Genomic DNA, 44,217 nt, shown 5'->3' with positions numbered 1-44,217 from the left:
TTATCAGGTTTTAAATCTGGCGGGTGTGGTGTAAGCCGCATCCGCTCATCGTTCTTTGGAAACAAAATGAAGAGTCAAAAAATTAGAATCCGCTTGAAGGCTTTCGACTATCGCTTAATCGATCAGTCAGCTGCAGAGATTGTTGATACAGCAAAACGTACTGGTGCTGTTGTTCGTGGTCCCGTCCCACTTCCAACGCGGATTCGCCGTTATGACATTTTGCGCTCTCCGCACGTGAACAAAAAATCACGTGATCAGTTGGAAATGCGTACCCATCAACGTTTGATGGATATTGTGGATCCCACTGACAAAACGGTCGATGCATTGATGCGTTTAGATCTACCTGCAGGTGTTGATGTTGAAATTGCATTGCAATAACAACATTTTGTTTTAGAAGTTCTTGTTAAGTTGTAAGAAAATTGCTACACTGTCAGGCTACCTGTCGTAGGGTTAATCCTATGACAGGTTTAAAAGAAGTGCACTCAGTCCGCTGAGATGCAGAATTTACCTATCCCCAACCAATCGAAGTTGGGTAACGGGTTTAACCCGGGAGTATAGAAGAATGTCGAACCCGACACAGACGCCGGCCGCTCATCGGCCAGGGCTTGTGGGTCGCAAGGTTGGCATGACTCGTATTTTTACAGAGGATGGCGTCTCTATCCCTGTAACAGTACTGGACGTGTCCAATAATCGCGTAACCCAAGTCAAGTCTCAAGAATCAGACGGTTACGCCGCGATTCAGCTCGCTTTCGGCGAGCGTAAAGCTTCTCGTATTAACAAACCCCAATCAGGTCACTTTGCCAAGGCCGGCGTAGAATCCGCTGCTGTCTTGAAAGAGTTCCGTCTCGATGCAGCATTGGTTGCAGAGTACGAGCCCGGTGCAGTGCTGACCGTTGAGTCTGTTTTTACAGAAGGTCAACAAGTTGATGTCACTGGTACCACCATTGGTAAAGGGTACGCAGGGGCAATCAAACGCCACAATTTCAGTTCACAACGTGCCTCTCACGGTAACTCGATTTCACACCGTGCACCTGGATCAATTGGTCACTCTCAAGATCCCGGTCGTGTGTTTCCAGGTAAGAGAATGTCTGGTCACATGGGTGATGTCACATGCACAGTGCAAAATCTGAGCGTTGTTCGCGTTGATGCAGAACGTGGCCTCCTTTTGGTGAAAGGCGCCGTGCCTGGTCACAACGATGGCTATATCGTTGTTCGTCACGCCGTTAAAACCCCTCTTAAGAAAGGAGCGTAAAGAATGGATATTAAGCTCCTGAATGAGCAAGGTGGCGCAGCTTCAACAGTCAGCGTTCCAGAAACTGTTTTTGGTCGTGACTTCAATGAAGCACTGATTCACCAGGTCGTAGTTGCCTATCAGGCAAACGCTCGCTCTGGTAACCGCGCACAAAAAGATCGCTCGGAAGTTAGTTATTCAACGAAAAAGCCTTGGCGTCAGAAAGGTACAGGACGCGCCCGCGCTGGTGCAGCGTCTTCACCATTGTGGCGTGGGGGTGGTCGTACATTCCCCAACAAGCCCGATGAAAACTTTAGCCATAAAGTGAACAAGAAAATGTATCGCGCAGGTGTGCGTTCAATCTTGTCGCAATTGGTTAGAGAAGATCGCGTCGCGATTGTTGATAGCTTCACGTTGGAATCTCCAAAAACCAAGTTAGCTGCAGAAAAACTGCGCGGCATGGGTTTGTTGGACTCTGTCCTGATCATTACAGACTCGATGGATGAAAACGTCTACCTCGCAACACGTAACTTGAAAAACGTTGCAGTTGTCGAGCCTAGATATGCTGACCCACTTTCGTTGATTCATTACAACCAGGTTCTGATCACGAAAGCTGCGGTTCAACAACTTGAGGAGATGTTGGGATGAACAACGAACGCTTATTGCAAGTTCTCCTCGCTCCAATTGTGACGGAGAAAGCGACAAACGTCGCTGAAAAGAACAACCAGATCGTTTTCCGCGTTGCAGCAGATGCAACAAAGCCGGAAATTAAAGCGGCGGTTGAGATGATGTTTAAGGTCGAAGTGGACTCTGTACAGGTTCTCATTCGTAAAGGCAAAGAAAAGCGTTTTGGGCGCTTTGTTGGTCGTCGCCGTAACGAAAAGAAAGCCTACGTGGTGTTGAAACCCGGTCAAGAGCTGAACTTCGCGGAGGTGAATTAAATGGCCCTCATTAAAACGAAGCCGACCTCACCAGGTCGCCGTGGAATGCTCAAAGTTGTCACACCAGGTTTGCATAAAGGCAAACCCGTTGACGGTCTGACTTCCAGCAAAAAACGCGGTTCAGGCCGTAACAATAATGGTCACATCACGATACGTCATCGTGGTGGTGGTCATAAACAGCAATATCGTATTGTTGACTTCCGTCGTAACAAAGACGGCATTCCAGCACGTGTTGAGCGTTTGGAATACGATCCTAACCGTACAGCACACTTGGCTTTGCTTTGCTACGCTGATGGTGAAAGACGATACATTATTGCTCCACGTGGTTTGGAAGTGGGTACAGTTCTGTTGTCGGGCGTTGATGCTCCGATTCGTGCTGGTAACACATTGCCAATCCGTAATATCCCTGTCGGTTCCACGATCCATTGCATTGAAATGATTCCTGGTAAAGGCGCTCAGATGGTTCGTTCCGCAGGTGCTTCAGCAATTTTGCTGGCACGTGAAGGTACTTACGCTCAAGTGCGTTTGCGCTCCGGTGAAGTTCGCCGCGTTCATATCGAATGTCGTGCAACGATCGGTGAAGTGGGCAATGAAAGCCATAGCCTGCGTCAGATCGGTAAAGCTGGTGCAAATCGCTGGCGTGGTATTCGCCCAACGGTCCGTGGTGTCGCCATGAACCCAATCGATCACCCACACGGTGGTGGTGAAGGTAAGACCGGTGAAGGCCGCGAACCAGTGAGCCCATGGGGTACCCCGACTAAGGGTTTCATCACCCGTCGCAACAAACGGACGAACAATATGATCGTCCAGCGTCGTAAGCGCAAATAAGAGGACGAAAAATGTCACGTTCGATTAAAAAAGGTCCGTTTGTCGATGCTCACCTTATTAAAAAGGTTGAGGAATCGATCGCGGAAAAAGGTAAAAAACCCATTAAAACTTGGTCACGTCGTTCAACGATTTTGCCTGAGTTTATTGGCTTAACGATTGCAGTTCACAACGGTCGTCAACACGTTCCTGTTTACATTAACGAGAACATGGTTGGTCACAAGCTTGGTGAATTTGCTTTGACACGCACCTTTAAAGGTCACGTCGCAGACAAGAAAGGCAGGAGATAAGCATGGAAACGACAGCAGTTATTCGTGGCGTGCGCATCTCTGCACAAAAAGCTAGACTTGTTGCCGACATGATCCGGGGCAAACCCGTTGCTCAAGCGATTGACACACTGACTTTCTTGAACAAGAAAGCTGCGGTCATCATCAAAAAGGCTGTTGAGTCAGCAATTGCCAATGCCGAGCACAATGACGGTGCCGACATTGATGAACTCAAGATTACGACGATCTACGTTGATAAAGGGCAGTCATTGAAGCGTTTCTCCGCACGAGCAAAAGGTCGTGGGAATCGCATTGAAAAACAAACCTGCCATATCACCGTCAAGGTCGGCGCTTAAGGAGTCACCATGGGTCAGAAAATTAACCCGATTGGGTTCCGCCTCGCTGTAACCAAGAACTGGGGATCACGTTGGTATGCTTCCGATAAGGATTTTAGCGACCTTCTGATTTCAGACGTTCGGGTTCGCGAGTATTTGAAACGGAAACTTAAAGCAGCTTCAGTTGGACGTGTTGTGATTGAGCGTCCTGCTAAGAATGCTCGTATTACGATTTATTCCGCACGTCCAGGTGTTGTGATTGGTAAGCGTGGTGAAGACATCGAAACACTCAAAGCTGACCTTCAGCGTTTGATGGGTGTTCCTGTTCATGTCAACATCGAAGAAATCCGCAAGCCAGAAACAGATGCACAGTTGATCGCGGATTCTATTGCGCAACAGCTTGAAAAGCGCATTCAGTTTCGCCGTGCAATGAAACGTGCGATGCAAAATGCGATGCGTTTAGGCGCACAGGGCATCAAAATCATGAGCTCTGGTCGTTTGAATGGTATCGAAATTGCCCGTACCGAATGGTATCGCGAAGGCCGAGTGCCTCTGCATACACTTCGTGCTCATATTGACTACGGTACTTCTGAAGCGCATACAACATATGGTCTGATCGGAATTAAGGTCTGGGTTTACAAGGGTGAAATGCTGCCTAACGGCGAACTCCCTGTTGAAGTCGCACCTTCACGTGAAGATGAACCACGCAGAAACCGTCGTCCCCGCGGTGATCGTCCAGGTCGTCCATCGGGCCCAGGTAGAAACACACGTGGAAACCGTCGCGGTGGAACTGGCGCGCGACCAGAAGCGGCTGTATCTGAAGGAGAATAAACATGCTGCAACCGTCACGCAGAAAATATCGTAAAGAGCAAAAAGGCCGAAACACCGGTCTGGCAACTCGCGGCACGCAAGTCTCATTTGGTGAGTTTGGACTTAAAGCCACAGGACGTGGTCGTTTGACAGCACGTCAGATTGAAGCAGCACGTCGAGCCATCAACCGTCACATTAAACGTGGTGGTCGTGTTTGGATTCGTGTATTTCCGGATAAGCCAATTTCCAAAAAACCTCTCGAGGTTCGTATGGGAAGCGGTAAGGGTAACCCAGAGTACTGGGTTGCTGAAATCCAGCCAGGCAAAGTGCTGTACGAAATGGAAGGTGTTAGCGAGGAATTGGCAAGAGAGGCGTTTCGTCTGGCTGCCGCCAAGCTTCCTTTCTCCACTACATTTGTGACCCGTCAACTTGGCGGTTAAGTACACACAAAGGAATACATGATGAAAGCTAGCGAATTACGCGAAAAAGACGTCAGCGAGCTGAAGACCGAATTAGAAAGCTTGTTAAAGGCTCAGTTTGGTCTGCGTATGCAGAAAGCAACTCAGCAGTTGACGAACAGTAGCGAACTGAAAAAGGTGCGTCGCGACATTGCACGCGTTCGTACAGTGCTGACAGAAAAAGCGGGAGCCTGATATGAGTGAAACCCAAGCCACCCCAGCCAAGCGTCAGCGTACGCTGACAGGCAAGGTAGTCAGTAACAAAATGGACAAAACAGTCGTCGTTCTTGTGGAACGCCGTGTTAAACATCCTTTGTTAGGTAAGTTCGTCAAGCGCTCTGCTAAGTACCAGGCGCACGATGAAAATAACCAGTACAACGAAGGCGACACGGTTGAAATCGCGGAATCCCGTCCGATTTCACGTAACAAGTCATGGCGTGTGACTGCTCTCGTTGAGGCAGCAAGAGTCATTTAAGTTACTGGTAGTAAGATACAAAAAACGCGACTTAATGTCGCGTTTTTTGTTGGTCGTTTAATGTGTGACTGCATTTGGAAAACACAGCCACGTTTTATCAGACGTGTGTAACAAATTTTGTGACCAAATAGCCATCAAATGTTTCGCTACCACCTTCACTGCCAATACCACTATCTTTGACACCACCAAATGGTGTTTCTGGTAAGGCGCTACCAAAGTGATTGATATTGACCATACCAACTTCTAAATCGTTAGAAAGTTTGGTCGAAGTTTGCAGTGAATTGGTAAATACGTAAGAAGACAGACCAAAAGGCAAGCTATTAGCACGCTTGGTCACTTCTTCGATCGTATCAAAAGGAACCAATGGAGCCACTGGTCCAAAGGGTTCTTCCTGCATGAGTTTAGAGTTGTCCGGAATATCAACAACGACTGTTGGTGGGAAAAAGAAGCCGTTACCAGGTAGTGGCTCACCGCCTAAGACGACTTTTCCACCATGTTGAAGTGCATCGTCAATAAATCCACTGATTGCTGGGACTCGGCGTTCGTGTGCGAGTGGACCCATTTCCACACCTTCAGCTAAACCATCACCAGTTTTGACGTTTTTAAGAACATCAGTAAATGCTTCAAGGAATGGATCAAAGACTTTGCGCTGCACATAGAATCTAGTAGGTGAGACACAAACCTGACCAGCGTTACGGATCTTAAATTTGGCAAGCATTTTTGCGGCCAACTCAATGTTCGCATCTTCGCATACGATCACTGGTGAATGTCCACCCAGTTCCATCGTGATGCGTTTCATATGAGCACCAGCCAAGGCTGCCAATTGTTTACCGACAGGTACAGAACCAGTAAACGAGACCTTGCGGGAAATCGGTGATCGAATCAGGTAGTCAGAGATGGTTGGTGGATCACCCCAAACAAGGTTCAATACACCGGGTGGCAAACCTGCATCATGAAACATTTGTGCAATTGCCATAACAGCACTGGGAGAGTCTTCTGGTCCTTTAAGGACGATAGTACAACCGGCACCGATCGCGGCTGCGACTTTACGGATAGCTTGGTTGTAAGGAAAGTTCCATGGCGTAAATGCCACGCATACTCCGATTGGTTCGCGCAAGACCATTTGGCGTACATCGGGTGATCTCGGAGTGATGATACGCCCATAAATTCGGCGACATTCTTCTGCATGCCAGTCTGCGTGATCAGCGCAGCTGATGAGTTCGCCCATGGATTCAGCAAGAGGCTTACCTTGGTCTAGTGTCATGTTTCGTGCAATCTCTGGTGCACGATCACGTGTCAACTGGGCTACCTTGCGCAAGATTGCTGAACGCTCCATGGGAGAAGAGTGTTTCCATGACTGAAATGCTCTATCTGCAGCTTCTAGGGCTGTCTGAAGATCTTCAGTTGTTGCATGGGGCAAATGTCCGAGAACTTCGCGGTTAGCGGGGTTGATAATTGGCTGGGTTTCGCGACCATCGGCCGCTATAAATTGACCATCAATGTATAGGGTTTGATTTGGATACATAGTTTGCCATTCAAAAAAGTTCGTGTTGTGTGTCATTGTGATGGTACAAGGAATTACAGCAGTAGGGTGAATAACTCACAATAATTGATAGACGAAATACAGATTAGTTTTCTCTGTTGAGTTAGCGTGGGTGTTCAGTTGTGACTTACAAGCGACTTGTATGATGGAAATACATTAGAGTTGTCAATTAACTACTTGCATTCAAACAAAAAACAAGTTATATTGGAAGACTTCCATGGGAAATCATATGGTTTATGTGAGCAAATCGTATGGTATGGAAGAGAAATGCACCCGTTTTCTGATTGCTATTTCACAATGAGTAGTCAAAGCGGATGTCTAACGAATTCGACCCAGGGCCATAGGCCTGACGGGACCAAAACTGATACGTAGGCAAAGCTTACGAATTAAGTTGGAACAGGATAAATCATGATTCAAATGCAGACCACGCTAAACGTGGCCGACAACACAGGTGCACGCTCCGTGATGTGCATCAAGGTGCTTGGTGGTTCACGTAGACGCTATGCCGCCATTGGCGACATTATTAAAGTAAGCGTCAAAGAAGCGGCTCCACGTGGCCGCGTAAAAAAAGGTGAGATTTATAACGCCGTTGTTGTGCGTACCGCAAAAGGCGTGCGTCGCCGCGACGGTTCGCTGATCAGCTTTGGTGGCAATGCAGCCGTATTGTTGAACGCCAAGCTCGAGCCAATTGGTACACGGATTTTTGGACCAGTAACACGTGAGCTGCGTACAGAGCGCTTTATGAAGATCGTGTCACTCGCTCCAGAAGTGTTGTAAGGGGCAAGAAATGGAAAAGATTCGTAAAGGTGACGAAGTCATCGTTCTGACAGGCAAAGACAAGCGTCGTCGTGGCACGGTGCTAAGTCGCGTTGGTACGGAACGTGTGTTGGTCGAAGGTATCAACGTCGTTAAGAAACATACACGTCCGAACCCAATGGCAGGTTTGCCAGGCGGCATCGTTGAAAAAAACATGCCAATTCACATTTCCAATGTGGCCATCTACAACCCACAGTCCGGCAAAGCTGACCGTGTTGGTATTAAAGAAGTTGATGGTCGTAAGGTGCGTGTCTTTCGCTCAAGTGGCGAAGTGATCGGCGCCAAAGCGTAAGGAATAGAAAATGGCACGTTTACAAACACAGTATCTTGAAACGGTTCGTCAGCAGTTGAAAGACCAATTTCAATACAAAAGCATTATGGAAGTGCCCCGCATCACGAAAATAACCCTGAACATGGGTGTTTCAGAAGCAGTTGCCGATCGCAAGGTTATTGAGCACGCGCTGTCTGATATGTCGAAAATTGCGGGTCAGAAGCCAGTTATTACCAAGAGCCGTAAGTCAATCGCCGGCTTTAAAATTCGTGATGGTTATCCAATCGGATGCATGGTGACCTTGAGAGGTCGTCAAATGTACGAATTCTTGGATCGTTTAATCAACGTGGCACTTCCACGCGTTCGCGACTTTCGTGGTGTGTCCGCAAAATCGTTCGACGGTCGTGGTAACTACAGCCTCGGTGTGAAAGAGCAAATCATTTTCCCCGAGATTGAGTACGACAAGATTGACGTTCTGCGCGGCTTGGATATCAATATCACGACAACCGCCAAATCTGACGAGGAAGCAAGAGCACTGCTTGGTGCATTTAACTTCCCGTTCCGTAATTAAGAGGCAATCAAGTGGCAAAACTTTCACTGATTAACCGTAATGTTAAACGGCAAAAGCTGGTCGAAAAGTATGCGTCTAAGCGTAGTGCGCTGCAGGCCATTATCAACGACCAATCTAAGTCGGATGAAGAGCGTTATGAAGCGCGTCTGAAATTGCAGCAGTTTCCCCGTAATGCGAGTCCAACACGCGTTCGCAATCGCTGCGCTATTACTGGCCGGCCCCGTGGCGTGTTCCGTAAGTTCGGATTGGGTCGTAACAAATTGCGCGAATTGGCCATGAAGGGTGAAATCCCCGGCGTGACCAAGGGTAGCTGGTAGGAGAATACATCATGAGTATGAGCGATCCAATCGCAGATATGCTGACGCGTATCAGAAATGCGCAAATGGTCGATAAGCCGACCGTTTCGATGCCTAGTTCGAAAGTCAAGGTGTCGATTGCTAAAGTGTTGCAGGACGAAGGTTATGTTGATGGCTATGAAGTCGTTGGCGATCCTAAGAAGCCTGAGCTGAAGATCACACTGAAATACTACGCCGGTCGCCCAGTTATTGAGCGAATCGAACGTGTTTCACGTCCGGGACTGCGGATTTATCGTAACCGCACATCAATTCCTGAAGTGATGAATGGTTTGGGTGTGGCAATTATTTCAACGTCTCACGGCGTGATGACTGATAGAAAAGCGCGTGCAACCGGTATCGGTGGCGAAGTGCTTTGCTACGTCGCGTAAGGGGGATTAAGAATGTCACGTATTGCTAATTACCCAGTTGAGATTCCTAAAGGCGTTGAGACAACAATTACAGCTGATCTGATTACAGTTAAAGGTCCTTTGGGCACCTTGACTCAGGATTTGGGTGGTGAGGTTGTTATCAACCAGGAAGATGGTAAGTTGACCTTTGCTGTTGCTGATGATTCACGTCATGCAAAGGCGATGTCAGGTACTTTGCGCGCGTTGGTTGCCAACATGGTGACAGGCGTTAGCAAAGGGTTTGAGCGCAAACTGAATTTGGTTGGCGTTGGATACCGCGTGCAAGCTCAAGGCAATGCTTTGAAGTTGCAACTTGGTTTTTCCCATGACATCATTTTTGATCTACCAGAAGGTGTGAAGGCTGAGTGCCCAACTCAGACTGAAATTGTTCTGAAAGGATCAAATAAGCAGGTGATTGGACAGGCTGCGGCTAAGATTCGTGGTTTTCGTCCACCCGAGCCCTATAAAGGCAAAGGTGTTCGGTATGCAGATGAGCATATCGTGCTCAAAGAAACCAAGAAGAAATAATCGCGCCGACAAGGATAAGTTATGGATAAGAAAACATCTCGTTTGCGTCGCGCGGTACCAACACGCCGGAAAATCGCTCAGTTGCGTATGCACCGGCTGGCAGTGTTCCGCTCGAACCAACATATTTATGCAAACATTACGACACCTGATGGAGACCGCGTGTTGGTTTCTGCATCGACAAACGAAGCAGAAATTCGTCAGCAGTTAGCATCTGAAACGGGTCGTGGTGGTAATACTTCAGCCGCTGCCATCATTGGTAAGCGTGTTGCTGAAAAGGCCAAAGCAGCCGGTATCGAACAAGTTGCGTTCGACCGTGCAGGCTATCGTTTTCATGGGCGTGTGAAGGCTCTTGCCGAAGCAGCTCGTGAAGCCGGTCTCAAGTTTTAATAGGCGAGGGAAAGTCAAATGGCTAGAGCACAAGGCAGACATGCCCAGGAAGAGCGTGATGACGGTCTTCGCGAAAAAATGATTGCGGTCAATCGCGTCAGCAAAGTGGTTAAAGGTGGTCGTACGATGAGTTTCGCCGCCCTGACCGTTGTAGGTGACGGCGATGGACGCGTTGGTATGGGTAAAGGTAAAGCACGTGAAGTGCCTGTGGCTGTACAAAAAGCGATGGAGCAAGCTCGTCGTGATTTGTTTAAAGTGCCCTTGAATAACGGCACTGTTTACCACGCTGTTGTTGGTCGTCACGGAGCCTCCAAGGTTCTGATTTCGCCCGCATCAGAAGGTACCGGTGTGATTGCAGGTGGTCCGATGCGCGCTATTTTTGAAGTGTTGGGCGTTCGTGACGTGGTTGCTAAGAGCTTGGGCTCCAGTAACCCCTACAACCTAGTTCGTGCAACACTGAATGGTCTTCGCCAAGCAATGACACCTTCCGAGGTGGCAGCTAAGCGTGGCAAGTCCGTTGAAGAGATTCTGGGGTAAGACATGGCACAAAAGCAGATCAAGGTCAAGCTGGTGCGTTCAGTTATTGGCACCAAAGCAGACCACCGCGACACAGTACGCGGTTTGGGACTGCGACGCCTTAACAGCTCGCGGGTACTTAACGATACGCCGGAAGTTCGGGGCATGATCCGTAAAGTGGATTATCTCCTCGAAGTTTCCGAAGTCTAAGAGGATTTAGACCATGTCGGATATGCAACTTAATACACTGGCACCTGCAGAAGGTGCCAAGCACGAGCGTCGTCGTGTCGGTCGGGGCGTCGGTTCCGGATTCGGTAAGACAGCAGGTCGTGGTCATAAAGGTCAGAAATCACGTTCAGGCGGATTTCATAAAGTCGGATTTGAAGGCGGTCAAATGCCTTTGTACCGTCGCTTGCCAAAGCGTGGCTTTACTAGCCGCGTGAAAGCATTCACAGCACAAGTACGTCTTTCTGATCTCGAGAAAATGAACGTTGATAACGTTGACTTAGCAGCTTTGAAACAAGCTGGTGTGGTTGGCGAGACAGTTCGTTTTGCGAAAGTGTTTAAATCAGGCGAGTTGACACGTAAAGTGTCGATCCAAGGCTTGGGTGTGACCGCAGGTGCACGCGCAGCCATTGAAGCCGCTGGCGGTTCGATCGCTTAATTGCGGAGTTTAAGATTGGCTACTCAGGCAACCGGTAAAACAGGCGCACGTTATGGGGATCTAGGCAAACGTCTTGGATTCCTCATCATGGCTCTTGTTGTCTATCGCCTCGGAACACATATTCCAGTTCCTGGAATTCATCCCGAAGCTCTGGCAGATTTATTCCGTCAGAACGAAGGTGGAATTCTGGGTCTGTTCAACATGTTTTCTGGTGGCGCGCTTTCACGATTCTCGATTTTTGCGCTCGGAATCATGCCTTACATTTCGGCTTCCATTATCATGCAGTTGATGACGGCCGTTGTACCTTCTCTTGAGGCTATTAAGAAAGAAGGTGAGGCAGGACGACGCAAGATTACGCAGTACACGCGCTATGGAACCGTTTTGTTGGCGTTTGTACAAGCGGTGGGAATCTCTGTTGCGTTAGAAGCGCAGCCGGGACTGGTTATTGAGCCAGGCATCATGTTCCGTGTAACCACAATTGTGACGCTTGTCACAGGCACGATGTTTGTGATGTGGTTGGGTGAACAGATCACCGAGCGTGGTATTGGTAACGGTATTTCCATCATCATTTTCTCCGGAATTGTTGCTGGACTTCCCTCAGCGTTGGCTGGACTGTTTGAATTGGTGAGAACCAACGCAATGTCCGTGTTGTCTGCGTTGTTTATTCTTGTGCTTGTTGTTGCTGTGACTGCATTTGTTGTGCTTGTCGAGCGAGGCCAGCGTAAGATCACCGTGAACTATGCCAAGAGACAAGTGGGCAATCGGATGTATGCTGGTCAGACATCACACTTGCCACTTAAGCTGAACATGGCTGGTGTGATTCCACCAATCTTTGCTTCATCAATTATTTTGTTTCCAGCCACGATTAGTAGCTGGTTTGCAAGCGGTGAACACTTCGCGTGGTTGACTGATTTGGCGGCTGCTTTAGCACCACGTCAGCCTCTGTACATCACGCTCTATGCCTCTGCAATTATCTTCTTTTGCTTTTTCTATACTGCGTTGGTTTTTAACAGTAAAGAAACTGCGGATAATTTGAAGCGTAGTGGTGCTTTAATTCCCGGAATTCGTCCGGGGGAGCAAACGGCTAGATTTATTGATAAAATCTTGACCCGTTTGACATTGGCCGGGGCGCTCTACATCACACTGGTGTGTTTGCTGCCCGAATTCTTGGTCATGCGTTGGAACGTTCCATTCTATTTCGGTGGAACATCCCTGCTGATCATTGTGGTGGTCACAATGGACTTCATGGCCCAGGTGCAAGCCTACCTGATGTCCCATCAGTATGAGTCGCTCTTGAAGAAGGCCAACTTCAAAGGCACTAACTTACCAATGAGATAAGCGAAAAGAATGTCAAAGGACGACGTTATTCAAATGCAAGGTGAGGTTGTTGAAAACCTCCCGAACGCGACATTTCGCGTCAAGCTAGAAAATGGTCATATGGTACTTGGCCATATTTCAGGCAAGATGCGTATGCATTACATCCGGATTTTACCGGGCGACAAGGTCACTGTGGAGCTCACGCCATATGATCTGACTCGCGCTAGGATTGTGTTCCGGTCTAAGTGACTGAACAGACAAGGACGATAGGAGTCATTCATGAAAGTTATGGCATCGGTCAAACGTATTTGCAGACACTGCAAAATTATTAAACGTCACGGTGTGGTGAGAGTCATCTGCACCGATCCCCGTCACAAGCAGCGCCAGGGTTGATCTGGTTGCAATGATAATTATCTAAGGAAAAGCCATGGCCCGTATTGCTGGCATCAACATTCCGCCCCATCAGCACACCGAAATCGGTTTGACCGCAATTTTCGGTATCGGACGTACTCGTGCTCGTATGATTTGTGAGTCCGCTTCAGTTCCTACAACTAAAAAAGTTAAGGATCTAACGGATGAAGAACTCGAACGCATCCGCGAGCATGTCGGTGTGTTTATGATTGAAGGTGATCTTCGTCGTGAAGTTCAGCTGTCAATCAAACGACTGATGGACATGGGTTCGTATAGAGGCATGCGCCACAGACGTGGTCTGCCTGTACACGGTCAACGTACCCGCACCAACGCACGTACCCGTAAAGGTCCACGTCGCGCTGCGGCTAGCTTGAAAAAATAAGGAGATCTCAAGATGGCAAAGGCCGGTTCCGGCGCATCTCGAGTGCGCAAGAAAGTCAGAAAGAACATTGCGGATGGCATCGCGCACATCCATGCTTCTTTCAACAACACGATCATTACCATTACTGACCGTCAGGGCAACACACTGTCCTGGGCAACATCTGGTGGTGCAGGTTTTAAGGGTTCACGTAAATCGACACCTTTTGCTGCACAGGTTGCTGCTGAAGCGGCAGGTAAGGCTGCGATCGAATGTGGTATCAAAAACCTCGAAGTTCAGATCAAAGGGCCTGGACCAGGTCGTGAGTCTTCAGTGCGTGCACTGAATGCTTTGGGAATCCGTATTTCCAGCATTTCCGACATCACACCTCTCCCGCACAATGGATGCCGCCCGCCTAAGCGTCGTCGTATTTAAGGACTGTTCAAATGGCACGTTACATTGGACCTAAATGTAAACTCTCGCGTCGCGAGGGTACTGATCTTTTCCTGAAAAGCGCCCGTCGCCCATTGGAATCAAAATGCAAAATCGATTCCAAACCGGGTCAACACGGTCGTACATCAGGATCACGTACTTCTGACTACGGTTTGCAGCTTCGCGAAAAGCAAAAACTCAAGCGTATGTACGGTGTTTTGGAAAAACAATTCCGTAAATACTTTAAAGAAGCCGATCGTCGCCGTGGTAATACCGGTGAGACCTTGATTCAATTGCTTGAATCACGTCTGGATAACATCGTGTATCGCATGGGATTTGGCTCAACACGTGCAGAAGCACGTCAGTTGGTCACGCACCGTTCGATCGAAGTGAACGGCCGTACCGCTGATATCGCTTCCATGTTGTTGAAAGCTGGTGATGTTGTTTCAATTCGTGAAAAAGCGAAAAAACAAGTTCGCATTCAAGAAGCGCTTGAATTGGCAACTGGCATCGGACTCCCACAGTGGGTCGAAGTAGATGCAAGCAAACTGTCTGGCGTCTTTAAACAAGTTCCAGACCGCGCTGATGTCGCTCGCGATATCAACGAATCCATGGTCGTGGAATTGTACTCACGCTAATGACCACGGCGGGACTGATTCAAGTCCCGTCTTTTTCTCATTGACCGGAATACCGGTTTCCATCAGCCTTATCGGTGTAACGAGCCGAGGGTATTGAATAAGGAATCGTCTCAATGTCCACTCAAGGATTTTTGAAGCCACGCTCGATTGAAGTCGAGGTGATTGAAGATAATCACGCCAAAGTGATTATGGAGCCTTTTGAACGTGGCTATGGTCATACACTGGGCAATGCGCTGCGTCGCATTTTGTTGTCCTCGATGACAGGCTATGCGCCTACTGAAGTTCAGATCACTGGTGTTGTACATGAGTACTCCACAATTAGCGGTGTAACTGAAGATGTCGTGGATATCATGCTGAATCTTAAAGGCGTGGTGTTCAAGTTGCTGGGTCGCGATGAAGTCACACTGACTTTGCGTAAAAAAGGTGAAGGCCCTGTAAAGGCTTCAGATATTGAATTGCCACATGACGTGGAAATTATTAATCCCGATCACGTGATTGCCAACCTGATTGATTCGGGTAATCTCGAAATGCAAATTCGTGTTGAAAAAGGTCGTGGTTACGTACCTGGTAACGTTCGTGCATTGTCTGAAGACCGCAGTGCAACAATTGGTCGTATTGTGCTTGATGCATCCTACAGCCCAATCCGTCGCGTTAGCTACAACGTTGAAAACGCCCGAGTTGAACAGCGTACTGACCTGGACAAACTGGTATTGGACATTGAGACCAACGGTGTGATTTCACCTGAGGAAGCGGTTCGCCAAGCTGCACGTGTTCTGATGGATCAGGTCGCTGTGTTTGCTGCACTCGAAGGTGCTGGTGAATCCTATGAAGCACCTGCCCGTGGCACACCGCAGATTGATCCTGTGTTGCTGCGTCCGGTTGATGATCTGGAACTTACAGTTCGTTCTGCGAACTGCTTGAAAGCCGAGAGCATTTTCTACATTGGTGATCTGATTCAGCGCACCGAAAATGAACTCCTCAAAACACCAAACCTGGGTCGTAAGTCTTTGAATGAAATCAAGGAGGTTCTGGCTGCTCGTGGTTTGACTTTGGGTATGAAGCTCGAAAACTGGCCACCTGCTGGACTTGAGCACCCATAATCGTGTAAATTGCAGTACCGCGGCTGATGACAGTTGTCAAAGCCGCGTTTGTAGTTCTTAACTTTTAACAAAACTAAAATTGTCCCGCGGCATGTCCGAAAGAAGAGACAATTTCAAGATTCAATAGGAAAAACTATGCGTCATCGTCACGGTCTGCGGAAGTTAAACCGCACATCAAGCCACCGTATTGCCATGTTCCGCAACATGGCTGTGTCCTTGATCACACACGAAGCTATTAAAACTACATTGCCAAAAGCGAAAGAAATGCGCCGTATTATCGAGCCGTTGATCACGCTTGGTAAAGAGCCTACACTCGCGAACCGTCGCCTTGCGTTTGCACGCTTGCGCGATCGTGATGCAGTGACCAAATTGTTTGAAGTGTTGGGTCCTCGTTACGCAACACGTAACGGTGGTTACTCACGTGTCTTGAAGATGGGTTACCGTCAAGGTGACAATGCCCCGATGGCCTTTATGGAACTCGTGGATCGTCCAGAAACTGATGATGCTGCAGAGGACTAAGAACAAGCCGATTAAGGTTTGTTTGTAGTTGTCTAAAAAAGCGACCTGCGGGTCGCTTTTTGCATGTCTGGCTTACACGTAAATCTGGTCAAACGGAACATATTAGCGTTTGATTTTTGATGTGTGCATTGTCGAGTTAAAATATCCGAACATAGTTGCTGTACGACTTGTTTGTTCTCAGTGCGTTGATACAGCTCGAAATTGGGGACGACCTCAATTTTTTAATATATCTCAGGACGACCTGACTTGTTTTTGGGGAGTTAGGTCATGGCTTGGGTATATCTTCTAATCGCAGGTGTTCTCGAAATCGTTTGGGCATTTTCAATGAAGCAGTCTGAAGGATTTACCAGACTCATGCCTTCGGTCATCACTATTGTTGCGATGGTGTTTAGTTTCGGCCTGCTTTCGCTTTCCATGAAAACATTGCCTTTAGGTACGGCTTATACGATTTGGACTGGTATAGGTGCCGTAGGTGCGTTTATTGTGGGCATTGTGGTCTTGGGTGAGTATCTGTCTTTAATTCGTGTTATCGCGGCTGCTCTGATTGTTGGTGGCCTTGTTCTAATGCAGGCTTCTACGCCTACGCACTGATGATGAGTCGAAGAGGCTACTGCTTTGCGTTTGCGCAAATAAAGTCTGATTAACTGAACTCTTTGCGATCTTGATTGCCTTAGAGAGGTCCGGTTAACGAAGTTACCGCTTAAGATAGCGATAGACATGTCTTTGTGAAGAGGGTTTAAATGACTGAAGTCGTGATGATTTTAACGACCGTCTCCACGTCGGAGCAATTTACTGAAATCGCAAAAGCGCTCGTGAGTGAAAAACTTGCTGCTTGCGTTCAAATGTCCTCCCCGATTGTTTCTATGTATAGCTGGGAAGGTGCGCTCGAAACAGAAGAAGAAATCGCGATCACCATCAAAACAACGTCAGAAATATCTGAACGTGTGGTCGCTCGCTTGGTTGAGTTGCATCCTTTTGTGGTGCCTCAAATTACGATAGTGCCGGTTATCGGCGGCTATAGCCCGTACCTCGAATGGGTTAAAGAAAACACCAAGGCTTAATTAAGTTGGCTATGCGCAAAATATTTGTTTCATTTACACGCTTGTTGTTCGGGCTGTTTTTTGTCGTCTTCATGTCGGGTGCAAGTGCTCAAGATTTTCTGGCGCCCGAGAAAGCTTTTGTATTTCAGGCTCAGGTCAACAATTCAGATGAACTGGTCATCCAGTTCAAAATCGCTGATGGGTACTACATGTATCAGGAGCGGCTGTCTATCGAAGCTCAAAAGACACCGTGGCCAGTTGCATTTGGTGAGATGCCTGCTGCAATCGTGGATTACGATCCAACCTTTGACAAAGACATGCATCTGTATTTTGATGCATTTGCAGTGGACGTTGCACTACCCGCTTGGCCAGAAGGCATTGAGAAAATCCCATTTGCGATCGATGTGACCAGTCAGGGGTGTGCCAAAGCAGGTATTTGCTACCCTCCCATGCTTTCTCGTGTGACGTTGCAGCCGACAGATGATGGTTATGCTGTCATCAGCCAACGGCCATATGTCGATCCTTTTGAGGATACGCAACCGAGTTTTTTGGCGGCAGATTCGCAAACAACTGCAGATAAGAACACAGAAAATCAGTCGTCAGATGCATCTTGGTGGAGCTTGTGGCAAAGTGCAGACGATACGGATATTGCGGATGCATTAGTCAGTGCAGGTGTTGGGCAGTTGTTGCTGCTTTTCTTTGCGCTTGGTCTCTTGTTAGCTTTTACACCCTGCGTGTTGCCCATGGTACCCGTACTTTCGGCGTTGATTGTCGGTCAATCTGAAACGATTTCGCGTCGAGACGGATTTTTATTGTCCGTCGCTTACGTTGCAGGGATGTCAGTTATCTACACGCTTTTAGGTGTCCTGGCTGGGATGTCTGGTGCAAGTCTGGCCGCCTGGTTACAGACGCCTTGGGTGTTAAGTGTGTTTGCCATTCTGTTGGCGATCTTTGGTCTGGCGATGTTTGACATTGTTCGGATTGAAATGCCAGCAGGGATTCAATCCAAACTAACTGAAAAAGTTTCCAAACTATCGGGCGGGCGGATCACTGTAGCTGCTGCTACAGGTGCTGTTTCGGCCTTGATTTTGGGACCTTGCGTTGCAGCACCCCTTGCGGGCGCATTGTTATACATCTCGTATACCGGCGATGTCTTGCTGGGTGGCGGCGCATTATTTGCAATGTCCTGGGGAATGGGTGTGCCGTTGATTCTTGTTGGGATCTCAGCGGGTTCCATCTTGCCCAAAGCAGGGCAGTGGATGGAAGGTGTCAAAACATTTTTTGGTGTGTTGCTCATTGCCACCGCATGGTGGATGATGGATTCTGTTCTGCCTGTACATGTAATCATTGTCGGTTGGGTGCTTTTGGCATTTTTCTCGGCCATATTGCTTGGTGTGTTCGAGCCTTTACCATCTAGGGATACGATTTCAGGTTTGCGTTACCTTCTGGTCACGTTGAAGAAAACACTCGGATTGTTTGTCGCTGCCATTGGATTGATTTGGCTTTTAGGTGTCAGTAGTGGTGGGCAGTCATTAATTCGTCCATTGTGGCATCTGACATCAGGTGCTGGTACGGTTGCCGGTCAAAGTGACCTGTACCCAGTATTTGAAAAAATTGATTCTGTGTCTGAATTAGATCGTGTGCTTCAAGAATCGAAGCAGCCCATCTTGCTAGATTTCTATGCAGACTGGTGCATCTCATGTAAAGAAATGGAAGCGTTGACGTTTACATCACCTGAAGTGCAGGTAGAAATGCAGAAGTTTCGTCTGATTCAGGCTGATGTGACAGATAACACACGACAACATCGGGAATTGTTGCGACGATTCAACCTTTTTGGTCCGCCAGGGATTATATTTTTTGATGCTGATGGGCGTGAATTGAAACGACCCAGAGTGATCGGCTTTCAAAATGCACAGCGTTTTCAGCAAACGCTGGAGGAAGTGTTAAATCCATAAGGGCGCGTAATGAGTCCAACCACACGAGTCGTGGCAATTTTAGCCATGGCTGCTTTTGCGAGTACGAGCGCGTTTCGTATTCTTGATCCGGCAATTCCTCAATTGTCACAAGAATTTAATGTGACCACTGGGCATGCGGGCGATGTCGTAATGTGGTTTGCGCTCGCTTATGGCATTGCGCAGTTCTTCTACGGTCCGATAGGCGACCGTTATGGCAAGTTTCGCGTCCTTACGCTGGCAACGTTGGCATCATGCTTGGGTAGTTTGGTTGTTGCCTTGGCGCCGACTTTTGAGATTGTGTTGTTAGGACGGTTTTTGTCGGGTGCGACCAGTGCGGCGATTGTGCCTTTAGCGCTTGCTTGGATTGGTGATCACGTACCTTACGAGAAGCGTCAGGCAACGCTGGCGCGTTTTATCTTAGGCAATATCATCGGGATTACTGCAGGATTGTGGATTGGTGGGTTTTTTACTGATCTCACAGGCTGGCGAGGTGGCTTGTTCTTCTTAGCTGGCCTATATGTGGTGGTGGGTCTGACGTTGATTACTCAACGGCATCGTGTTGTTGAAGCACCCCCCTCATTTGAACGCATTCAGTTCGTGGCACCCATCAAGGAAGTCTTCCGGTCGAAGTGGGCCAGAGTTGTGTTGTTGGCCGTCTTCATAGAAGGTGGCTTAGTCTTTGGTTCTGTTGCTTATGTGCCAGCTTATCTTCAATATACCTACGACATTACCCCCACCTTGGCAGGGATTGTGACGGGCTTGTTTGCGGGCGGTGCCTTGCTGTATGTCTTTAATGCGTCTTGGTTGATTCGCTTACTTGGTGAACGTTTGCTGTCGAGTTCGGGTGGTTGGATTCTGGCTCTGAGTTATCTACTCTATCTCTATGGTCCTTCTTGGCATTGGGCCTTGGCAGCGGGTGTGTTCTGTGGTCTTGGCTATTATTTTTTACATGCCGTGCTTCAAACACGAGCCACGCAGATGGTAGAGCATGTGAGAGCAACCGGGGTGTCCATGTTCGCGTGTTTTATGTTTCTGGGACAGGCAGTTGGAATTGTATTGGGGTCAGAAATTGTTGATTATTTCGGATTAAGAACGTTACTCGGTATCTCAGTGATTGCGTTACCGATCCTAGGATTGTGGTTTAGTCATCGACTGGGGCGCCATGAACGTCAGCAACAAAATGAGGCAACCATATCATGAATGTTGATGCCTCTGAACAACGTTCTGAACAGACTCAAATCTCCCGAACCATTTTCTTATTGTCTCTAGCGGCCTTTGCGAGTACGAGTGCGCAGAGGGTTCTCGATCCCGCTTTACCAGTACTCTCGCAAGAGTTTTCTGTCACGACGGGTCAGGCTGCGGACGTGGTGAAAGTCTTTGCACTAGCCTATGGATTGTTGCAGTTTTTGTATGGCCCGGTTGGCGATCGATTTGGTAAATACAAAACCTTGGCATGGGCAACACTCGCTTGTGCAGGTGGCAATATTCTGATTTTGTTCGCTGAACAGTTTGAAATGATAGTTTTCGGACGATTTCTATCTGGCGCAACCGCAGCAGCGATTATTCCGTTGTCGATGGCCTGGATCGGAGATCATGTCCCTTATGAGCAGCGTCAAGCGACGTTAGCCAAATTCATGATTGGGACCATTATGGGTATCAATATGGGTTTGGTGGTGGGTGGAACATTAACCGATTGGTTCGGATGGCGAGCGAGTTTTTGGGTGTTGTCCACGGTTTACATTTTGATTGGTGGATTGTTACTGGTCAACCGTAAAAAAGTTCCAGAATCACCACCAGGCTCAAGTGGCTTTCAGTTGATTGGACCGATCAGACAAGTTGTCCGTGTGCCTTGGGCGCGCATTATGTTGTTAGTGGTATTGCTGGAAGGCGCACTAGTTTTTGGTGTGATGTCTTATGTGCCCACCTATCTGCAGTTTCGCCATGAGATTACCTCGATGGCAGCTGGCCTTGTGACGGCTCTGTTTGGCATAGGCTCATTGCTTTATGTCGCACGGGCCAGATGGTTGATTGGTACGTTGGGTGAAGTGCGTATGGTTCGAGCAGGTGGTTGGCTGATAGGATTAGGTTATGCCGTGTATGTGCTCGGTCCCATCTGGTGGAGTGCCATTTTTGCGAGCTTGTGCTGTGGATTTGCTTACTATTTAGTTCACGCTGTATTGCAAACGAATGCGACGCAGATGGTGCCTAAAGTGCGTGGAACGGCAGTGTCTCTCTTCGCATCGTGTCTCTTTGCTGGACATGCGATCGGTGTGTCCTTGGGCGGCACTGTAGTGGATCACTTTGGTGTGGTGTGGGTTATTTTGGCGGGTGCGGTCCTGATGCCAGTTTTGGCACTGTACTTTGCAAAACGACTGGCACAACATCATCGTCTGCAAAGTACAGAGTAAAGTGCAATGACTTATGCAGGCTGTTTTTGCAGAAGTCGTGCAGCTTCAACCGCAAAGTAGGTCAGAATACCGTCTGCACCGGCGCGCTTAAAGCCCAGCAGGGATTCCATCACGACTCGATCGTGATCTAACCAACCATTGGCAGCTGCCGCTTTGAGCATTGCATACTCACCGCTGACTTGATAGGCGAAGGTTGGCACACGGAAGGTATCTTTGACGCGCCGTACGACATCCAGATACGGCATACCGGGTTTGACCATCACCATGTCAGCACCTTCCTGCAGATCGGAAGCCACTTCGCGCAGGGCTTCATCAATATTGGCAGGATCCATTTGGTAGCTCATTTTGTCGGAGCGCCCCAGATTACTGGCTGAGCCGACGGCATCGCGAAAGGGTCCGTAGAATGCGCTGGCATATTTAGCCGAGTAGGCCATGATGCGTGTGTGATGGAATTGATTGGTTTCCAGCATCTGGCGTATCGAGCCAACGCGCCCATCCATCATGTCACTAGGAGCGACGATGTCGACGCCTGCTTCAGCTTGAGCATGCGCTTGACGTGTCAGAATGTCGAGAGTGATGTCGTTGATCACATAACCTTCAGAGTCGATAACGCCGTCCTGACCATGGCTGGTGTATGGATCGAGGGCCACATCGGTCAGAACACCCAAATCGGGATAAGCATCCTTGATGGCACGAATCGCACGTGGAATGAGTCCTTGAGGGTTGGTTGACTCTAGGCCTTCAGGATCTTTAAGCGATGCATCAATGACTGGGAACAAGGCAATCACAGGAATACCGAGTGTGACACATTCACCGGCGACTTTCAGTAATTCATCAATGGAGTAACGGTTGACACCTGGCATGGACGGCACGGGTGTGACGATGCCCGATCCTTCAATCACAAACACTGGATAAATGAAGTCATTCACAGTTAGGGTGTGTTCACGCACAAGACGGCGCGTGAAGTCGTCTCGACGTAGTCTGCGAGCTCGGTAAGTGGGGAACTCGGCATTCTGAAAAGTAAAGTTTGTCATAAAACCCTCTGGGGAGAAATCCAGTTTTCAATATGAAGTGTGGCTTCTTCAATGCCAAGGCGTGCAGTGGCAGAAAAAGGCACAGCGATGAGGTCGCCAATCTCAGCAAGTTGCTTACGAACTGCAAAAACAGCGTTCTTACGTTGACCGAATGGTAATTTATCGGCCTTGGTCAGTAGCACCAAGACGCCTTTGCCAGTCGGTGCGATCCAATTGGCCAATCGCAGGTCAAGCTCTGTGACACCACGTCGGATGTCAATCAGTAATACAATACCCGCGAGCGAGGTGCGTTGACTTAGGTAATCACCTAAGACGTCTGCCCACTCTTCCCGTGTTTTACGGTCAACAGCAGCGTAACCATAGCCTGGCAGGTCAACAAGGTATCCTAGGCTACCCTCTTGATCTAAGGGGTCTGGTAATGAGAACATGTTGATTAAACGGGTGCGGCCTGGAGTTTTGCTGGAGAAAGCCAGACGGCGTTGGTTGGTCAGAACATTGATGGCACTAGATTTGCCAACATTGGACCGACCCACAAAACAGACCTCTGGCGCGCCGGGTGGTGGCAGTTGGTCCAGACGTGCTGCTGAAATGGCAAATGTAGCTCGATGTAGTATGGACACAGTCATTCTTCCGGTATCTTGATTTCCCTATTGTATAATTCACGGGTTTGATAAAGGTACCGAATCCCTTCGAGGTCCTAAATTATGAAGCTAGTGTTGTCTTGGGCGGCAAAAATCGCCAGCGTTACGTTAACCAGTGGGCTGTTGATGAGTGTGTCTGCCGTTCATGCGGCCGATGTACCAAAAGGTCCCGCAATGCCTGATGCGAAAGCGGGTGAGCGTCTTTTTAATGAAGGCGATCTGACGCGTGGCATCGTGGCCTGTTCGAGCTGTCATGGCGCCGCTGGAAACAGTGTGTTGCCAGAAAACCCGAATCTGGCTGCACAGCCGCATGAGTACATTTATAAGCAGTTGACTGAATTCCAGCCCAAAGCCGGGTCGGATGTCGCTCTGCGTTTAGGTGTAGGCGGTAATCCTGCCGTGATGTCTGCCATGGTCATGCCTTTGACTGATGAAGATATGCAAAATGTTTCGTTGTATCTGGCGGAACAACCTCTGACATCCCCTTCATCTGCAAGCGATGAAGATCTGGTTAGTCAGGGACAGCAAATCTGGCGTGGTGGGATTGCATCTAAGAATGTGCCCGCCTGTGCAGCCTGTCACTTGGCAAATGGTGCTGGCATTCCTGGCGAGTACCCACGTTTAGGTGGTCAGTTTGCATCTTACTTGGAGCAGCAACTTGAGTTGTTCCGTGCAGGCTATCGCAACAACAATGAAATGATGACCGACATCGCTGCACGCCTGTCTGATGCTGAGATCAAAGCAGTTTCAGATTACGCGGCAGGATTGCGCTAATCTAAGCGCATATAACAGGATTCAGTTGACCTTATAGTAGGTCTACTGAACCTTTTTCGATCGGTCTGGTCTAAATTCGGGGCATCCGTGTGCCCCGAATTTTTGCAACTCCAGATAAGAGATTATTTGCGTGACAGATGTAGCTTCCGCTAAGCCGCGACGTGCAGTGCGCCCGCGACGCCGACTAACGTGGTCGTCCCTTTTTGAATTGCTGGGATCGATGCGGTTTGCCATTTACTTGCTGATGATCATTTGTATCGCCAGCGTGGTGGGAACGGTATTGCCTCAAAACATGGGGCAGACTGTTTACATTGATCAGTTTGGACTGTTCTGGTACGAGGTTCTGTCTAAATTCGATGTTTGGTCGATTTATAACAGTACCTGGTTCTTGGTCATTATGGCATTTCTGGTGGTATCAACCACCATCTGTCTGATTCGAAACACACCCAAGATGCTGCGCGATATGCGCACATTTCGTGAGCATGTGCGTGGCTCATCACTCCGTGCCTTCCGACATCGTTTTGAGTTGGAAACGTCGCAAGACATCGCTTCCTGTGAGACGAATATCGAAAAATGGCTTAAAAGTCAGGGCTATCGATTTAAAGAGCGGCGGGAAGAAAATGGTGTGCTGATTGCGGCCAAAAAAGGTTCAGGCAATCGACTAGGTTATATTTTTGCGCACGCTGCGATTGTGATCATTTGTATTGGTGGGCTACTAGATAGTGAGCTGCCTGTGCGATTGCAGGTCTGGCTCTATGGAAAAACCCCTATTCTAGAAAACATGTCGGTGTCAGATGTACCAGCGTCTGGCCGTCTCTCCGTAGATAACCCCAGTTTTCGTAGTAATTTGCTGATTCCTGAAGGGGCCAGTCGTTCCAACGCCATTGTGAACGTAGATGAAGGGGCGCTGGTACAGCCCTTGCCGTTTGAAATTGAGCTGAAAAAGTTTATTGTTGATTATTACTCCACTGGGATGCCTAGTCGGTTTGCGAGTGAAGTGATCGTTCGTGATCTGGAAACGAACGAAACATTTGAACAGCTGATTGAAGTCAATGAGCCCTTACGCTATCGTGGTGTGACGGTTTATCAGTCCAGTTTTGATGATGGTGGCAGTACAGTCGATTTAGCCATTTATCCATTAAGTGGCGTGGGTAACAAACCATTGGACACGCGTCGTCGTATCGGCGAACAATTGGAATTGACCACAACCGACAATCAAAAGTTACGTTTAGAGGTGACCGCGTTACGTCCCATCAACGTGGAAGATATGACTTCGGGTGTGCCGCAACCTAAAGCCTTGATGGAGCATGTGGCTGAAGTCACTGGCAGTGCAGGATTGAGTCGCAACAAGAATTTACGCAATATTGGTCCAAGCGTGGAATACACGATCACGGATAATAGTGGCCAGTCGATTCTGTTTCACAATTACATGGTGCCTGTGACACTCGAAGACCTTACGGTGTTTCTATTGGGTGTTGATACGGACGGTAGCGGACAATTCAGCTTCTTAAGATTGCCGGTCGATGATGATTTTTCCATGAAGGAATTCCTAGAGCTGAGATCCGCATTGGCCAATCCGGCTTTGCGACTCTTTGCGGCGCAACGCTTTGCACAGGCACATGCCAATGCAGGACCCGACCAAAAAGCCCTTGAAACGTCCGCAAAACGTACACTCGATACGTTTGCCAATGGTGGTTTGCAACAGTTGTCGCAGTTTTTAGAGCAAAGCGTCTCGCCTGAGGAGTTGCCAGTAGCCGTTGATGCGGTGATCCGTTTATTGGGATCTTCCATGTCGTCATTGCGTGAGATAGTTCGTGAGCAAATGCGGCTTGAACCCATCGATATGACGACACCAGAAAGCGTGCAGTGGACGCAACTGGCAGTGGGAGCCTTGTCTGATTTGACGATGTATCCGTCACCGGTGCTCGTGAATATGAAGTCGTTTGAACATGTTCAAGCCAGTGTTTTTCAAGTTTCACGAGCGCCCGGCATGATCACGGTATACATTGGATGTTTACTATTAATTTTGGGCGTGTTTGCCATGTTTTATGTCAGAGACCGCCGTATCTGGGTCTGGCTGAGTCAAGACGAAGGCCAATCAGACACAAAGATTTTGGCGGCCATGACATCCCAAAAAAGAACGTTAGATTTCAATCGTGAGTTTGAGCGATTCAAGCAAGCGATGAGTCGTTTGAATCAAAAGGAGATTTGAACATGTCACAAAATTCAGCCGTGATGGAAGACACCGCCTGGAAAGATCTGGTGGAATCGGGTGATGGTCGTATGTTGCGTGGCCGTGCTGACTGGACAGATCTTCTATTTTTTATCTTGTTGTCAGTTGGTGCTTGGTATGCGTTGACTGAATATGCACAATCTATGGATGTCTATGAAAAAGGCATTCTGATTGCTACGGTGCCTATGCTGGTCTGGATGGGATGGCTTTGGCGTCCGCTGCGCTGGTTAATGGTGATTAGTGGTGCACTCGCACTGGTGGCTATATCGTTGTATCAAGGCGATAACGCACGGTCGGAACAGGTGTTTTGGTTGCAATACCTGCTGTCTTCACAATCAGCGATTCTGTGGATGTGTGTGCTGTTTTTGCTGGCCACAATTTGTTACTGGATTGGTTTGTTTAGTCCGACAGCCGCTTGGCTTGGTACGACGCTAACTTGGGTCGGTGTCTACGCAGGTGTGGTCGGATTGCTTGTGCGCTGGTATGAAGGCCACTTGATGGGATCGGATTTGGGGCACATCCCTGTGAGCAATCTGTACGAAGTCTTCGTCTTGTTTGCACTCATCACAGCCTTGTTTTATCTCTATTACGAAAAGCGTTACAACACCCGTTCACTCGGTGGATTTGTGATGCTTGTGGTGAGCTCTACGGTTGTGTTTTTGATGTGGTATTCCATTTCTCGGGGTGCCCATGAAATCCAGCCGCTGGTGCCAGCACTCAAGAGTTGGTGGATGAAGCTGCATGTCCCTGCAAACTTTATCGGCTATGGCACTTTTTCGTTGGCAGCCATGGTCGGGTTTGCGTATCTTGTGAAGCAAAACGCACAAACGCGTTCTTGGCTTAAATTGTTGCCTTTGTTCATTTTAGGGGTGCTGTTGGCCGTTGAGCCCATGGTGTTTCGTACAAGTGAGCTTTCTGCGACTTGGATGATTTACTTTGGCGTAGGCATGGTCTTGGTGGGGTTGATTCTCGCGTTTCGTGCACCGATCGCTCGTCAGTTGCCTTCTTTAGAAGTTCTTGACGATATTATGTATCGTGCCATCGCGATTGGATTTGCATTCTTTACGGTTGCAACCGTGCTGGGTGCGCTTTGGGCGGCAGATGCTTGGGGTGCTTACTGGCAATGGGATCCGAAAGAAACCTGGGCGCTAATCGTCTGGTTAAACTACGCGGCATGGTTGCATTTGCGACTGATGAAAGGATTACGAGGCACGATGGCTGCTTACTGGGCATTGGTGGGCTTGTTGATTACCGGATTTGCATTTCTTGGGGTCAACATGTTCCTGTCAGGTTTGCATTCCTACGGCGAGCTTTAATCTGAGTCGACAGACTGAGTTGGAGAGCCTCGCTGTCATTCTTTAACTAAGCGATGGACTCCGACTCCTGTGAGCAAGAAACCATACCCGGGTTTAATACTTTTTGCGACGCTGACCATTCAGGCTCTCGTGGCCATGGCTTTGATCACACTCCCTGTTGTAGCACCTGTTGTGGCGCAATCGACAGGCACTTCAGCGGCCTATGTGGGTGCCTATGTGGCGCTTGTTTACGTGGCGGCAATGACCTCCAGCATTATGGGTGGACCTTATGTGACTCGCCTAGGTGCTTTGCGGGTGAGCCAGATTTGTCTGGGATTTACCACGGTGGGGCTGCTGCTGTGCGCGATTCCTAATATGTGGGCAATTGCACTGGGTGCCTTGTTTATCGGACTTGGTTATGGTCCTGTCACACCCGCCAGTTCTCACCTTTTAATTAAAACGACTCCCCCCCAGCGTCTGGCTTTGGTGTTTTCTATCAAACAAACCGGTGTGCCAGTGGGCGGCATGATGGCGGGCATGATTGTGCCCAGTCTCGAAGTCGTGATTGGTTGGCAAATGGCTTTTGTGGTGGTTGCGGTCATGTGCGTGGCCACGCTGCTGTTGGTGAGTCCATTGCGCCGTCAGTTGGATGATGACCGTTCGCCTGAATCCAGAATGTCTTTGCGTCGTAGCCTGATTGATCCGGTGCGTCTTGTGGTTTCTGTCAAAAATCTTCGTATTTTGGCGTTTGTCTCATTTTTATTCTCTGTCTGCCAGTTGTCTGTGACGACTTATCTCGTAACGTTTTTATATGAGGATTTAGGTTGGACGTTGATTGCAGCCGGTGTGGCGCTAACGGTTGCTCAAGCAGCCGGTGTCGGTGGCCGGATTTTGTGGGGCTGGCTCGCTGATAAATGGTTTGGTGCGGGTGCGATGCTAATTGTGGTGGGCGTCTTGTTGGGTAGTGCCGCAATCGGCTTGGCCTTACTAACTGAAAATTCAGTGCACTGGCTGCTCTATTTGATTCTTATTGTGATCGGCTCAACAGCAATTGGCTGGAATGGTGTCTATTTGGCTGAGGTGGCCCGTCAAGCGCCACCAGGGAAGGCTGGGATGGCTACGGGTGGGTCGTTAGGCTTCACCTTTATGGGCGTGTTGTTTGGACCGCCTTTGTTCGGTGTGGCCGCCACTGTTTTTGGTAGCTATGGTGTGAGCTATGCTTTGTTGTTTATCCCAATGATTGGAACGGTTTTGTTGCTCTGGAGTCGCCGCTATCGTCAGGCATGGCTAGGTGTGAAATAAATGACTGTGTGAAATAAACGATTTGGTCGTGTTGGTAGTTGCGACCGTCGTTTTGAATGGAGACGGTCGCAAGGTTTTGATCAGAGATCCAACAGATTTTCACCACGAATGAGATCATCGAACGTTTCACGTTCACGGATCACCGTCACTTGATCACCATCCACCAGAATCTCAGCAGCGCGCGTACGTGAGTTGTATTGCCCCGACATCACAAAGCTATAGGCACCGGTAGATTCGATGACTAGGTAGTCGTTCTGCTCGATGGCCAACGTTCGTTCTTTGGCTAGCCAATCTGCGCTTTCGCAAATGGGCCCAACCACATCCCAAGTCTGTGCTTTAGCACCCGTGTTGAGTTTTAAAGGCAGTACACCATGCCATGCTTCGTACAATGCTGGGCGCATCAAGTCATTCATCGCCGCATCGACAATGGCAAATGAGCGCTGTTCAGCGGGCTTCAAGAAAATCACTTGCGTCAGGAGCACCCCGGCATTGCCGACTAATGAGCGACCAGGCTCCATCACCAACTCAAGATCACCCAGTCCGTTTGATGTCAGACGTTCAAAGACGGTATTAATCAGATCTGCGGGGTCTATCGGTGTTTCATCGTGATAGCGAATACCTAAGCCACCCCCAATGTCTAGATGCTGCAGCGTGATACCTTGCGTGCTCAATGCTTTGATGAGAATGATCAGTTTATCCAGCGCATCTAGATAGGGAGAAATTTCAGTGATTTGCGAACCAATATGGCAGTCGAGTCCAGTGATGTTTAGGTTGGGGAGCTCTGAGGCGTATTGATACGTTTGCACAGCCTCTTCAATGGCAATGCCAAATTTGTTTTCTTTGAGTCCGGTCGAAATGTAAGGGTGGGTGTGTGGATCGACATCCGGATTCACGCGTAATGACACAGGTGCCACGATATTTAACCGTGTTGCAACCTCAGAAAGCTGTTTAAGTTCAGCCACGGATTCAACATTGAAGCATTTCACACCCGCCTTGAGGGCGGCTTCCATTTCCCAGATTTGTTTGCCAACCCCTGAAAATACGACTTTTGAGGGATCGCCGCCTGCTTTCAATACTCTGGCGAGCTCGCCACCGGAAACAATATCAAAGCCACTACCCAGTTTGGCAAAAAGCTGCAAAATGGCTAGGTTTGAATTGGCTTTCATGCCATAGCAGATTAAGGCTTTGCGTGATTCGATGGCGCGTGCGTAAGACTGCCAGGCATGTTCAATCGCGGCTCGTGAATAGACATAAAGCGGCGTGCCATACTGTTTGGCAAGCGTTTCAAGCTCGATAGACTCGACAAAGAGACGATTCTGATCAAAATGAAAAAATGGCTGACCAGCAGGGGTCGGCGGTGTAGACGGAGCGTTTTGTGGGGACATATTGGACAATCGAGCTTAAAGGTTATTCAATTTTGATAGGAACGTGTTCGACGCGTTCACTTTCGAAGCCTGTTGTTATAGGCTGCTGACCGAGTGTGTCGGTTGAGACCGTGGGAGCGTCAGTTTCCAGCGTGTCTGGTGGCGGTGGTAAATAGAGTGGTCCTTTGTAACCACAGCCATTGAGCAGGCTTACCGTCAATAAAGCGGTAGCAGCAAGTAGAATTGTATTCAACGTTGAAGGGCTTGGTGATTTAGACACGAGAGCTCCATTGAGATTTACAGGAACAAATTATGACTGAAACTGAATTTGAAAACATCATCAGCGATATTCTGGATGTGATTGAGAATATGTCCGATGATTGGTACGAACGTCTAAATGTGGATGTTGACGCCCATCGTGAGGCCAATGTGCTCAATCTCCTGTTCGATAATAAAACACCCGTGGTCATTAATAGCCAAACACCTATGCGTGAGCTTTGGGTTGCGGCACCCAGCGGTGGATTCCATTATCGTCTGGAAGCTGAGCGCTGGATCGATAGCCGCGGTGGTCCTGATTTGGAAGCTGCATTGTCGGCAATCTTCTCGGATGCCACTGGGCATCCGATTGTGTTTACCTTGAACGGTTGATCCGAATCAATCTGTTAGTTCTTCAGCCGGAATAAAGTTCACACTTTGTTCCGTGACGCCTAAAGACTCCAGCAGATCATCGATCGAATCTTTCTTAGCATCCAATCCGAGACGAGTCACAGATTCTTCAGGTGGGTACTCTGAAAAATACATGTTCTGACCCTGAACGATTAAACCGCTAGGTGGCGCAGGACGGGGTTCTTCAGGATAACGTTGCAAAGCGTGTTCCATGTAGCCCATCCAGATGGGGAGTGAAACACCACCGCCGGTTTCTCGGCTACCCAGAGACTTAGGCTGATCAAAGCCTAGCCAGGCGACGCCAACCAGATGTGGGGTGTAACCCGCGAACCAGGCATCAACCGCATTGTTGGTGGTGCCGGTTTTTCCAGCGATATCGCGTCGTTTGAGTGTCGCACTGGCTCTGGCAGCTGTCCCGTACTGTGCCACACCGCGCAGCAAATCATCCATGACATAGGCTGTTCTGGGATCAATGACGCGTGCGGCAGCATCGCCAGCGACGGTTGGATCAGCGCGCATTAGAACCTGTCCCTCCGCATCGGTGACGTAATCAATCAGATAGGGATCGACGCGGTAGCCACCATTGGCAAAGACAGCGAATCCGGCGGCCAGTTGAAGCGGTGAAACCGCACCCGAACCAAGCGCCATCGGCAAATAGGGTGGGTGTTTTTCTGCTTCAAATCCAAATCGGGTGATGTATTCCTGCGCATACTGCGGACTAATGGCTTGCAGGATGCGGATCGAAACCATGTTGCGAGATTTGGCCAATGCTTGACGCATGGTGAGGGAGACGTCGTAAGCGTTTCCGTAGTTACGGGGTTTCCAGCCTCGGTTTGAACCAGTTTGTGCGGCAGTGAGTTCAAAGGGTTGATCCGAGATTTCGGTTGCTGGGGTTAGACCACGCTCAAGGGCTGCCGCATAGATAAACGGTTTAAACGCAGAACCGGGCTGACGCCAAGCTTGTGTGACGCGGTTAAAGTGTCCCTGATAAAAGTCGAACCCACCGACCATAGATTGAATCGCACCATCTTGGGGTCGCATGGAAACAAAAGCACCCTGAACTTCAGGCAAGTTGAGGATTTCCCAAGCACCATCAGGCATTTTGTTGATGGTGACAACAGAACCACGCACAATCTGTGGTTGCCCTTTGTTTTTGGCGTTTAAGGAGCGTGCAATCACGCCGATTAGTTTTTTGTCATCAATGGTGATAATGTCGTGCGAACTTTTGGCGACAGTCACGGATGTGGGGCTGGCCTGTAAAACGACTGCTGTCTGGAATCCACTGACATCTGGATATTGTTCCAGAACCTGATCCATGAACTCATCAAACTTCTCGGGATTGTTCTCTAAACCATCCGGTAGATTGACTTGTCCGATCGGGCCGGGATAGACAGCACGGCGTGTATAACCCAACACACCTTCTCGTAAAGATTGCCAAGCCCATTCTTGGTCGTCTGAACGAATCGTGGTGTAGACGTTCAAGCCTCGAGAATAAACGTCATCACCGTAGAGAGAGAACATCAATAAGCGGGCCAACTCCGCAGCGTATTCACCGTGCAGGTTGGCGTAACCATTGGCAGCTGAACCACTGGTGTTGCCCGACTGCAGCACGATAGGTTCTTTCAGAGCTGCTTCGTACTCGGAATCCGTCAGATAACCTAAGGAGTGCATGCGGCCAAGCACGTAGTGTTGACGTGCAACGGCACGGCTCATGTTAGAAACTGGGTTGTAGCGGGAGGGTGCTTTTGGGATACCAGCTAGCATCGCAGCTTGGGCTGGAGTGAGATCGTTGACTTCCTTACCAAAATAGGTTCGAGCAGCTGCTGCAAAGCCGTAAGCGCGTCGTCCCAAAAAGATTTGGTTGAGGTAAAGCTCCAGAATCTGATCTTTTGTTAGGCTGGATTCAATTTTGTACGTCAGCAGTAACTCGTAGAATTTACGGGTATAGGTTTTTTCAGAAGAAAGGTAAAAGTTACGAGCCACCTGCATCGTGATCGTACTGGCGCCCTGAGACTTAGACATCGCAGCGACGTTCGCAAGCCCGGCACGCGCGACACCCAACCAGTCAATACCGCCGTGCTCGTAGAAGCGATCATCTTCAGCAGCCAGAATGGCAGACTTCAGCACGTCTGGAAATTCGTTAAAACGTAAGACGTTACGTCTTTCCTCACCAAACTCACCGATCATCACTTTGTCAGCGGTATAGACCCGTAAAGGAACGCGCGGTTTATAGTCGGTCATGGCCGCCAAATCAGGCAGGTTTGGCCAGGCAATCGACAAAGCAATTACCATTAGCAGCGCCGCACTGGCCGCCAGACCCGCGCAAAAGACGAGGAATTTCAGCACAAACCGGACGAACCAGGGACTTTGTGTGCCGGCGGATTCAGAGCGCGATGCGCGTGATTGAGAGTTACTTTTCTTCATAGGTTCATAATTTTACGCGTTCACGGCGCTCCAGTGGGATAATGAGGCCATGAATCAGAAGCTTTCATCTATTTATCTCGTGGGCATGATGGGCTCAGGCAAATCCACAATCGGTAAAGTTGTGGCGCGTATGCTTGGGCGTCCATTTATTGACCTAGACCAGGAGATTGAAACTCGGTGTGGTGTCAGAATACCAGTCATCTTTGAGATCGAAGGTGAAGAAGGGTTCCGTAAGCGTGAAACACAAACGCTAGAAGACTTATCCCAGCGTCAAGGAATCGTATTGGCAACGGGCGGCGGAGCTGTGACACAAGCCGTTAACCGTGAAATCCTTCAGACCAACGGTCTGGTGGTCTATCTTAAAGCGTCTGTCGATGAATTGTATCGCCGTACCAAACGAGATCGTAATCGACCTTTGCTGGCAACGAAAGATCCTAAAGCCAGATTACATCAATTGATGCAGGAACGTGCAGCATTTTATGAAGAAATTGCTGACATTGTGATGGAAACCAATGGAAAGTCCGTCTCGACAGTGGCGCGTCGTTTAGCGGAAAAAATTAGAGAGTCTCAAAAACAATCATGCAATCCGTAATTGTTCAAACGCCGTCGGGCGATTATCCCATCCATATCGAAGCAGGTGCATTAGGTTCGATTGCTCGTAGTATTCCGGACAATGCCAGTGCCGTCATCGTGGTTACAAACCCCACGATTGATGCCCTGTATGGCGAGACGGTGCGTCAGAGTTTGCAAGCTGTTTCATGCCCAGTGCAGTTTGTGTCTTTGCCTGATGGTGAAGCGCATAAGAGCTTTGACAGTTTGTCACAGATTTTGGATGCTTTATTGGCTAAGCAGCGTGACCGACGTGCGGTCATTGTGGCTTTAGGCGGTGGTGTCATTGGCGATATGGCTGGGTTTGCGGCTGCTATCTATATGCGGGGAATTCGTTTTGTACAAATTCCAACGACGCTACTGGCACAAGTGGATTCGTCTGTCGGCGGTAAAACAGCGGTGAACCACCCGCTGGGTAAAAACATGATTGGTGCTTTTCATCAACCGATTGCGGTTGAAATTGATACCAACGTATTGCAGACCTTGCCACAACGTGAGATCAGTGCCGGATTGGCTGAGGTGATCAAATACGGTTTGATTTTGGATGAGCCGTTTTTTGCGTGGTGCGAAGCCAATGCACAAGCATTGATGAATCGGGATCCTGAATATTTGTCTCAGGCGATTGAGCGCTCTTGCCAGTTTAAGGCTCAAGTTGTTGGCGCCGATGAACGTGAATCTGGTTTGCGGGCAATTCTGAATTTAGGCCATACATTTGGCCATGCAATTGAAGCGGGACTGGGTTACGGTCAGTGGTTACATGGTGAAGCGGTTGGCTGTGGGCTCATTATGGCGGCTGAATTGTCGCACCGTGTTTGTGGACTAGAAATGGCGCAGGTTGAGCGTGTACGTGCGCTGGTGGGTGCCATTGGATGTCCTGTGCGTGCCCCAGCATTAGGGGGGGCTGATCATTGGTTTGATCTGATGCGTGGTGATAAAAAAGCGCAAGCTGGAGAAATTCAGTTTGTGCTTATGCCTCGAATTGGTGAGGCGATTGTGCGAGCTGCTCCAGAGACAGCCGTACGTGAAGTGCTCGCGGTTTGTTGTGAGTCTGATTAAGTATTGGGAGTGTCATGCCTAAGCGTGCTGTCTATGCCAGCCATCCGGATCAATCGCGCGGTCGTCGTTATGTAGAACCTGGACCCGGTGAGCGATCTGAATTTCAAAGAGATCGCGATCGGATTATCCACGCCAAGGCGTTTCGACGCTTGCAATACAAAACCCAGGTTTTTGTGAATCACGAAGGTGATTGGTTTCGCACACGCCTGACACACTCGTTGGAAGTTGCGCAGATTGCACGCACCGTAGCACGTAGTTTGGGCTTGGATGAAGATCTGACAGAAGCTATTTCGCTCGCGCATGATCTTGGCCATACGCCTTTTGGGCACGCCGGACAGGATGAACTCAGTGCGTGTATGCGGCATTTTGCGCCAGATGCCGGGGGGTTTGAGCACAACTTTCAAAGCTTGCGAGTCGTCGATGAATTGGAGCAACGCTATCCCGGGTTTAGTGGTTTAAATCTGTGTTTTGAGACGCGTGAAGGCATTCTTAAACACTGTTCACTTTCAAATGCCCGTGGGCTGGGCGAGTTGGGACAACGTTTTATTGATCGCACGCAACCTTCTTTAGAAGCGCAGCTGGCAAACTTGGCGGATGAAATTGCGTATAACAATCACGACATTGAAGATGGATTACGTTCCGGCTTACTCACATTGGATCAAATGCTGGAAGTGACTATTTTTCGTGAACATTACGAGCACGTTGCTCAGCAATGGCCGCAACTGGATCGTCGTCGCCTGGCTTCAGAAACGATTCGTCAAATGATTAATACGTTGATTTTGGATGTGACTCAAACGACGCGTGCGAATCTGGAACGTCTCAAACCGCGTAGCGTAGATGATGTTCGGAACTGCCCACCCATCGTGGTATTTTCTGAAGAAATTCATCAAAAAGCACAGACACTTAAGTCGCATTTGCTAAACTATCTTTATCGTCATTACAAGGTTTCACGAATGACGAATAAAGCCAGACGAGTGGTACGCGAGTTGTTTACCGCGTTTTATGAAGAGCCGGGTTTATTGTCTACAGACTACCGTAGACAAGGATCCAATCAGCAAGCGCGGGCCATCGCAGATTACATTGCAGGCATGACAGATCGCTATGCCATGTTGGAACATCGCCGTTTATTTTCGATTGAGGAAAAAGTATGAACTTTAAGTCCGCTATGTTGGGATCCGTGGTTGTCGCCGGTGCGTTGTCTTTTGGTGTGGTCTTGCCTTCAGCCGCTCAGACAGCGGCTGTCAGCACGGATAAAGGCCTCAAAATGTATATCGTTGAATCATGCGAGCCTTTTGCGAAAGGTGGACGTTGTTCACTGGCATTGTTGACACAGCCTGCCAGTCAGTCCGCACCGACGAATGCGCAAACCACTTGCGAATCGGGTTGGGTGGCTAATTTTATGGGTCTGGAAGGCACGGTTGAAAAAGGCGGTATCAACCGTGGCAGCGCCATTGTGTGTGGATACCAGAGTGCCGAGCAAGCATTGCGTGCAGCTGTTAAAGTGTGCGACGAGCAAATGGATGGTATTTGCAGTCGTGCAGACAGCATCAACGTCAGCTGGGCGAGCTGGAATGGTCAAGCTATCCCTGGAGTAGCTTCAGATCAGACCTTGAAAGTGAATCAGTTGCCAGATGCACGCACTTGCTTGTCAGAACTACCTTTAAAGGAAAGTGCTGATTGCAAAGCGCGCGCTGCAGTGGAATTGCGCTCCGCGGGTATTCACTAAAAGTAGATTTGGCTTTAAGCCATCATCCTTTAGAAGCAATTTCACGGGCCAGATATTGGCCCGTGAGGCTTTCTGGGTTTTGCATGATGGTCTCAGGTGTGCCTTGAGCGATGATCTGACCACCACCTTGCCCACCCTCAGGCCCCATGTCGATCACCCAGTCAGCGACCTGAATGACGTCCAGATTGTGCTCAATCACGACAACCGTATTCCCAGCAGTGACCAATCGGAACAAAACCTGTAACAACAGATCGATGTCTTTCAGATGCAGACCTGTCGTGGGTTCATCGAGGACGTACAGTGTTTTACCGCTGCCGCGTTTTGATAATTCCAAAGAGAGTTTGATGCGCTGTGCTTCGCCGCCAGACAATGTGGTGGCACTTTGTCCTAAGCGAATGTAGGACAAGCCTACATCCATGAGGGTTTGTAAACGACGTGCAATGGCTGGGACTGCTTCAAAGTAGGGCAACGCTTGCTCAATGGTGAGGTCTAAGACTTCGTGAATGTTGAGACCTCGATAACGAATTTCGAGCGTTTCGCGGTTGTAGCGTTTGCCGTGACAGACATCGCAAGGCACATACATGTCCGGTAAAAAGTGCATTTCAACTTTGACAACGCCGTCACCCTGACAAGCCTCACAACGACCGCCTTTTACGTTGAAACTAAAGCGGCCTAAATCGTAGCCACGTGCACGGGCCTCTGGCACACTGGCAAACAGCTCTCGAATGGGTGTAAAAAGTCCGGTGTATGTGGCTGGGTTACTGCGTGGTGTGCGGCCAATGGGGCTTTGATCGACGCGAATCAGTCGCTCAAATTGTTCAATACCAATCAGATCTTCGTAAGGCGCGGCCGGTGTTTTAGCTCGATTTAGAATATTGGCTGCTGCGATGGCCAATGTGTCATTGATGAGTGTGGATTTGCCGGAGCCAGACACGCCAGTGACACAAACAAACTGTCCGATCGGAATGGATAAATCGACGTTTTTGAGGTTGTGACCTGTGCAGCCCGTGAGTTTAAGCCAACTTTGGTTTTCATCATCGACTGAGACTGGAGGTTGGGCTGGGCGTGAAATTTGAATATGCTTTTTGCCAGACAGGTATAGGCCGGTTTCAGAATTTGGGTCAGACAGAATGTGTGCAGGTGTGCCTTCTGAGACAACGCGACCACCGTGCTCACCTGCGCCAGGCCCCATGTCAATCACCCAATCTGCTGCCAGAATCATGTCTTTATCATGTTCCACCACAAGGACGCTATTGCCTAAGTCACGAAGATGAGTCAAGGTGGCGATTAAACGGTCGTTGTCACGTTGATGCAGGCCAATGGAGGGCTCATCTAGAACATACATGACACCCGTCAACCCTGAGCCAATCTGACTCGCTAGTCGGATGCGCTGGGCTTCACCGCCTGAGATGGTGTCTGCGCGCCGATCGAGTGCCAGATAGGTCAGTCCGACATTATTTAGAAATGTCAGTCTTGCTCGGATTTCTCGCACAATGCGGTCAGCGACATCTTGGCGCGCCCCTTCAAGCTGCAGTTCATCAAACCAGTGCTGACAATCCAGCAAAGGCATGGCTTCGACTTCGTAAATGGCTTTGTCACTGATCAGAACATGGCGCGCTTCGGTGCGTAATCGCGAGCCATGGCAATCCGGACAATCGCGTGTGACTCGAAACTGACTGAGGGTTTCACGCACAGCGCTGGAGTCGGTTTCTCGCCAGCGTCGTTCCAGGTGCGGAATAATGCCTTCAAATGGATGCTCTTCGAGTTGAGTCGTTCCGGTGGGGCTGATATACAGAAACGGAATGTCCTGATCGCCTGAGCCGTTCAGAACGAGTTGCTGAATGGAATCGGGCAATTCTTCCCAAGGTGTTTCTAGATCAAACTCAAAGTGATTGGCCAAACTGTTGAGCATGCCAAATGTCATGGCGTTGCGTCGATCCCAGCCGTAGATCGCACCGGCGGATAGACTCAATGACGGAAAGAGCACCACGCTTTGCGGATCAAAGACATCGACGTGGCCTAATCCATCACAGCTTGGACAGGCGCCGGCCGGATTGTTAAAACTAAAAAGCCGTGGCTCGAGCTCGGACAGTGTGTATTCACATTCAGGACAGGCGTAGCGACTAGAAAAGGTATGTTGCGATTTGTCGTCTAGGTTATGGATGATGACTTTGCCATCGCTCAAGCGGATGGCGTTTTCTAGGCTGTCTGCGAGACGAACCTGATTGTCTGGTTTGATCCGTAAGCGATCCACGACCACGTCCAGATCAAACTCAGCCATTTCCGGTAACTCAGGAATTGGATCAAGTGTGAATGTTTCACCATTTAATTGAACCCGGACGTAGCCTTGTGCCTGAAATGCGCGCAACATTTCATCGGGTTGTCCCGCTTGCGCCCGGGCAACTGGTGCCAAGATGACAATCCGTTGGTCGGCAGGCCATGACAAAATGGTATCGACCATTTGGCTGATACTGCTAGCTTGAAGTGGAATCAGGTGTTCAGGACAAAACGGTGTGCCGACTCGAGCATATAACAAGCGCAGGTAGTCATGAATTTCGGTGATGGTGCCAACGGTCGATCGAGGATTGTGACTGCCGGATTTCTGCTCGATGGCAATGGCTGGTGAAAGACCTTCAATCAAGTCAACATCGGGTTTTTCGAGTCGTTGTAGGAATTGTCTGGCGTAAGCCGATAAGCTTTCGACATAGCGACGCTGACCTTCGGCATAAAGGGTGTCAAATGCCAAAGAAGACTTACCTGAACCGGATAATCCAGTAATGACAACGAGTGACCTGCGCGGCAAGTCGACAGAGATGTTTTTGAGATTATGGGTGCGAGCACCGCGAACACGAATTTGATCCATTGAGCCTGATGGTAGTGTCATTAAGGGTAACGACAAAAAATTTTGAGTAACTTGTTACTATAACTCGCCTAAGTTCGACACCCTTACGTATTGCCTTGACTCATGAATACACCCGCCCGTCTTTCCCTGAATCCCGTTGAACGCAGTGCCAGTGTCTGGCTAGCTGGATTATTTGCAACCCGAATGTTGGGTTTGTTCTTGTTGTTACCGGTTTTTGCGGTGGCTGCGCAGACGCTGGAAGGTGGTATGGATGCGACACAGGTGGGTCTTGCGTTGGGCGCTTATGGACTGACCCAAGCTGTGATGCAGATTCCATTTGGGATGGCCTCGGATCGCATCGGCAGAAAACCCATCGTGCTGTTTGGTCTAACCCTGTTTATTGTGGGTAGCGTCATTTGTGCGGTCTCTGACAGTCTTTGGGGTGTCACGATTGGACGTGCAGTGCAAGGCTCTGGTGCAATCTCGGCTGCGATTACAGCTTGGTTGGCCGATATTATTCGACCCGAAGTTCGTACACGTGCAATGGCTATGGTGGGTGCCTCGATCGGATTGTCATTTGCGATCTCGCTGGTGATTTCACCTTTAATTGTTGGCTGGGGCGGTCTGGAAGGTTTGTTCTGGGTCATTACGGCGCTTGGTGTTGCAACCTTTATTGTGGCGGCCACGCGCATTCCTGTGGTTCCTAGGGCTGTGGTGCAAATGGAGCGTGGCCATACTCGCCAAGTGCTGACCAACGGCGGTTTGGTTCGACTAAATGTGGGTGTGTTTTGTTTGCATTTGAGTCAGGTGGCGCTGTTTGTGGTGGTGCCCCCTTTGCTCGTGGAGTATGGCGATATCCAAGCAGATCAATTGTGGTTTGCGTATCTGCCGGTCATTCTCGTGTCTTTTGTACTGATGATACCGATTGTGATCATCACAGAAAAGCGGCGCCAACATGTAGGCGTTTTAAAACTGTGTGTTATTTTGTTGCTGGTGGTGGGTTTAGGCTTGGCCTTTGGCACAAGTGGCTGGTGGTCTTTGGTGTTCTGGTTGTTGCTGTTTTTTGTGGCGTTTAACGTGCTTGAAGCGCTCCAGCCGTCACTGGCATCCCGTCTGGCGCCGGAGTCCTTGCGAGGTCTTACGTTAGGGGTTTACAACACGACCCAGGCCGTTGGTTTGTTTCTTGGGGGTGCCTTAGGTGGTTGGTTGGCTGCGACACAGGGTACGCAGTCTGTGTTCTTCGCCATTGCTGCATTGAGTTTATTCTGGTTGATTGTGACTTGGTCAATGAAGCCAATCTCAATGCATGCGCGCCAAACGGAATCAACCGAAACAGCCGTGTAATTTTACGAGTAGTCAGATGGACTTGAATGTTGCAAGATAGTGAAATTCGCAAACGCGGTCGTCTGACGTACACTCACATTATGTTGACAGCAGTGGTGGGTTAAAAAACTGATTGTCGGTTAGATCACTGTGTCTTGTCCCTATTTATTCAGGAGGAAGATCGAGATGGCATCGGTCAATAAAGTTATTCTTGTCGGTAATCTGGGCCGTGATCCAGAAATTCGCCATAGCGCGAATGGTGCCGCGATTTGCAATCTGTCGATCGCGACAACCCGAAATTATCGGGATCCGTCGACCGGTGATCGTCGGGATGAGACCGAATGGCATCGGGTTGTGATGTTTGGCCGTTTGGCAGAAATTGCAGGTGAATATTTGCGCAAAGGTCGTCCTGTTTACATTGAAGGGCGATTGCAGACCCGTAAGTGGCAAAACCGAGAAGGCCAAGACCAGTACACAACTGAAATCGTGGCTGAACAGATGCAGATGCTTGGCGGAAGAGATAGTGGTGGATCGGACTATGGTGGCGGTTCTGATTATGGTCGCAGCGATGACGGTTATTCGCAGGAACCACGTCGTCAGCCAGCACAACCCACGCAACGTCCAGCAGCGCCTGCATCAAGTAGCGCAGCGAACTTAGGTGATATTGACGACGATATTCCGTTCTAGAAACTAGAATAAATCATCGTGTATGGTTAAATTTCCCAGTCGATCCTTGTGTGATTTACTGGGATTTTTTTATGAGTGGAAAAACCTTGCGTGAGCATTTCGAAGCAATCAACCATCGGGATGCGATTTTGTTTGTGAAGGAATGCGTTCAAGATCCACAGCCATTCGATGAATGGACAATCAAGTCCTTACATCAGCTGATTCTGAAAAAATATTGATCCTGACAACGCAGGACGTTATCGTCAGCAAAATGTTTTGATGGCAGGGGCAGAACATCGTCCCCCAGATGCTGTGCTTGTGCCTGAGCAGATGCAGGAATTTATAGATTGGTGTCACCACGATGGCCAGCAGATGCACCCTGTCGAACGCGCTGCACGTGTGCATGGTGAACTCGTCAGAATTCATCCTTTCATTGATGGGAAGGGTCGCACGGTTCGCCTATTGATGAATTTAGAGTTGATGAAGGCGGGTTTTTCGGCGACGGTTATTTAGGTCGAGCAACGTTTAGCCTATTACGAAACACTAGATAAAGCGCACTGTCGTGGTGATTATCAGGACTTAAACCGTTTGCTGGTTGAATGCGTCGTCCTTAGTTTCGAGCCATATTGGTTTGCCTTGGGTGTGCAGCCACGGTGAATTTTGATTGTCACAATGGCCTCATCAGTTATTTGGTTACCGTTGCTCGATTCATCACTCGCTGGCTTTCAAAATCAATCTGTCCCTCGATATGCTGAGCGATTGATTTCAACTCTTTCAGAACATTAGACAGGTGATCACCCACCATTCTTTGCGAAATAGCGCTCGCACTCACGGATGCAAATGGATAGCCCGCTTTGTCACGTATGGCGACGGCAACTGTGGTCGCACCAAGGGCTGGCATGACTCGCACAACATAGCCTGAAATTCGAGCCATTGCGACTTCCTCAGCCACGCTTGCCAGACTGCGACCGACTTCAAGATAGTGGGCGGCGTGCTGAGAGAGTAGTTCGTTCGCATCTTGCTCAGGCATGGCGGCCATGACAGCTAAGCCGCTTGCGCCCACACCGATTGGGCGGTTGGTGCCGACTTCGGTGATTAGGGTTTTGATGGGGAAAGAGCCTGATGCCCGTGCCAGGCAGTGCATATCGTTGCCGCTACGAACCAGAAAGAAAACGGTATCCCCAGTTTTATTTGCTAATGCTTCAATTTGTGTCTCGCTGATCGATAACAAATCGAAACGTTCTCCAGCGATGCGGCCAAGCTCCACTAGGAGTGAGCCCAGTACATAGCGTTTGTCTTCAGGACGTTGGTAAACCATGCCGACATCAACCAATGCTTGTAGCAATCTGTGAACCGTTGGGCCCGCCAGACCGGTTTGACGGGCAAGATCGGTCATACCAATGCCATCGCGATTGGAAGCCGCTAATCCCATGAGTACATCGACCATACGGTAGATAAGTTGAGCACCAGGTCGCATCATAAAACTCCATATAGTGGATAATAAATCAATTATTCATCCATTTGTTGACAGTCGCTTAACTGAATGATTCAATACACAGATAGTTTTCTAGTTATTAATCCATATTGTGGAGTTTTTATGTTAACACATATTCCATCCCCGACATCAGCCGGCACACGCTTCAGACAGGCTCTCCAGGAAGAGTCTCCTTTGCAGATCATTGGCGCGATTAATGCGTACGCAGGTTTGATGGCCAAGCAAGTTGGTTTCCGTGCGTTGTACCTTGCAGGCGCTGGTGTGGCCAATGCTTCTTATGGACTCCCAGATTTGGGTGTGACAACAATCAATGACGTGTTGACAGATTTGCGAAAGCTCTCTGATGCAACTGACTTGCCAATTCTGGTTGATGTAGATACTGGGTTTGGGGGTGCTTACTCGATTGCTCGTTTGGTCCGTGGCCTGATTAAAGATGGTGCAGGTGCAATGCACATGGAAGATCAAGTAGCACTCAAACGTTGTGGCCATCGTCCAGGTAAAGAGATTGTCTCAAAAGATGAGATGCTGGATCGAATCAAAGCAGCTGTTGATGCACGTTATGACGAAAACTTCGTCATTGTGGCTCGCACAGACGCACTTGCAATTGAAGGATTGGATGGTGCGATTGATCGCGCAAGTGCTTATATTGAAGCAGGTGCAGACATGATCTTTGCTGAAGCCTTTACAGAGCTTGATCAGTATCGCAAGCTTGCAGATGCCTTGAATAAGCCTTATTCCGTGCTGGCAAATATTACAGAGTTCTCCAAAACACCTAGCTTCACAACTGATGAACTTCGTGACGCCGGCGTGTCGGCTGCACTGTATCCTCTGTCAGCCACACGTGCGATGAATGCAGCCGCCTTGAAAGTCTATGAAACGGTTCGTGCAGAAGGTACGCAAAAAGATGTTCTGAACATTATGCAAACCCGTGAAGATTTGTATAGCTTCCTGAACTATCACGAGTACGAGCGCAAAATCGACGAATTGTTTGCAGCCAAGAAATCCAGCTAAGTCTATTTGACTTGGAAGAGAGACAGGAGGAGACATATGAAATCCTTAGTAAAAAATTTGCTTTGCGTGGGTACTTTAGGTTTGATGACCGTGATGACACCCGTGTCTGCACAAAACTATCCGACAGATCCCATTAAGTTTGTGGTTCCATTCAAAGCGGGCGGGGGAACGGATGTGGTGGCCCGAATCGTGGCCGAAC

Annotated in this window: 57 protein-coding genes (1 of these 57 running past the window's edge); 49 read left to right on the top strand and 8 right to left on the bottom strand. The window is 49.0% G+C overall.

Features of this window, described 5'->3' with window-relative positions; genetic code table 11:
- Positions 1-66: 66 nt before the first annotated feature.
- From rpsJ to rpsQ, 11 genes are all read left to right on the top strand, one after another.
- Positions 67-378, top strand: a complete 312-nt coding sequence (gene rpsJ / locus ACOI06_RS10550) for a 30S ribosomal protein S10 (RefSeq protein WP_420662543.1) — start codon at positions 67-69, stop codon at positions 376-378.
- A gap of 184 nt (positions 379-562) precedes the next feature.
- Entirely contained in the window at positions 563-1,252 is a 690-nt protein-coding gene (gene rplC, locus ACOI06_RS10545) for a 50S ribosomal protein L3 (protein ID WP_420662536.1), read from the top strand.
- 3 nt (positions 1,253-1,255) lie between these two features.
- Positions 1,256-1,879: a 50S ribosomal protein L4 gene (rplD, locus tag ACOI06_RS10540; RefSeq protein ID WP_420662535.1), complete on the top strand. Its 624-nt coding sequence runs from the start codon at positions 1,256-1,258 to the stop codon at positions 1,877-1,879.
- Positions 1,876-2,172, top strand: coding sequence for a 50S ribosomal protein L23 (rplW, locus tag ACOI06_RS10535; protein WP_420662534.1), 297 nt, complete (start codon positions 1,876-1,878; stop codon positions 2,170-2,172). The genes rplD and rplW overlap by 4 nt, the downstream gene beginning before the upstream one ends.
- On the top strand, positions 2,173-3,000 hold the full coding sequence (gene rplB, locus ACOI06_RS10530; protein WP_420662533.1) for a 50S ribosomal protein L2: 828 nt from the start codon (positions 2,173-2,175) through the stop codon (positions 2,998-3,000). It abuts the gene before it with no gap.
- 11 nt (positions 3,001-3,011) lie between these two features.
- A complete protein-coding gene (gene rpsS / locus ACOI06_RS10525; protein ID WP_420662532.1) occupies positions 3,012-3,287 on the top strand; it encodes a 30S ribosomal protein S19 in 276 nt (91 codons plus the stop codon).
- Positions 3,288-3,289: 2 nt separating this feature from the next.
- Entirely contained in the window at positions 3,290-3,619 is a 330-nt protein-coding gene (gene rplV, locus ACOI06_RS10520; protein ID WP_420662531.1) for a 50S ribosomal protein L22, read from the top strand.
- 9 nt (positions 3,620-3,628) lie between these two features.
- Positions 3,629-4,429 carry a 30S ribosomal protein S3 gene (gene rpsC, locus ACOI06_RS10515; RefSeq protein WP_420662530.1) on the top strand — a complete coding sequence of 267 codons (801 nt, stop codon included), beginning with the start codon at positions 3,629-3,631 and terminating at the stop codon, positions 4,427-4,429.
- A gap of 2 nt (positions 4,430-4,431) precedes the next feature.
- The gene (gene rplP / locus ACOI06_RS10510; protein WP_420662529.1) at positions 4,432-4,848 is read left to right on the top strand and encodes a 50S ribosomal protein L16; all 417 of its coding nucleotides are present in this window, start codon (positions 4,432-4,434) and stop codon (positions 4,846-4,848) included.
- A 21-nt stretch (positions 4,849-4,869) separates the two neighbouring features.
- Positions 4,870-5,061, top strand: a complete 192-nt coding sequence (gene rpmC, locus ACOI06_RS10505) for a 50S ribosomal protein L29 (protein ID WP_420662542.1) — start codon at positions 4,870-4,872, stop codon at positions 5,059-5,061.
- Between the two features lies 1 nt (position 5,062).
- Positions 5,063-5,341 carry a 30S ribosomal protein S17 gene (gene rpsQ, locus ACOI06_RS10500; protein WP_420662528.1) on the top strand — a complete coding sequence of 93 codons (279 nt, stop codon included), beginning with the start codon at positions 5,063-5,065 and terminating at the stop codon, positions 5,339-5,341.
- A 97-nt stretch (positions 5,342-5,438) separates the two neighbouring features.
- Here the strand turns inward: rpsQ and ACOI06_RS10495 are convergent, their stop codons facing one another.
- Entirely contained in the window at positions 5,439-6,866 is a 1,428-nt protein-coding gene (locus ACOI06_RS10495) for an NAD-dependent succinate-semialdehyde dehydrogenase (RefSeq protein WP_420662527.1), read from the bottom strand.
- A gap of 426 nt (positions 6,867-7,292) precedes the next feature.
- Between ACOI06_RS10495 and rplN the strand changes: the two genes are divergently transcribed.
- The 23 genes from rplN to ACOI06_RS10380 all read left to right on the top strand — a co-directional run bounded on the left by rplN (position 7,293) and on the right by ACOI06_RS10380 (position 21,557).
- Positions 7,293-7,661, top strand: coding sequence for a 50S ribosomal protein L14 (gene rplN, locus ACOI06_RS10490; protein ID WP_420662526.1), 369 nt, complete (start codon positions 7,293-7,295; stop codon positions 7,659-7,661).
- A gap of 10 nt (positions 7,662-7,671) precedes the next feature.
- The gene (gene rplX / locus ACOI06_RS10485) at positions 7,672-7,992 is read left to right on the top strand and encodes a 50S ribosomal protein L24 (RefSeq protein WP_420662525.1); all 321 of its coding nucleotides are present in this window, start codon (positions 7,672-7,674) and stop codon (positions 7,990-7,992) included.
- A 10-nt stretch (positions 7,993-8,002) separates the two neighbouring features.
- Positions 8,003-8,542: a 50S ribosomal protein L5 gene (gene rplE, locus ACOI06_RS10480; RefSeq protein ID WP_420662524.1), complete on the top strand. Its 540-nt coding sequence runs from the start codon at positions 8,003-8,005 to the stop codon at positions 8,540-8,542.
- A gap of 11 nt (positions 8,543-8,553) precedes the next feature.
- Positions 8,554-8,859 carry a 30S ribosomal protein S14 gene (gene rpsN / locus ACOI06_RS10475; protein WP_420662523.1) on the top strand — a complete coding sequence of 102 codons (306 nt, stop codon included), beginning with the start codon at positions 8,554-8,556 and terminating at the stop codon, positions 8,857-8,859.
- Between the two features lie 11 nt (positions 8,860-8,870).
- Positions 8,871-9,266 (top strand): 30S ribosomal protein S8, encoded by a 396-nt coding sequence (rpsH, locus tag ACOI06_RS10470; protein ID WP_420662522.1) that lies wholly within the window; start codon positions 8,871-8,873, stop codon positions 9,264-9,266.
- Positions 9,267-9,278: 12 nt separating this feature from the next.
- A complete protein-coding gene (gene rplF, locus ACOI06_RS10465; RefSeq protein WP_420662521.1) occupies positions 9,279-9,812 on the top strand; it encodes a 50S ribosomal protein L6 in 534 nt (177 codons plus the stop codon).
- 21 nt (positions 9,813-9,833) lie between these two features.
- Positions 9,834-10,199, top strand: coding sequence for a 50S ribosomal protein L18 (gene rplR, locus ACOI06_RS10460; protein WP_420662520.1), 366 nt, complete (start codon positions 9,834-9,836; stop codon positions 10,197-10,199).
- An 18-nt stretch (positions 10,200-10,217) separates the two neighbouring features.
- Positions 10,218-10,736 (top strand): 30S ribosomal protein S5, encoded by a 519-nt coding sequence (gene rpsE, locus ACOI06_RS10455; RefSeq protein ID WP_420662519.1) that lies wholly within the window; start codon positions 10,218-10,220, stop codon positions 10,734-10,736.
- A gap of 3 nt (positions 10,737-10,739) precedes the next feature.
- A complete protein-coding gene (gene rpmD / locus ACOI06_RS10450) occupies positions 10,740-10,925 on the top strand; it encodes a 50S ribosomal protein L30 (RefSeq protein WP_420662518.1) in 186 nt (61 codons plus the stop codon).
- Between the two features lie 22 nt (positions 10,926-10,947).
- Positions 10,948-11,379 (top strand): 50S ribosomal protein L15, encoded by a 432-nt coding sequence (gene rplO, locus ACOI06_RS10445; RefSeq protein WP_420662541.1) that lies wholly within the window; start codon positions 10,948-10,950, stop codon positions 11,377-11,379.
- 15 nt (positions 11,380-11,394) lie between these two features.
- Complete coding sequence (secY, locus tag ACOI06_RS10440; protein ID WP_420662517.1) at positions 11,395-12,717, top strand: preprotein translocase subunit SecY; 1,323 nt, start codon at positions 11,395-11,397, stop codon at positions 12,715-12,717.
- A gap of 9 nt (positions 12,718-12,726) precedes the next feature.
- Positions 12,727-12,945 (top strand): translation initiation factor IF-1, encoded by a 219-nt coding sequence (gene infA / locus ACOI06_RS10435; protein ID WP_420662516.1) that lies wholly within the window; start codon positions 12,727-12,729, stop codon positions 12,943-12,945.
- A gap of 30 nt (positions 12,946-12,975) precedes the next feature.
- The gene (rpmJ, locus tag ACOI06_RS10430; RefSeq protein WP_026349781.1) at positions 12,976-13,089 is read left to right on the top strand and encodes a 50S ribosomal protein L36; all 114 of its coding nucleotides are present in this window, start codon (positions 12,976-12,978) and stop codon (positions 13,087-13,089) included.
- Positions 13,090-13,123: 34 nt separating this feature from the next.
- Entirely contained in the window at positions 13,124-13,489 is a 366-nt protein-coding gene (gene rpsM / locus ACOI06_RS10425) for a 30S ribosomal protein S13 (RefSeq protein WP_420662515.1), read from the top strand.
- Between the two features lie 12 nt (positions 13,490-13,501).
- Entirely contained in the window at positions 13,502-13,900 is a 399-nt protein-coding gene (gene rpsK, locus ACOI06_RS10420) for a 30S ribosomal protein S11 (protein ID WP_420662514.1), read from the top strand.
- Between the two features lie 11 nt (positions 13,901-13,911).
- Entirely contained in the window at positions 13,912-14,535 is a 624-nt protein-coding gene (gene rpsD, locus ACOI06_RS10415; protein ID WP_420662513.1) for a 30S ribosomal protein S4, read from the top strand.
- Positions 14,536-14,648: 113 nt separating this feature from the next.
- Positions 14,649-15,635, top strand: a complete 987-nt coding sequence (locus ACOI06_RS10410; RefSeq protein WP_420662512.1) for a DNA-directed RNA polymerase subunit alpha — start codon at positions 14,649-14,651, stop codon at positions 15,633-15,635.
- A 135-nt stretch (positions 15,636-15,770) separates the two neighbouring features.
- Positions 15,771-16,154: a 50S ribosomal protein L17 gene (rplQ, locus tag ACOI06_RS10405; RefSeq protein ID WP_420662511.1), complete on the top strand. Its 384-nt coding sequence runs from the start codon at positions 15,771-15,773 to the stop codon at positions 16,152-16,154.
- A 267-nt stretch (positions 16,155-16,421) separates the two neighbouring features.
- Positions 16,422-16,745 (top strand): DMT family transporter, encoded by a 324-nt coding sequence (locus ACOI06_RS10400; protein WP_420662510.1) that lies wholly within the window; start codon positions 16,422-16,424, stop codon positions 16,743-16,745.
- Between the two features lie 149 nt (positions 16,746-16,894).
- Positions 16,895-17,215 (top strand): divalent-cation tolerance protein CutA, encoded by a 321-nt coding sequence (gene cutA, locus ACOI06_RS10395; RefSeq protein WP_420662509.1) that lies wholly within the window; start codon positions 16,895-16,897, stop codon positions 17,213-17,215.
- Between the two features lie 11 nt (positions 17,216-17,226).
- A complete protein-coding gene (gene dsbD / locus ACOI06_RS10390) occupies positions 17,227-19,149 on the top strand; it encodes a protein-disulfide reductase DsbD (protein WP_420662508.1) in 1,923 nt (640 codons plus the stop codon).
- 9 nt (positions 19,150-19,158) lie between these two features.
- Complete coding sequence (locus ACOI06_RS10385; RefSeq protein WP_420662507.1) at positions 19,159-20,349, top strand: MFS transporter; 1,191 nt, start codon at positions 19,159-19,161, stop codon at positions 20,347-20,349.
- Positions 20,346-21,557 (top strand): MFS transporter, encoded by a 1,212-nt coding sequence (locus ACOI06_RS10380; RefSeq protein WP_420662506.1) that lies wholly within the window; start codon positions 20,346-20,348, stop codon positions 21,555-21,557. Before ACOI06_RS10385 ends, ACOI06_RS10380 begins: the two co-directional genes overlap by 4 nt.
- Before the next feature lie 11 nt (positions 21,558-21,568).
- Here the strand turns inward: ACOI06_RS10380 and hemB are convergent, their stop codons facing one another.
- Together hemB and yihA are read right to left on the bottom strand one after the other, a co-directional pair.
- On the bottom strand, positions 21,569-22,591 hold the full coding sequence (gene hemB / locus ACOI06_RS10375; RefSeq protein WP_420662505.1) for a porphobilinogen synthase: 1,023 nt from the start codon (positions 22,589-22,591) through the stop codon (positions 21,569-21,571).
- A complete protein-coding gene (gene yihA, locus ACOI06_RS10370; RefSeq protein WP_420662504.1) occupies positions 22,588-23,211 on the bottom strand; it encodes a ribosome biogenesis GTP-binding protein YihA/YsxC in 624 nt (207 codons plus the stop codon). The genes hemB and yihA overlap by 4 nt, the downstream gene beginning before the upstream one ends.
- A gap of 84 nt (positions 23,212-23,295) precedes the next feature.
- On the opposite strand from yihA, the gene ACOI06_RS10365 reads away from it, so the two are divergent.
- From ACOI06_RS10365 to ACOI06_RS10350, 4 genes are all read left to right on the top strand, one after another.
- Positions 23,296-24,006: a c-type cytochrome gene (locus ACOI06_RS10365; protein ID WP_420662503.1), complete on the top strand. Its 711-nt coding sequence runs from the start codon at positions 23,296-23,298 to the stop codon at positions 24,004-24,006.
- Positions 24,007-24,226: 220 nt separating this feature from the next.
- Positions 24,227-26,218: a cytochrome c biogenesis protein ResB gene (locus tag ACOI06_RS10360; protein WP_420662540.1), complete on the top strand. Its 1,992-nt coding sequence runs from the start codon at positions 24,227-24,229 to the stop codon at positions 26,216-26,218.
- Positions 26,219-26,220: 2 nt separating this feature from the next.
- Complete coding sequence (gene ccsB / locus ACOI06_RS10355) at positions 26,221-27,555, top strand: c-type cytochrome biogenesis protein CcsB (RefSeq protein WP_420662502.1); 1,335 nt, start codon at positions 26,221-26,223, stop codon at positions 27,553-27,555.
- 69 nt (positions 27,556-27,624) lie between these two features.
- Entirely contained in the window at positions 27,625-28,836 is a 1,212-nt protein-coding gene (locus ACOI06_RS10350) for an MFS transporter (RefSeq protein ID WP_420662500.1), read from the top strand.
- Positions 28,837-28,916: 80 nt separating this feature from the next.
- On the opposite strand, the gene lysA is transcribed toward ACOI06_RS10350, so the two are convergent.
- Both lysA and lptM read right to left on the bottom strand, forming a co-directional pair.
- A complete protein-coding gene (gene lysA / locus ACOI06_RS10345; protein WP_420662499.1) occupies positions 28,917-30,221 on the bottom strand; it encodes a diaminopimelate decarboxylase in 1,305 nt (434 codons plus the stop codon).
- A gap of 22 nt (positions 30,222-30,243) precedes the next feature.
- Entirely contained in the window at positions 30,244-30,480 is a 237-nt protein-coding gene (gene lptM, locus ACOI06_RS10340) for an LPS translocon maturation chaperone LptM (protein ID WP_420662498.1), read from the bottom strand.
- A gap of 32 nt (positions 30,481-30,512) precedes the next feature.
- Between lptM and cyaY the strand changes: the two genes are divergently transcribed.
- A complete protein-coding gene (cyaY, locus tag ACOI06_RS10335; RefSeq protein WP_420662497.1) occupies positions 30,513-30,848 on the top strand; it encodes an iron donor protein CyaY in 336 nt (111 codons plus the stop codon).
- 6 nt (positions 30,849-30,854) lie between these two features.
- On the opposite strand, the gene ACOI06_RS10330 is transcribed toward cyaY, so the two are convergent.
- Positions 30,855-33,290 (bottom strand): penicillin-binding protein 1A, encoded by a 2,436-nt coding sequence (locus ACOI06_RS10330; protein WP_420662496.1) that lies wholly within the window; start codon positions 33,288-33,290, stop codon positions 30,855-30,857.
- A 49-nt stretch (positions 33,291-33,339) separates the two neighbouring features.
- Here ACOI06_RS10330 and ACOI06_RS10325 point away from each other — a divergent pair, with 49 nt between their 5' ends.
- Genes ACOI06_RS10325 through ACOI06_RS10310 form a run of 4 tightly spaced genes read left to right on the top strand, consistent with a single transcriptional unit; the run spans position 33,340 to position 36,681 of the window.
- Positions 33,340-33,882 (top strand): shikimate kinase, encoded by a 543-nt coding sequence (locus ACOI06_RS10325; protein WP_420662495.1) that lies wholly within the window; start codon positions 33,340-33,342, stop codon positions 33,880-33,882.
- On the top strand, positions 33,870-34,955 hold the full coding sequence (gene aroB, locus ACOI06_RS10320) for a 3-dehydroquinate synthase (protein WP_420662494.1): 1,086 nt from the start codon (positions 33,870-33,872) through the stop codon (positions 34,953-34,955). The genes ACOI06_RS10325 and aroB overlap by 13 nt, the downstream gene beginning before the upstream one ends.
- A 14-nt stretch (positions 34,956-34,969) precedes the next feature.
- On the top strand, positions 34,970-36,106 hold the full coding sequence (locus ACOI06_RS10315) for a deoxyguanosinetriphosphate triphosphohydrolase (protein ID WP_420662493.1): 1,137 nt from the start codon (positions 34,970-34,972) through the stop codon (positions 36,104-36,106).
- Complete coding sequence (locus ACOI06_RS10310; protein ID WP_420662492.1) at positions 36,103-36,681, top strand: hypothetical protein; 579 nt, start codon at positions 36,103-36,105, stop codon at positions 36,679-36,681. The genes ACOI06_RS10315 and ACOI06_RS10310 overlap by 4 nt, the downstream gene beginning before the upstream one ends.
- 22 nt (positions 36,682-36,703) lie before the next feature.
- On the opposite strand, the gene uvrA is transcribed toward ACOI06_RS10310, so the two are convergent.
- The gene (gene uvrA, locus ACOI06_RS10305; protein WP_420662491.1) at positions 36,704-39,544 is read right to left on the bottom strand and encodes an excinuclease ABC subunit UvrA; all 2,841 of its coding nucleotides are present in this window, start codon (positions 39,542-39,544) and stop codon (positions 36,704-36,706) included.
- A gap of 102 nt (positions 39,545-39,646) precedes the next feature.
- Between uvrA and ACOI06_RS10300 the strand changes: the two genes are divergently transcribed.
- The 4 genes from ACOI06_RS10300 to ACOI06_RS10285 all read left to right on the top strand — a co-directional run bounded on the left by ACOI06_RS10300 (position 39,647) and on the right by ACOI06_RS10285 (position 42,025).
- Positions 39,647-40,867 carry an MFS transporter gene (locus tag ACOI06_RS10300; protein WP_420662490.1) on the top strand — a complete coding sequence of 407 codons (1,221 nt, stop codon included), beginning with the start codon at positions 39,647-39,649 and terminating at the stop codon, positions 40,865-40,867.
- Positions 40,868-41,032: 165 nt separating this feature from the next.
- Positions 41,033-41,533 carry a single-stranded DNA-binding protein gene (gene ssb, locus ACOI06_RS10295; RefSeq protein ID WP_420662489.1) on the top strand — a complete coding sequence of 167 codons (501 nt, stop codon included), beginning with the start codon at positions 41,033-41,035 and terminating at the stop codon, positions 41,531-41,533.
- A gap of 71 nt (positions 41,534-41,604) precedes the next feature.
- On the top strand, positions 41,605-41,751 hold the full coding sequence (locus ACOI06_RS10290) for a hypothetical protein (RefSeq protein ID WP_420662488.1): 147 nt from the start codon (positions 41,605-41,607) through the stop codon (positions 41,749-41,751).
- Complete coding sequence (locus tag ACOI06_RS10285; protein ID WP_420662539.1) at positions 41,747-42,025, top strand: Fic family protein; 279 nt, start codon at positions 41,747-41,749, stop codon at positions 42,023-42,025. The genes ACOI06_RS10290 and ACOI06_RS10285 overlap by 5 nt, the downstream gene beginning before the upstream one ends.
- Before the next feature lie 172 nt (positions 42,026-42,197).
- Here the strand turns inward: ACOI06_RS10285 and ACOI06_RS10280 are convergent, their stop codons facing one another.
- The gene (locus tag ACOI06_RS10280; RefSeq protein ID WP_420662487.1) at positions 42,198-42,992 is read right to left on the bottom strand and encodes an IclR family transcriptional regulator; all 795 of its coding nucleotides are present in this window, start codon (positions 42,990-42,992) and stop codon (positions 42,198-42,200) included.
- A 117-nt stretch (positions 42,993-43,109) separates the two neighbouring features.
- Between ACOI06_RS10280 and prpB the strand changes: the two genes are divergently transcribed.
- Together prpB and ACOI06_RS10270 are read left to right on the top strand one after the other, a co-directional pair.
- Positions 43,110-44,018 carry a methylisocitrate lyase gene (gene prpB, locus ACOI06_RS10275; protein WP_420662486.1) on the top strand — a complete coding sequence of 303 codons (909 nt, stop codon included), beginning with the start codon at positions 43,110-43,112 and terminating at the stop codon, positions 44,016-44,018.
- Between the two features lie 36 nt (positions 44,019-44,054).
- Positions 44,055-44,217: the 5' portion of a Bug family tripartite tricarboxylate transporter substrate binding protein gene (locus ACOI06_RS10270; RefSeq protein WP_420662485.1), read on the top strand. Its footprint extends 809 nt past the window's final position; the window shows 163 of its 972 coding nt (coding positions 1-163); it begins with the start codon at positions 44,055-44,057; the stop codon falls past the right edge of the window.

The organism is Orrella sp. 11846, assembly GCF_048820935.1.
Classification (GTDB): Bacteria; Pseudomonadota; Gammaproteobacteria; order Burkholderiales; family Burkholderiaceae_B; genus Algicoccus.
The sequence above is the reverse complement of the archived record's forward strand: the minus strand, read 5'-3'. Positions and strand labels throughout refer to the sequence as shown.

Coding starts and splice junctions, on each gene's coding strand:
- hemB (WP_420662505.1), bottom strand. CDS start 22,591: ATGACAAACTTTACTTTTCAGAATGCCGAGTTCCCCACTTACCGAGCT.
- ssb (WP_420662489.1), top strand. CDS start 41,033: ATGGCATCGGTCAATAAAGTTATTCTTGTCGGTAATCTGGGCCGTGAT.
- rpsE (WP_420662519.1), top strand. CDS start 10,218: ATGGCTAGAGCACAAGGCAGACATGCCCAGGAAGAGCGTGATGACGGT.
- rplD (WP_420662535.1), top strand. CDS start 1,256: ATGGATATTAAGCTCCTGAATGAGCAAGGTGGCGCAGCTTCAACAGTC.
- cyaY (WP_420662497.1), top strand. CDS start 30,513: ATGACTGAAACTGAATTTGAAAACATCATCAGCGATATTCTGGATGTG.
- rplP (WP_420662529.1), top strand. CDS start 4,432: ATGCTGCAACCGTCACGCAGAAAATATCGTAAAGAGCAAAAAGGCCGA.
- ACOI06_RS10280 (WP_420662487.1), bottom strand. CDS start 42,992: ATGATGCGACCTGGTGCTCAACTTATCTACCGTATGGTCGATGTACTC.
- rplN (WP_420662526.1), top strand. CDS start 7,293: ATGATTCAAATGCAGACCACGCTAAACGTGGCCGACAACACAGGTGCA.
- ACOI06_RS10290 (WP_420662488.1), top strand. CDS start 41,605: ATGAGTGGAAAAACCTTGCGTGAGCATTTCGAAGCAATCAACCATCGG.
- rpsJ (WP_420662543.1), top strand. CDS start 67: ATGAAGAGTCAAAAAATTAGAATCCGCTTGAAGGCTTTCGACTATCGC.
- ACOI06_RS10315 (WP_420662493.1), top strand. CDS start 34,970: ATGCCTAAGCGTGCTGTCTATGCCAGCCATCCGGATCAATCGCGCGGT.
- rpsK (WP_420662514.1), top strand. CDS start 13,502: ATGGCAAAGGCCGGTTCCGGCGCATCTCGAGTGCGCAAGAAAGTCAGA.
- rplX (WP_420662525.1), top strand. CDS start 7,672: ATGGAAAAGATTCGTAAAGGTGACGAAGTCATCGTTCTGACAGGCAAA.
- ACOI06_RS10400 (WP_420662510.1), top strand. CDS start 16,422: ATGGCTTGGGTATATCTTCTAATCGCAGGTGTTCTCGAAATCGTTTGG.
- uvrA (WP_420662491.1), bottom strand. CDS start 39,544: ATGGATCAAATTCGTGTTCGCGGTGCTCGCACCCATAATCTCAAAAAC.
- ccsB (WP_420662502.1), top strand. CDS start 26,221: ATGTCACAAAATTCAGCCGTGATGGAAGACACCGCCTGGAAAGATCTG.
- rplO (WP_420662541.1), top strand. CDS start 10,948: ATGCAACTTAATACACTGGCACCTGCAGAAGGTGCCAAGCACGAGCGT.
- rpsC (WP_420662530.1), top strand. CDS start 3,629: ATGGGTCAGAAAATTAACCCGATTGGGTTCCGCCTCGCTGTAACCAAG.
- rplV (WP_420662531.1), top strand. CDS start 3,290: ATGGAAACGACAGCAGTTATTCGTGGCGTGCGCATCTCTGCACAAAAA.
- ACOI06_RS10365 (WP_420662503.1), top strand. CDS start 23,296: ATGAAGCTAGTGTTGTCTTGGGCGGCAAAAATCGCCAGCGTTACGTTA.
- rplF (WP_420662521.1), top strand. CDS start 9,279: ATGTCACGTATTGCTAATTACCCAGTTGAGATTCCTAAAGGCGTTGAG.
- ACOI06_RS10325 (WP_420662495.1), top strand. CDS start 33,340: ATGAATCAGAAGCTTTCATCTATTTATCTCGTGGGCATGATGGGCTCA.
- ACOI06_RS10300 (WP_420662490.1), top strand. CDS start 39,647: ATGAATACACCCGCCCGTCTTTCCCTGAATCCCGTTGAACGCAGTGCC.
- dsbD (WP_420662508.1), top strand. CDS start 17,227: ATGCGCAAAATATTTGTTTCATTTACACGCTTGTTGTTCGGGCTGTTT.
- rplC (WP_420662536.1), top strand. CDS start 563: ATGTCGAACCCGACACAGACGCCGGCCGCTCATCGGCCAGGGCTTGTG.
- rpsQ (WP_420662528.1), top strand. CDS start 5,063: ATGAGTGAAACCCAAGCCACCCCAGCCAAGCGTCAGCGTACGCTGACA.
- ACOI06_RS10360 (WP_420662540.1), top strand. CDS start 24,227: ATGCGGTTTGCCATTTACTTGCTGATGATCATTTGTATCGCCAGCGTG.
- lysA (WP_420662499.1), bottom strand. CDS start 30,221: ATGTCCCCACAAAACGCTCCGTCTACACCGCCGACCCCTGCTGGTCAG.
- rplE (WP_420662524.1), top strand. CDS start 8,003: ATGGCACGTTTACAAACACAGTATCTTGAAACGGTTCGTCAGCAGTTG.
- infA (WP_420662516.1), top strand. CDS start 12,727: ATGTCAAAGGACGACGTTATTCAAATGCAAGGTGAGGTTGTTGAAAAC.
- rpmD (WP_420662518.1), top strand. CDS start 10,740: ATGGCACAAAAGCAGATCAAGGTCAAGCTGGTGCGTTCAGTTATTGGC.
- rpsH (WP_420662522.1), top strand. CDS start 8,871: ATGAGTATGAGCGATCCAATCGCAGATATGCTGACGCGTATCAGAAAT.
- rplB (WP_420662533.1), top strand. CDS start 2,173: ATGGCCCTCATTAAAACGAAGCCGACCTCACCAGGTCGCCGTGGAATG.
- prpB (WP_420662486.1), top strand. CDS start 43,110: ATGTTAACACATATTCCATCCCCGACATCAGCCGGCACACGCTTCAGA.
- cutA (WP_420662509.1), top strand. CDS start 16,895: ATGACTGAAGTCGTGATGATTTTAACGACCGTCTCCACGTCGGAGCAA.
- rpsD (WP_420662513.1), top strand. CDS start 13,912: ATGGCACGTTACATTGGACCTAAATGTAAACTCTCGCGTCGCGAGGGT.
- ACOI06_RS10410 (WP_420662512.1), top strand. CDS start 14,649: ATGTCCACTCAAGGATTTTTGAAGCCACGCTCGATTGAAGTCGAGGTG.
- rpsM (WP_420662515.1), top strand. CDS start 13,124: ATGGCCCGTATTGCTGGCATCAACATTCCGCCCCATCAGCACACCGAA.
- rpmJ (WP_026349781.1), top strand. CDS start 12,976: ATGAAAGTTATGGCATCGGTCAAACGTATTTGCAGACACTGCAAAATT.
- ACOI06_RS10330 (WP_420662496.1), bottom strand. CDS start 33,290: ATGAAGAAAAGTAACTCTCAATCACGCGCATCGCGCTCTGAATCCGCC.
- ACOI06_RS10495 (WP_420662527.1), bottom strand. CDS start 6,866: ATGTATCCAAATCAAACCCTATACATTGATGGTCAATTTATAGCGGCC.
- rplR (WP_420662520.1), top strand. CDS start 9,834: ATGGATAAGAAAACATCTCGTTTGCGTCGCGCGGTACCAACACGCCGG.
- ACOI06_RS10310 (WP_420662492.1), top strand. CDS start 36,103: ATGAACTTTAAGTCCGCTATGTTGGGATCCGTGGTTGTCGCCGGTGCG.
- ACOI06_RS10385 (WP_420662507.1), top strand. CDS start 19,159: ATGAGTCCAACCACACGAGTCGTGGCAATTTTAGCCATGGCTGCTTTT.
- aroB (WP_420662494.1), top strand. CDS start 33,870: ATGCAATCCGTAATTGTTCAAACGCCGTCGGGCGATTATCCCATCCAT.
- rplQ (WP_420662511.1), top strand. CDS start 15,771: ATGCGTCATCGTCACGGTCTGCGGAAGTTAAACCGCACATCAAGCCAC.
- rpsS (WP_420662532.1), top strand. CDS start 3,012: ATGTCACGTTCGATTAAAAAAGGTCCGTTTGTCGATGCTCACCTTATT.
- rpmC (WP_420662542.1), top strand. CDS start 4,870: ATGAAAGCTAGCGAATTACGCGAAAAAGACGTCAGCGAGCTGAAGACC.
- ACOI06_RS10380 (WP_420662506.1), top strand. CDS start 20,346: ATGAATGTTGATGCCTCTGAACAACGTTCTGAACAGACTCAAATCTCC.
- rplW (WP_420662534.1), top strand. CDS start 1,876: ATGAACAACGAACGCTTATTGCAAGTTCTCCTCGCTCCAATTGTGACG.